Genomic DNA, 56,459 nt, shown 5'->3' on the forward strand with positions numbered 1-56,459 from the left:
GACGGCGTGATCGAGCTGCAGTCGGCCAGCGGCAATATCGTGCGTATCGCCGAAGCCCGCGACCTCACCATTACCGATGACGTGTTCAACACCGCCTCCGGCGATGCCAGCGATGCGGCCATCGCCACGCTCAGTCCGGAAGCCGAGCAGGCCCTGGCGGCACTGGAACGCGGCCAGGATCCGTTGCAAGAGCTGGAAGCCACCGCAGCCGGCCTGGCGGCAGGTGGCGGCGAGGATGGCGGCAACTCCTTTACCCGCATCGGCCGCGTGGCCGAGGGCATCAGCCCGCTGTCGCTGGACAACGGGCTCGACAGCGGCAACCCGCCATTGCAACAGGCCTCGCTTGGTGACGCCGTGCTCATTCCGGCAACCCCGAGCATTCAGGTGGGCCAGCCGGGCATTGCGACCGGTGATGTCACCGTTGAAGAGGGTCTGGATGCCGTGTTCGGCGTCAGCATCACCGGAGCCGCCGCCGGCAGCAGCCTGGTGCTGGTTTTCGGCAATGGCTCGGCCGTCTCGCCGGCCGACTACGCCGCCACCGCTTTCCAGTACAGTACCGACGGCGGGGTCACCTGGACGGACTACACCGGCGCCATCGCGATCAGCGCCGGCGCCAGCCAGTTGCTGGTGCGCACCAGCACCGTGGACGACAGCGTGGATGAGGCCAACGAGAACTTCACCCTGAGTGCCACCTTGAGCAGTGGCGGTGCCAATTACAGCGACAGCGCCGCCGCGACCATCGTCGACGACGACGTGCCGACCATTCGTTTTGGCAATCCGGAGGCGGAAAGCGGCGACATCACCGTGCCGGAAGGCGATCCGGCCACCTTCGAACTGCACGTCACCGGCGCTGCCGCCGGCAGCACGCTGCAGCTGACCCTGGCCGACGGCACGGCGCTGAGCCCGGCGGACTACGCATCCGGCAATTTCCAGTACAGCACCGACAATGGCGTCAGCTGGACGACCTACAGCGGCGCCATCGCGCTGGCCGCCGGCGACACCGATCTGCTGATCCGTACCACCACGGTCGGCGACAGCGTCGACGAAGCGAACGAAACCTTCACCCTCGGCGCCACGCTGAGCAGCAACGGCAGCAGCTACGGCGACAGCGCCACCGCGACCATCGTCGACGACGACATCCCGACCATCTTCTTCGGCGAGAGCGACACTGCCAGCGGCGACATCACCGTGCCGGAAGGCGAGCCGGCGACCTTCGCGCTGCACGTCACCGGCGCTGCCGCCGGCAGCACGCTGGTGCTGACGCTGGCCGACGGCACGGCGCTCAGCCCGGCGGACTACGCTTCCGGCAGCTTCCAGTACAGCAGCGATGGCGGCGGCAGCTGGACGACCTACAGTGGCGCCATTACGTTGGCCGCAGGCGATACTGACCTGCTGATCCGCACCACCACGGTCGGCGACAGCGTCGACGAAGCGAACGAAACCTTCACGCTCGGTGCCACGCTGAGCAGCAACGGCAGCAGCTACGGCGACAGCGCCACCGCGACCATCGTCGACGACGACATCCCCTCCATCTTCTTCGGCGAGAGCGACACCGCCAGCGGCGACATCACCGTGCCGGAAGGCGATCCGGCCACCTTCGAACTGCACGTCACCGGCGCCGCCGCCGGCAGCACGCTGGTGCTGACCCTGGCCGACGGCACCGCGCTGAGCCCGGACGACTACGCTTCCGGCAGCTTCCAGTACAGCAGCGATGGCGGCAGCAGCTGGACGACCTACAGTGGCGCCATCGCGTTGGCCGCAGGCGATACTGACCTGCTGATCCGCACCACCACGGTCGGCGACAGCGTCGACGAAGCGAACGAAACCTTCACGCTCGGCGCCACACTGAGCAGCAACGGCAGCAGCTACGGCGACAGCGCCACAGCGACCATCGTCGACGACGACATCCCCTCCATCTTCTTCGGCGAGAGCGACACCGCCAGCGGCGACATCACCGTGCCGGAAGGCGATCCGGCTACCTTCGAACTGCACGTCACCGGCGCCGCCGCCGGCAGCACGCTGGTGCTGACCCTGGCTAATGGCACGGCGCTGAGCCCGGACGACTACGCTTCCGGCAGCTTCCAGTACAGCAGCGATGGCGGCAGCAGCTGGACGACCTACAGCGGCGCCATTACGTTGGCCGCAGGTGATAGCGACCTGCTGATCCGTACCACCACGGTCGGTGACAATGCGGAGGAGATGGATGAAACCTTCACGCTCGGTGCCACGCTGAGCAGCAACGGCAGCAGCTACAACGACAGCGCCACCGCCACCATCATCGACGATGACACCCCGACCATCTTCTTCGGCGCGAGTGAAACGGCCAGCGGCGACATCCTGGTGCCGGAAGGCGATCCGGCCACCTTCGAGCTGCACGTCACCAGTGCCGCCGCCGGCAGCACGCTGGTGCTGACCCTGGCCGACGGCACGGCGCTGAGCCCGGCGGATTACGCTTCCGGCAACTTCCAGTACAGCAGCGACGGCGGCAGCAGCTGGACGACCTACAGCGGCGCCATCGCGCTGTCCGCAGGCGACAGCGACCTGCTGATCCGCACCACCACGGTGGAAGATAGTGTCGACGAGGCAAACGAAATCTTCACTCTCGGCGCCACGCTGAACAGCAGTGGCAACAGCTATGGCGACAGCGCCTCCGCTACCATCGTCGACGACGACATCCCGAAAATATTCTTCGGCGCGAGCGACACGGCAACCGGCAACATCCTGGTGCCGGAAGGCGAGCTGGCCACCTTTGAGCTGCACGTCACCGGCGCCGCCGCCGGCAGCACGCTGGTGCTGACCATGGCCGACGGTACGGCGCTGAGCCCGGCGGATTACGCATCCGGCAACTTCCAGTACAGCACCAACAATGGCGTCAGCTGGACGATCTACAGCGGCAGCATTGCCTTGGCCGCCGGCGAGACCGACCTGCTGATCCGTACCACCACTGCGGAGGATAGCGTCGACGAGGCCGATGAAACCTTCACCCTCGGCGCCACGCTGAGCAGCAATGGCAGTAGCTACAATGACAGCGCCACCGCCACCATCGTCGACGACGATATCCCCGTCATCTTCTTCGGCGCGGCGGCGACAGAAAGCGGCAACATCACCGTGCCGGAAGGCCAGCTGGCCACCTTCGAGCTGCACATCACCGGCGCCGCTGCCGGCAGCACGCTGCAGCTGACCCTGGCCGACGGCACCGCGCTGAGCCCGGCGGACTACGCTTCCGGCGGCTTCCAGTACAGCAGCGACGGCGGCAGCAGCTGGACGACCTACAGCGGCGCCATCACCTTGGCCGCAGGCGACAGCAACCTGCTGATCCGTACCACCACGGTGGATGACAGCAGCGACGAAGCGAACGAAACCTTCACCCTCGGCGCCACGCTGAGCAGCAACGGCAGCACTTACCAGGACAGCGCCACCGCGACCATCGTGGATGACGACTACCCGCCGCCGGTGCTCTACGGTGATGACGGTGCCTGGCTAATGAACTACAGCTCCCAGCATCAGTCGTTCGATATTAAAGCCAAGGACGGTGACATCACCTTGTTTGCCGGCCGCACCATCCACTGGGACATCTGGGTCGACGATATCAGTGCTGTCGGGCTTACCCTGCTGGCATTGTCCTTGCCAACCGGCACCACCGGCTACTGGGAAAAGTTGTACACCGCCAATGGCGACACCCTGTTCCGCTTCTACCTGACCGCCGGTGATACCGATGTGGTGATGGACCAGAATGACCAGTTCAAGCTCCAGTTGCTTGGTGATGACCTCTCCAGTAGTAGCAACGTACACATCATCAACTCGGACGAGTACGTGAGGCCGCATAACAACTATCAGGGTGACTATGCCACCGACTTTGACAGCGCCACGGCGGGCAATGGTGCCGACCGTGACTGGCTGAGCAGCGACACCGATGGTGGTGAGTTTGCGGTCAGCGGCCCGATAACCGTAGCCGGGCAGACGCTGGATGCGCAGGGCGGCAACGACATGATCTACGGCACGGTCGGTAACGATACCCTTACTGGCGGTGACGGCGACGATTTCATCGATGGTCGTGCCGGCAGCGATACCCTGTATGGCGGTGCCGGTAACGACGTGCTGATGGGCGGGCTGGGCAATGACACCCTGTACGGCGGTGATGGCAACGATGTGCTGTATGGCGGTTTCGGCAATGACACGTTGATTGGCGGCGCGGGCAGCGACACCTTCAAGTGGAGCCTGGGCGATCAGGGGCTGGGTGGTGGTGCGGCTACCGATATCGTCAGCGTGAACGACTTCAAAACCAGTGAAGGCGACTCCCTTGATCTGCGCGACCTGCTGCAAGGAGAAAACAGCAGTAATCTGCAGCAATACCTGCACTTCAGTGCAGACGGCAGCAACACGTTGGTCCAGATCAGCTACAGCGGCGAATTCAATGGCAGCAACTATGGCACGGCCACCGATCAGCAGATTGTGCTGACCGGCGTGGCACTGGACTCCCTGGCCGGGGTAGGGGCGACCGATCAGCAGATCATCGACATGCTGAAAAACAATTCCAACCTGAAAACGGATTGAGGCAAGGGGAAAAGGGGAACAAAAGGCCGGCAACGGCTTGATAGCAGTCAGCATTCACTGGCTGCTATCAGGCCGTTGCCGGTCTTTTTTGTTATCCGAGGTTGGGCTTGCGGCCAACCTCACTTAAACTGGAACAGCAATTGCTAGTCTGCGTACAACTTTTGCCGGAGCGTTGCTGTGAATAACATACCGATGCGGGATTCCCTGGTACTGAACTCCCACTTTCAGCCCATCTATAGCCTGGCGCACCGGCGCACGGTCGGCATGGAGGCGCTGCTGCGGGCGTCGGAGAACGAGGTCTCGCTGTCGCCGCTGGAGGTGTACCAGCGTTATATCCGCCGCGACGAGCGGGTGGCGATGGATCTGGCGGTGTGCGCCGCGCACTGCCAGCGTTTTGCCGCCGCCGGCCATGCCCAGCGCTGGCTGTTCCTCAATGTCGATGCCATGACGCTGTCCGATCCGGACTATGCGACGCAACTGGGTATCATCATCGCCGAGTCTGGCATCGCGCCGCAGTCGGTGGTGCTGGAGGTGCTGGAGCAGGCGATCGAACTGGATGCGCGCCTGCTGGAGGGCGTGGCGCTGTTGCGGGAGCAGGGCTGCCTGCTGGCCATCGACGATTTCGGTGTCGGCCACTCCAATATCGACCGGGTGTGCAGCCTGGAGCCGGATTTCGTCAAGTTTGACCGCCACCTGCTGCGCAGCGCGGTGACCCAGCAGCGCACGCGCACCCTGTTGTCGCGTCTGGTGCGGCTGATGCACGAAATTGGTGCGCTGGTGGTGGTGGAGGGCGTGGAAAGCGACTCCGACGTGGTGGTGGCGCTGGATTCCGGCTGTGACTTGGTGCAGGGCTACTACGTGGCACGCCCTGCGGCGGTGCCGGACAGCGACCAGCTGATCACGCCGCGGCTCGATGCCAAGTGGGACGAGCTGATGAACCGCGAACTGCTGCGTCGCAAACTCAATCGCCGCCAGATGGAACTGTCGCGGCAGGCTTTTGTGCAGACGGCGATCGCGCTGATGCAGGGCAGCGAATTCGAGGTGGCGGCAAAACCGATGTTGCAGTTGCCGGACGTGATCCGCTGCTTCCTGCTGGATCAGGAGGGCCGCCAGCAGGGGCGCAACCTCAATTCCGGACGCAACAACATCGGCGACAGCCTGCGCTTCTCCCCGCTGGAGGACACCACCGGCGCGGTGTGGTCGCGGCGCGCCTATTTCCAGCACGCCATCGACCAGCCCGGCGTGCTGTACATGAGCGAGCCCTACCTGTCGATGACCGATACCCGCATCTGCGTCACGCTGTCGATGGCGATCGAGATCGACGAGGTGCAACACGTGCTGTGCAGCGACGTGCTGATGCCGGGGGTGGGGCGCAGCCTGTAGCCGTTGCCGGTACCCAGCAAAAAGGCGACTCGCGAGTCGCCTTTTTCATTGCCGTGGTGCTGTTTAGTTGCCGGGCTGGATGCTGGCTGCCGGTGTCTCGGCCAGCGTCTCGAACAGTGTGACCACCTGCTGCACGCCGCTGGTACGGCTGGCGACATCGGCGGCGGCGGCGCCTTCGCTGGCGGTGACCAGACCGAGCAGGTAGACCACGCCGCGGTCAGTCACTACCTTGATCGCCTGCGGCGGGTAGCCCTTGCCTTCCAGCAGGCGGGTGCGCACCTTGGTGGTGATCCACAGGTCGTTGTTCTTCTGTGCCAGCGTTGCCACCGGAGCTACCACCAGGTGGTTGTAGACGCGCTGCACGTTCGGCGTGCCGCGCACCACCATCTCGATTTCCTGGCGTTGCGCCTCGCTCAGCGCCTCGCCGCTGATCAGCACTGCTCGGTTGTAGCTGGTGATGCTGATGCGGGCGCCGGCAAAGCGCTCGCTGCTCTGGCGCAACGACTTCAGCTCGATGGCCTGGTCCTCGACATAGGCGCCGCTGGTACGGCGGTCGCTGGCGACCAGCGCACCGGCGGCCACGCCGCCGGCAACCAGCGGGAAACAGGCACTGAGACTGGCGGCGGCGCTGCTGGCCAGCAGCAGTGCGAACAAACGGTTTTTCATCATTCTCCTCCCAGCAACATGCAATCGATGGCATCGCACAGTGCATGGATCAACAAGATATGGACTTCCTGAATGCGCGCGGTGCGCAGGCTCGGCACATTCAGGTGGATGTCTTCCGGTGACAGGATTTCCGCGATCTGGCCCCCGTCCTTGCCGGTGAGGGCAATCACGCCCATGCCGCGTTCGTGCGCGGCATAGATTGCCTCGATGACGTTGGCGGAGTTGCCGGAGGTGGAGATCGCCAGCAGCAGGTCGTTGTGGTGGCCCAGTGCCCGCACCTGCTTGGAAAAGATCATGTCGAAATCGTAGTCGTTGCCGATGGCGCTGAGGATCGAACTGTCGGTGGCCAGCGACATCGCCGCCAGCCCCGGGCGTTCCTTCTCGAAGCGGCCGATCATTTCCGCGGCAAAATGCTGCGCGTCGGCGGCGGAACCGCCGTTGCCGCAGGCGAGGATCTTGCCCTCGTTCATCAGGCTGCTGACCATGCGCTCGGCGGCCAGCGCCACGGCCGGCGACAGCTCGTCCATCACCTGCTGCTTGATGGCGATGCTTTCAAGGAAGTGTCCGCTGACACGTTCGATCAAATCCATGTGATTCCTTTGGTCGGTGGCGCTTAAGCGAAAATGTTCTTCAGCCACTGCGCTTGTTCGCCGCCATCGAACAGCACGGCGTCGAAACGGCAGGGGGCATCAATGCGTTTGCTGCTGAGGTAAAGGTTGGCCGCAGTGTGCAGCTTGTGCTGCTTGGCGCTGCCGATGCTGGCGGCGGCGCCGCCGAAGTGGGCCGATTGCCGGGCGCGTACTTCGACGAACACCCAGTAGGCGCCGTCGCGCATCACCAGATCCAGTTCGCCCTGCCGGCAGTGCCAGTTGCGTTCCACCAGCGTCAGCCCCTGCTGCTGCAGGAAACGGCAGGCCAGCGCTTCGTAGTGGTCGCCACTGGCCTTGCTCATTGCGACTCGCCGCGAATGGCGGTCGGCAGCTCGCGCTGGATTACCCAGTCCTTGCCCAGTTGCAGGTCGCCGGTGACGCCGCGCAGGCGGATGCTGGCCGGATTGCGGCTCTGCCCCAGCGCCTTGCCGAGGCGGAAGGCATCCACTCCCAGCGCATACAGGCGCTCGGTGGCCTTGGTCAGCGGCGTGGCCGGCCGGGCGATGCCGGCGGCGTCCGGGTGATTGGGCATCAGGAACCACGGCATGTCGACGAAGCGCACGCCGTCCAGTGCCGGCGCCGCTTGCCGGGTATTGATCAGTGAGGTGGCGTAGGCGGCCAGCTCGGCCGGCAGTAGCGCGCGGCTGGCCTCGGCCTCCTTGTCGTCCAGTGCCAGGAACACGCTGTCGGCACCGGCCAGCAGCGTGCTCAGCTGCGCGCCGTCCGGCTGCGTCATGTTCAGTTCCAGCGGCGCGCTCGGATGGCGCTGCGTCCAGCTCTCGCTGAAGGCGGCGCGCAGGCGCGTAGACAGCGCATCGTTATTGAACAGCACCAGCGGTGCCTTGCGGCCGTCGTCGCGCATCATGCGCGCGATCTGGCGCGCCTCGCTCTCGACCGCCAGCGACAGGCTCCATACCTTGCCGCCGGCCGGTGCCTTGCTCAGCGTATTCAGCACCAGCGTCGGCACGCTGGCTTGCGCCGCCACGTTGGCCGCACCCTCGCGGGTCAGCGGTCCGACGATCACGTTGGCGCCGGCGGCCAGCAGCTGCTGGTAGCCCTTCACCGCGTCGTTCTCGCTGGCCAGCGCGACGAAGCTGAGCTGGACGTTGCTGTCCTGCTGCGCGGCGGCATCGAAACCGGCCTTCACCACCTGGGCAGCATCACCCAGCTGCGGTGCCTCCACCGGCAGCAGCAGCCCCAGATGCAGGCGTGGTTTGTTGTCGCTGAGCTTGGCGGCAGGCGTGGCGGGTGCCGCGACGGCAGGGCTGGCCAGCGGCGCGGAGGCAGCGCTGGCGCCGATGTTCCGGAGCGTTTGCTGATTTTGCTGAAGGATATAGCCCGGCGACTGTGCAGCGGCTACACTTGCCGCCATTAAAACGGCTGTGCCGGATAACCAGGGAGCCAAAACGTGCAGACAATGCTTGATCACTTGATGAATTCTGCCCAGGAAACGTTTGTCAACGGGTCATTATATGTGCTGGCCACGCCGATTGGGAATCTGGCTGATGTGACACTGCGCGCCATTGCCGGGTTCCACGCCGCGGACATCGTTTTGGCGGAAGATACCCGCGTCACCGGCAGCCTGCTGGCCGCCTACGGCATCAGCAAGAAACTGGTCAGTCTGCGCGAACACAACGAGCGCGAAATGGCGGCCAGCGTGATCCGCTGGCTGCAGGAAGGCAAAATCGTGGTGCAGGTATCGGACGCCGGCACGCCGGGCATTTCCGACCCCGGTGCCCGTCTGGCGCAGGCGGTGTGGGCCGCCGGCCTGCGCGTGGTGCCGGTGGCCGGCGCCTCGGCGGTGATCGCCGCCTTGTCCGCCAGCGGGCTGGATACCGCGCGCTTCCTGTTTCACGGCTTCCTGCCGCCCAAGCGCGGCCAACGTTGCAAGACGCTGCAGCAATGGCAGGACGCCGACTACGCGGTGGTCTGCTACGAGGCGCCGCACCGCATCCTGGAGTGCGTGGAAGACGTTGCCGCCACCCTCGGTGCGGAACGGCCGCTGATCCTGGCGCGCGAGCTGACCAAGACCTTCGAGACCTTCCTGCGCCTGCCGGCGGCGGAACTGGTCGAGCGCATCCGCAGCGACAGCAACCAGCAGCGCGGCGAGTGCGTGCTGATCATCGACGCCGCCGCGCCGGTGGCACAGACGGCGGACAGCCTGCCTGCACCGGCGCTGGCGCTGCTTGCCGAGCTGGCGGCGGTGCTGCCGACCAAGCAGGCGGCGGCGATTGTGGCGACGCATTACGACCTCAACAAGAAGCAGCTGTACGAGCGCGCGCTGCAGCTGAAAGTGGCGGACTGAGCTTTACAAGGCGTAACACCGCTTATACAATGCGCGTCTTGGATTTTTTCGCCCGGGTGGCGAAATTGGTAGACGCAGGGGACTCAAAATCCCCCGCCGCAAGGTGTGCCGGTTCGAGTCCGGCCCCGGGCACCACGAAAAAATCTGAAGTACCGCATCAAACCCGCACAGCACAAGGCTCTGCGGGTTTTTTGTTGTCCGCTTGCCGCCGCCAGCGGTTCCCGGCCGCTTGCGCTGGGTCGCCACCGCGCAGTTGCGCTTGCCGTTTTCCTTCACATGGCGGCGACACGAAACAGCGAATGCCACGGGACGAGGCCATCTCGATGCTCCGGCGTTACGGATCGCGGCAGCTGGGTGTGCTTCGGCTATAACACAGCGCAGGGTGGCCACACGCTGAGCGGTCAGCGGGTCCGTGCCGATACGGCCAAGCGGCCTGCCGGGACACGTTATCAGCCGCGGCCTGCTTAATTCATCCGCAACAGGATTGTCCATGTCACTTGTCGATACCCATTTGCATCTGGATGCGGCGGAGTTTGCGGCCAACCGTGCGCAGCTGTGGCAACAGGCGCGCGCTGGTGGTGTCAGTCATGCCATCGTGCCGGCGGTGATGGCGGATACCTTTGACGAGGTGCTGGCGATGCGGGCGCAGTTCGGCGTCGATGTCGCCTTCGGCCTGCACCCGCTGTACCTGGCACGGCATCGGGACGAGCACCTGGCGCTGCTGGCCGACTATCTGGAGCGGCAGCGTCCGGTGGCGGTCGGTGAGTGCGGGCTGGATTTCTTTGTGCCGGGGCTGGATGCGCAGCAGCAGGAATACTGGCTGCAGGCGCAACTGAAGCTGGCGCGCCGCTTTGAGCTGCCGGTGATCCTGCACGCGCGTCGCTCGCATGACCGCATCCTCAAATACCTGCGTCAGCACAAGGTTCGTGGCGGCGTGGTGCACGCGTTCAACGGCAGCGTGCAGCAGGCGAATGCCTTTATCGAGCTGGGCTTCTGCCTCGGTTTTGGCGGTGCGATGACCTATCAGGGTTCGCAACGCATTCGCAGGTTGGCCGCAACGCTGCCGCTGTCGGCGATCGTGCTGGAGACCGACGGTCCGGACATTCCGCCGGAGTGGGCACCGGCGGTGCCGAATACGCCGGACAACCTGCCCAGGATTGCCGCAGTGCTGGCGGCACTGCGCGGTGTGCCGCTGGCCGACATCGCCGCCGCGACGGCGGCAAACGCGGCGCGAGTGTTCCCGGCCATGCAAGCACCGTAACGCCAGCGCCGGTTGCCCGCGCGGCGGACGTAAAAAAAGTGGCCGGATTAACCGGCCACTTGGCGTTGGGCAGTACTACTTTATGGCTTCGGCTTGGCGACGCGACGTTTCACGGCCGCTTTCGGTTTCACCGCACCCATCGGCGCCTGTTCCTGGAAGGTCACCACCACGCGACGGTGGCTAGGATCGGTCGGTGCCAGGTTCGGCAGCAGCTTGCTGCTGCCGTAGCCGACGCTGTCCAGACGGTCTGCCGGCACGCCCTTGGTGATCAGGTAGTCGCGTACCGCGGCGGCACGACGCTGCGACAGTGGCAGGTTGTGGCTGGCGCCACCGGTGGTGTCGGTATGGCCTTCCACCACGAAGCGCTTGCTACCCAGTTCCGGCATCAGCAGGGTGCTGGCCAGCTGGTCCAGGGTCGGGTAGCTTTCCGGACGGATGCGCGCCGAATCCAGATCAAACTGTACCTGCACGTTCACCGAGACATTGCGCTCGATGGCCGACGGGGTGGTCTTGGCGACGATGGTATCGTCGGTGAAGGACTTGGCGGCGATCTTGCTCTTGTCCAGCGGCGATGCCGGAGCGTAGTCGGTCGGGCAGGCCGGCACGGTCAGGTCGTCGACGCTGGCCAGCGAGCTGTCCTGCGGCTTGATCTGCATGACTTCCAGCAGGCGGCCGGATTCACCCAGCACGCGGTAGATCGCCAGTTGCTGGTTCAGCTCGGCGTTGATCAGCTCGCGGCGGGCGTCGAACAGTTCGTTTTCGCTGTCCAGCAGGTCAAGCAGGGTACGCTGGCCGATGTCGAACTGGCGGCGATAGGCGTCGCGCGCCTTTTCGGTGGACAGCTGGTGCTGGCGCAGCGAGTCGAGCTGGCTGGTCAACTTCGACACGTCGTTGTAGGCGATGCTGACCTGCTGGCGCATGTCGCGGCAGGCCTTGATGCCCAGTGCCTCGGCTTCGCTCTGGCGTTCGGCGGAGGAGGCCAGGCGGGCACGGTCGGCGCCGCCACGGAACAGGTTCATGTTCAGCACCAGTTCCACCGCCTGCTGCGAGTTGCGGCCCTTGATGCCGTCTTCGTTGTTGGTGACGTCCTTGGTGGCGCGCAGGTCCAGCGTCGGCGAGAAGGCGCCGCGACGGACGCGGACATCGGCTTCGGCCGCACGGTAGAAGGAACGGGCAGCCAGCAGCGTCGGGTTGTGCTTGTCCGCCAGCGGCATTACCTGGTCAGCGGCGGGCACCAGGCCCAAGTCCAGCATCGGCAGTTTCAGCTCGGCCGGGGGGGCTTCACCAACGATGCGGGCGTAACGCGCCGAGACATCGTGCAGGTTGGAGATCTCGTTGATCAGGTTGGATTCGGCCAGGCCGAGACGGCCGTTGATCTGCTCCAGGTCCACGCGGCGGCCAACGCCTTGCGTCACGCGCTGCAGGATCTGTTCGTAGATGCCCTTGTGGATGGCGTAGTTGTCTTCGGCGATCTCGACCAGCTTGCTGTAGCGCACCACGTCGATGAAGGTACGCGACGCTTCCAAGCTCTGCTGTTCAGCGGCGGCCAGGTACTCGAAATAGCGGGCGCGGCTGGTATAGTCCAGCTGCTTGACCTGGTTCACGGTCATGAAGCCCTGGAACAGGTTCTGGTTCAGCGTGGCGGTGTAGCCATGACGGTTGAACGAACGGCTGTTGACGGAACCGTCGGTCTGCGGCTCGCGCAGGCGCTCGCGACCGGTGTTGTAGCTGAGGTCGACGGTCGGGAAGAAGCCGGCGCTGGCGACACCCTTCTCTTCCGCGGTGGCGCGGAAGTTGTACCACTTCATGCCCACTTCCGCGTTGTTCTGCACCGTTTGCGTGATGGCGTCCTTCAATTCGAGCGCAAAGGATGCGGAAGGGATAACCATGGTCAATAATGCGGCCAGGGTACAACCGTAGAGGTGTTTGCGGCGGAAGTTCATGATAGCCTCGACATGCCAGTAATTATTAATCGGACAGTTGCAAGTAAGTAAACATCGACTTAATACAATGTATTGTCGGAATTGATTTAAGCAGTGTCAAGGGAAAGATAGTTCACCGTTGACAATATAGATAGGCGGATTTCCACACAGGTCACGGCCCGCATGCTTGGCAACAGCTTCATTCACAAGATCGCAGTCTGCGCGGCGACGCTGTCCCGGTGTTGGGGGAGAGCCTTGCTGGCCGTGCCTTTGCTGCTGGCGCTGGCCGGGCTGGTGCTGGCGGAGCTGAGTGCAGAGCGGGTGCAGCAGCTGTACGGCGTGCAGGCGCTGCGCGTTTACCGCGACTGGCAGCAACTGTTGTTGCAACTGCGTCGCGATAGCAATGAAATCAACCGCGTGCAGAATGTAAATCAGTTCTTTAATCAGAAATTGAGATACGTTGAAGATCCGGATTTGTGGCGGCAGGCGGACTACTGGGCGACGCCGCTGGAAAGCATGGCCAAGGGCGCCGGCGACTGCGAGGACTTTGCGCTGGCCAAGTACTTCACCCTGCGCGAGCTGGGCGTGGCGCCGCAGAAACTGCGCATGATCTATGTCCGTGCCCGCATCGGCGGCCCGGCCAGCACCATCACCCAGGCACACATGGTGCTGGCATACTATGCCGAGCCGACCGCCGAGCCGCTGGTGCTGGACAACCTGATTTCCAGCATCAAGCCGGCCTCGCAGCGCAGCGACTTGCAGCCGGTGTTCAGCTTCAACGCCGACGGCATCTGGGTCGGCGCTGGCGCGGCCCCCAATTCCAGTGTCGACCGGCTGACCCGCTGGCGACAGTTGATCGACAAAATGAAGGCCGAAGGCTTTATTAACTGAAAGCGGCACCGATGAAACGCGTTTCCCTGATTCAACAGCTCTGGTTTCTGGTCGTGGCGGCGGTGGTGCTGGCGGCGGCGGGCAGCCTGACCGCCAACCTGTTCAATGCCCGCAACTATCTGCAGCAGCAGCTGGCGGCGCAGAGTGCCGATGCGGCCAACTCGCTGGCGCTGTTGATCACCCAGAACCAGGCCGACCCGGCGATGGGCGAGACGCTGATCAACGCCGCCTTCGACCAGGGCCACTTCCGCCGTATCTCCTGGGTCGGCGCCGACGGCAAGCCGCGGGTACAGCGCGTCAACGCCTACCAGTCCGGCAGCGCGCCGGCGTGGTTCCGCAATATCTTCACCCTGGCGCCGACGCCGGCGCGGGCGATGGTCAGCAGCGGCTGGATGCAGGCCGGCACCATCGAGGTGGAGAGCGAGGCAGGTTACGCTTACGCCTCGCTGTGGGAAGGCGCGCTGCAGGTGTCGTTCTGGGTGCTGATCGCCGGGCTGGTGGTGGGCGCCATCGGCTCCTTCGGCGTCAATACCATCCGCAAGCAGCTGCTGGGCGTGGTCAATCAGGCCAAGGCGATTACCCAGCGCCGCTTCATCACCATTCCCGAGCCGCCGGGCCCGGAAATGGGGCGGCTGGCCCAGGCGATGAATGCGATGGTGACCCGCGTCAAGATGATGTTCGAAGAGGAGGCCGCGCGGCTGGAAGTGCTGCGCCGCCAGGTCAACTTCGACAGCGTCACCGGGCTGGCCAACCGCCAGTTCTTCATGGGCCGTCTCGGCGCCGACCTGCAGGAGCGCGAAGACGAGAGCAGCGTGCTGCTGCTGATGCGCATCGAGGCGCTGGCCGACATCAACAGCAAGCTGGGCCGGCCGCTGACCGATGAAATGCTGGGCCAGTTCGGCGCCGTGCTGCGCGACACGCAGCGTTTCGGTGTCGACAGCCAGGCGGCGCGCCTCAACGGCGCCGATTTCGCGCTGCTGTTGCCGGCGAGCCAGGCCGAGGCCGCCAGCCTGCAGCAGCTGCACGACGAGCTGCACGCGCTGCTGAGCAGCTTTGCCGCGCAGCCGGTCGCGTTGGCGATGGCGGCAACCGACCTGCGCGACGGCGACACCGTGCGCGACATCATGTCGCGGCTCGATCAGGCGCTGGCACAGTCCGAGTTTGCCGCCGGCGTGCGCATCGAGATGGCCGGCAGCAACGTCGACAAGCCGCCGGCGCCGACCGCGGAAGTGTGGGGCGGCATTCTCGATCAGGCGCTGCAGGGCGACGGCTTGCGCCTGGTGCGCTTCGCGGTGCGTGACCGTCAGGGCGCGCTGCTGCACGAGGAAGCGCCGCTGCGCCTGCGCCAAGGCGAGGCGTGGCTGCCGGCCGGCCAGTTCATGCCGATGGCGATCCGTACCCGGCGCGTGGCGGGGCTGGATCTGGCGGCGGTGGCGATGGCGCTGCGGCAGCTGGCGGCAGAGCCGGACTGTCCCGGCATCGCCGTCAACCTAGCGGCGGAATCGTTGGCCAGCGAGCACTTCCTGCGCCAGCTGGTGGCGCAGATCCGCGAGCACGGCCACAGTGCCGCGCGGCTGTGGCTGGAAATGCCGGAGGCCGGTATCCTGCCGCGCTTCGACGCGTTCCGTGCGCTGTGCCTGGCGCTGGCCGAGCTGCCGTGCAAGCTGGGCATCGAGCACTTTGGCCGCCAGTTCAGCCTGATCGGGCAGCTGCACGACCTGGGTATCGACTATCTGAAGGTCGACGGCAGCTTCGTGCAGGACATCCAGCAGCACGCCGGCAACCAGGTGTTCCTGAAGGGGGTGTGCAATATCGCGCACAATATCGGCCTCGGCGTGATCGCCGAAGGGGTGAAGCAGGAGCAGGAGCAGCAGATGCTGTTCGAACTGGGCTTTGACGGTGTTACCGGTCCGGCGGTCCGCTGACGGCTGACTGTCGCGGCCGCAGCGCTGCGCCTGTCGGCAGGGATGCGGCAAGGTTGGCCGCAACGTCCGGCGACCGGATTTTCACTGGTATCCCAGGCACAACGCCGCCCACTGGGCGGCGTTGTGCCTTGCCATGGTGCGGCGCTGCCGGATCAGGCCTGCTGGATGCCAGCGATCAGCCATGTCGGTCCGCTGATGGCTGACCGCCGCATCCTTAAGCTGGGAACGCAACAAGGTTGGCCGCATGCCCGCGGCCAGGTTTTCACCGGCACCCCATGAAAAACGCCGCCCGATTGGGCGGCGTTGTGTATTGCCATGGTGCGGTGTTGCCGGGTCAGGCCTGCTGGATGCCGGCGATCAGCCACTTGGCGCTGTTGCTGTCGTCCTTCACGTAGTGCCACACCTCGCTGAACGCTACCGGTGCGGTGCCGACGCTTTCGCTGACGGTGCCGCTGAAGCGGACGCTGGCGATCATGCGGCCGCCTTCGTTGACGGCTTCGATCACGCTGCAGTCCAGCTGCGGGAAGTCGGCCGCTTCGGTGTTGCTGCTGATGTCGTCACGCAGCGCGTTGAACAGCTCCGGCGTCATGTACTTGCGCACTTCTTCCAGGCTTTCCGCCGAGTTCAGGTTCTGCAGGTGCAGGAAGGTGGCCTTGGCCTGGCGCAGGAAGTGCGGGATCTCGGTGCCGTCCGGCAGGCGCTGCAGGCTGGCCGGTGGCGGCGTCAGTCCGCTGCCGCCTTGTGGCTGCATGCCGGAGCCGATCGGCGGAATGGCACCGTTGGGGCCGGCGGCGGCCGGTTCGAAGCGGCTGGCGTGCGGTACCGACATCGGACGCGGCGCCTGCTGGCGCTGACGGGCGGCGCGGTTGCGCAGGAAGGACAACAGCGCGAGGCCGCCGAGGCCGCCGGCGAGGATGCCCAGCCACGGGAAGTCGCCATCGCCGCCAAAGGCGGAGCTCAGCATGTAGCCGGCAGCGGCGCCGACGGCGCCGGCGGCCAGCATGCCACCGATGCCGGAGCCTTTTTGCTGGCCGGCTGCGGCTGGCGCCATCGGCGCGGCAGGCTGGGCCGGTGCGGCGCTAGGCTGCTGGTAGCTTTGTGTCGGGGTCGAGCGCTGCATGCCGGCGCTGCGGCCCTTGCCAAGCCGTGCGGCTTCGGCAAGCGGGGCAGCAAGGATGCTGATGAGGGAGAGGGCCAGAAGGGCGGTCTTCGCTCGGGATGTCATGGTGTCAATCTCCAATGTAAGCGGCACTTATAAGTTCTTGCGTGTAGCGCCGGACACAGTTCGACAAAGGGTCGAAGTGATTAGTTCGGGGCCAGTGGCGTTATTTCAAGCACCGTCACCTGTCCGTCGGCGATGCTGAAGGCGATGTTGCAGTCCGCCAGCCGCATGCCGTAGCGCCGCTGCGGATCGTCCTGGTAGGCCGGGCGCGGGTCCTGCGCCAGCACTTCCTCGATCAGCTGCGGCAGCCACACCGGGGCCTGCGGCCAGGCTTGCAGCTGCGCGCGCGCGGTCTCGCTCCAGCACACCGCCAGCTGCGGCGGCGGGCCGTCGACGAAGCCGCCGCGGGCGTCGGGCTTGGCCTCCACGAACGGGATGTAGGGCTTGATGTCCAGCACCGGCGTGCCGTCGAGCAGGTCGGCGCCGCTCAGCTGCAGCGTGACGCCGTGGCCGGTGTCGATGCCCTGCAATGCCACCAGTGACAGCCCGAGGCCGTTGGGGCGGTGCGTGGCGCGGCTGGCAAACACGCCGACCTTGCTGTTGCCGCCCAGCCGTGGCGGCCGTACCAGCGGCTGCCAGCCGCGCGCCAGCGTGTCGTGGAACACGAAGGTCAGCCACACGTGGGAGAAGTCTTCCAGTCCGCGCACGCAGTCGGGCTGGTTGTAGGGCGGCAGCAATTCCAGCGTGACCGGGGCGGACGGGGCCAGCGCCGGCTGGCGCGGGATGCCGAACTTTTCCTGGTACGGCGAGCGGATGATGCCGACGGGGGTGACCGAATATTCCATCCCGCGATTGTAACAGCGCGGTCAAGGTTGGCCGCAAGGCGGTGCCTGCGGCCAACCTTGCACCACGCCTCAGCCGGCGGCGAAGTGCTTCTGGTGGCGCAGGTCGAGGCGGTTCATTGGCAGCAGCATGAAGAAATCGGCACAGTTGAAATCCGGATCCCACGCCGGCTCGCCGCACACCCAGGCGCCGGCACGCAGGTAGCCCTTGATCAGCGGCGGCAGCGGCGCCGGCGCTGCGTCGTCCTGCACCCGGTGCAGCGGCAGGGCCAGGTGCGGCGTCACCCGCCACTCCACCGGCGCCAGATGCTTGCCCTCCAGCTGGCGGTAGAGGCTGACCGCCTGGTGGCCACCGTCGGCGAGGCTGACGCTGGCGCAGCCGGCCAGGTACTGGCCGCCCTGCTGCCGCACATAGTCGGCGAGTCCGGCCCACAGCATGGCGATCACCGCGCCGCGGCGATAGTCCTTGTGCACGCAGGAGCGGCCGACCTCGATCACGTGGTCGCGGATGCCGGCCAGCCGCGACAGCTCAAATTCGTGCTCGGAATACAGTTGCGGCAGCTGCCGCGCCCTGTGCGGCGGCAGCATGCGGTAGGTGCCGACCACCTTGCCGCTGGTGTTGTCCTCCACCAGCAGGTGATCGCAGTGGGCGTCGTAGTCGTCGCGGTCGATGCCTTCGGCGGCGGAGGCCAGCTGCGCGCCCATCTCGGTGGCAAACACCTGGTAGCGGAGCTTCTGTGCGCGGCGGATGTCCTTGTCGCTGCGCGCCAGTCGCACGCTCAGCCGGGGGGCGGTGCTGACCGCCAGTTGTTCGCTCAATTGCATGCTGCATTCCTGTGCGGGGTCGATGGCTGCATGCTAAACGGCGATTCTGACAGCGCCGTGTCCAGACCATGAACGGTGGGTGACCGGGCGATGAAACCCTGATGACAGTCAGGGTGATGAAAATCAACGGCTTAGCCGCGGTGGCGGATTTCGGTTACAATGTCCGGTTCTTTCCATAGCCGGGCAGGTGCTGCCGGTTGCGGCCAACCTTGATACGGTGGCGGCACGGCGGCAACGGCTCACGGTCTTATTTAGCAGGCGGGCATTTCATGATTTATCCGACGACCTTTGACGTGATCGTGGTGGGCGGCGGCCATGCCGGTACCGAAGCCGCGCTGGCGGCCGCGCGCATGGGCTGCAACACCTTGCTGCTGACCCACAATATCGAGACGCTGGGGCAGATGTCGTGCAACCCGTCGATCGGCGGCATCGGCAAGGGTCATCTGGTAAAAGAAGTGGACGCGCTCGGCGGCGCGATGGCGCTGGCCACCGACATCGGCGGCATCCAGTTCCGCACCCTCAACGCCTCCAAGGGCCCGGCGGTACGCGCCACCCGCGCCCAGGCCGACCGCGTGTTATATAAAGCGGCGATCCGCGAGATGCTGGAAAACCAGCCCAACCTGACCCTGTTCCAGCAGCCGGTGGACGACCTCTTGATCGAGGGCGACCGTGTCGCCGGCGCCATCACCGCCATCGGTATCACCTTCCGCGGCAAGAGCGTGGTACTCACCGCCGGCACCTTCCTTTCCGGCAAGATCCACGTCGGGCTGGAAAACTACAGCGGCGGCCGCGCCGGCGATGCTGCGGCGTCGACGCTGGGTGAGCGCCTGCGCGAGCTGAGTCTGCCGGTCGGCCGCCTGAAGACCGGGACCCCGCCGCGCATCGACGGCCGCAGCATCGATTTCAGCGTGATGGAAGCGCAGCCGGGCGACACCCCGGAGCCGGTATTCTCCTATCGCGGCAGCCGCGCGATGCACCCGCAGCAGCTGCCGTGCTGGATCACCCACACCAACGAGCGCACCCACGACATCATCCGCAGCGGTTTCGAGCGCAGCCCGATGTTCACCGGCGTGATCGAAGGTGTCGGCCCGCGCTACTGCCCGTCGATCGAGGACAAGATCAACCGCTTCGCCGACAAGGACAGCCACCAGATCTTCCTGGAGCCGGAAGGCCTGACCACGCACGAATACTATCCGAACGGGATTTCCACCAGCCTGCCGTTCGACATCCAGCTGGCGGCGGTACGCTCCATTCCCGGCCTGGAAAACGCGCACATCCTGCGCCCCGGCTACGCGATCGAGTACGACTACTTCGACCCGCGCGGGCTGAAGTCGACGCTGGAAACCAAGGCCATCCACGGTCTGTTCTTCGCCGGCCAGATCAACGGCACCACCGGCTATGAAGAAGCGGCGGCGCAGGGCCTGCTGGCCGGTCTCAACGCCGGCCTCTTCGCCCGCGAACAGGCCGGCTGGTGCCCGCGCCGCGACGAGGCCTATCTCGGCGTACTGGTGGATGATCTGTCCACCATGGGCGTGTCCGAGCCGTACCGCATGTTCACCAGCCGCGCCGAGTTCCGCCTGCAGCTGCGCGAAGACAACGCCGACCTGCGTCTCACCGAGGTTGGCCGCAAGCTGGGCCTGGTCGGTGACGCGCAGTGGGACGCGTTCTGCCACAAGCGCGACGCGGTCGAGGCGGAAAAGCAGCGCCTGGCCACGCACTACGTGCACCCGGGCAAGCTGCAGCCGGGCGAGGACGAGGCGATGTTCGGGCAGAAGCTGGCGCGCGAGTACAGTCTGCACGACCTGCTGAAGCGCCCCAACGTCAACTATCGCCAGCTGATGACGCTGTCGCAGGCGGGGGAGGGCGTGGCGGACGAGGTGGTGGCGGAGCAGGTGGAGATCCAGGTCAAGTACCAGGGCTACATCGACCGCCAGAACGAGGAAGTGGCCAAGCGCGAGCAGCTCGACGACGTCAGGCTGCCGCTGGACATCGACTACGCGCTGGTGAAGGGGCTGTCGAAGGAAGTGTCGCAGAAACTCAACCAGCATCGCCCGGAGACGCTGGGCCAGGCCTCGCGCATCCAGGGCATCACCCCGGCCGCGATCGCGCTGCTGCTGGTGCACCTCAAGCGCGGCTTCAGTGACGCCCGTCACGGCGCCTGAGCGCCAAATTGCTGCACTGCGCTCCGGAGTGCCGACTTCGGGGCGCATTTGTTTTTGATACCCGTTACAATCGGGCTATTCGTTTCCAATCATTGCCCACTTCATCATGACGCACCACGCAGAACTTACCCAAGGGTTGGCCGCAATCGGCCTGGAGCTGACGCCGGAGCAGATCACTCTGCTGGAGGGCTATCTGGGCCTGCTGGCCAAATGGAACCAGACCTACAACCTGACCGCCATCCGCGAGGAAGAGCGCATGGTCAGCTACCACCTGCTCGACAGCCTGACGCTGGTGCCGCACCTGGCCGGCGGCACGCGCCTGCTCGACGTCGGCTCCGGTGGCGGCATGCCCGGCATCCCGGCAGCGATCGCGCGCCCGGACCTGCAGGTGATGGTGCTGGATGCCAACCACAAGAAAACCACCTTCCTGCGCCAGGCGGTGATTGAGCTGAAGCTGCCGAACGTGGAGGTGATCACCGACCGCGTCGAGGCCTACCAGCCGGCGCAGAAGTTCGACCGCATCACCAGCCGTGCCTTCTCCGAGCTGGCCGAATTCGTCAAGCTGTCCAAGCACCTGCTGGCCGACGGCGGCCAGTTCGTGGCGATGAAGGGGGTGTACCCGTACGAAGAAATCGCGCAGCTGCCGGAAGACTTCGCGGTGTCCGAAGTGCTGCCGCTCTCCGTGCCCGGCCTTGATGCCGAGCGCCACCTCGTGCGCGTCGTCGCCAAATGACGGCACGCATCATCGCGGTCGCCAACCAGAAGGGCGGCGTCGGCAAAACCACCACCGTGGTCAACCTGGCGGCCAGCCTGGCCGAGCAGGGGCGTCGGGTGCTGATCGTCGATCTCGACCCGCAGGGCAATGCCACCATGGGCAGCGGCATCGACAAGAGCGCGTTGTCGCGCTCGGTCTACCACGTGCTGCTGGCCGAGCACGAGGTGGCCGAGGTGGTGCAGCCGGCGAAGCAGGGCGGTTACGATGTGTTGCCGGCCAACCGCGACCTGTCGGCGGCCGAGGTCGAGCTGATGCAGGAGCTGGCGCGCGAGGCGCGGCTGAAGAACGCGCTGGAACAGGTGGCGGCCAACTACGACTACATCCTGATCGACAGCCCGCCGTCGCTGAACCTGCTGACGCTGAACGGGCTGGTGGCGGCGCAGGGCGTGCTGATCCCGATGGTGTGCGAATACTACGCGCTGGAAGGGCTGACCGACCTGGTCAACACCCTGCGCAAGGTGCGGCTGGCGGTCAATCCGAAAATCGAGATCATGGGCCTGCTGCGCACCATGTTTGATGCCCGCAGCAACCTGTCGCAACAGGTGTCGGAACAGCTGGCGCGCCACTTCGGCGACAAGGTGTTCGATACCGTCATCCCGCGCAACATCCGCCTGGCGGAGGCGCCCAGTCACGGCCTGCCGGCACTGATCTACGATCGCAACGCCCGCGGTGCCCAGGCTTACATCGCCCTCGCGGCGGAGCTGACTGCCCGTCTCGAACCGCAAACAACCACAGCAGAACAATAAAGATGGCCAAACTCAAAGGACTGGGCCGCGGTCTTGACGCGCTGCTCTCCACTGTCGAATCCGTTGACGACCGCCTGACCGCGCTGGCGATCGAACGCATCCGTCCCGGCAAATACCAGCCGCGCAGCCAGATCGACGACACCGCACTGGAAGAGCTGGCGGCCTCGATTCGCGCCCAGGGCGTGATCCAGCCGGTGGTGGTGCGCGAGGTCGGCCTCGGCGACTACGAGCTGATCGCCGGTGAGCGCCGCTGGCGTGCCAGTCGCAAGGCCGGTCTGGCCGAGATTCCGGCGGTAATCCGCAGTGTTTCCGACGAAGCGGCGCTGGCGATGGGGCTGATCGAGAACATCCAGCGTCAGGAGCTGGACCCGATCGAGGAGGCACGTGGCCTGAAGCGGCTGATCGACGAGTTCGCCCTCACCCACGAGGCTGCCGCCGAGGCGGTCGGCCGTTCGCGCAGCGCGGTCAGCAACCTGCTGCGGCTGCTGGCGTTGCCGGAGCCGGTGCAGCAGATGCTGCACGATGGTCGCCTGGAAATGGGGCATGCCCGGGCACTGTTGCCGCTGCCGGTGCTGGAACAGATCAGCCTGGCGCAGCAGATTGCCGCCGACGGTCTTACCGTGCGCGAGGTGGAGCAAAAAGCGCAACAGCAGGATGGCAAGGTTGGCCGCAAGCCAACCGCGCCGGCACGGCAGGATGCCGACGTGCGCCGGCTGGCGGAAACGCTGTCCGAACAGCTGGGCATGAGCGTCAGTTTGCGCAATGCGGCGCGCGGCAACGGCAAGCTGATCATCGAATATGCAAATCTGGATGAACTTGACCGGCTGCTGGAAAAACTGCAAGCAAAATCAAAGTTGTGAGCCGGCTTTTGGCCATAAACAGCGGAACGAAGCAAAGTTGACGCTTTCGTCACGTCAAGCCTATAATCGTCCGATTTTTTACGATTCAGACATGATTAATCCAGACGCCAAACGCGTAGTCCGCATTCAGCTCAGACTGACGCTGCTTGCCATGCTGGTTGGCTTGGTGGTTGCCGAAGCGCCGCTGAATGCCGCCATGTCTGTGTTGTTGGGTGGCCTGTGCGCCATCATCCCGGCGCTGGTGTACATCCGCATCACCGGTGCCGTGCAGCGTGGCGATCCGGCGGCCATCATGCGCAGCCATTACCGCGCCGCCGCGGCAAAATTTATACTGACACTGCTCCTATTTGGTGGTGTGCTTTTGTTTTTCAAGGATTTATTGGTGCCGGGATTGTTTGGTGGCTTTATCGCTGCCACTTCCGCGTACTGGTTCGGGCTTCTGATCAAAAATTGAGACCAAAGCAATGGCAAGCAACGCAACTGAATATATCCAGCATCACCTGACGTTCTGGAAGTCATCGCACGAAGGCGGCTTCTGGACCCTGCACCTCGATACCTTCTCGGTATCGCTGATCCTCGGCTTCATTTTCCTGGCCGTGTTTGCCTCCGTGGCACGCAACGCCAAGATGGAAAACCCGGGTCGCTTGCAGATGTTCGTCGAAACCATCGTCGAGATGGTCGACACCCAGGTAAAAGAGATTTTCCATGCCAAGAGCAAAGTCATCGCCCCGCTGGCGCTGACCATCTTCTGCTGGATTTTCCTGATGAACACCATGGACTTGCTGCCGGTTGACCTGCTGCCGATGGTGGCGCAGTGGATCGGTCACACCTTCTTCGGCGCCGACCCGGCTCACGTTTACCTGCGCGTGGTACCGTCCGCCGACGTGAACGCCACTTTCGCGATGTCGCTGTCGGTGATGCTGTGCATCATCGGTTTCTCCATCGCCGCCAAGGGCCTGGGTGGCTGGACCAAGGAGCTGTTCACCGCGCCGTTCCATGCCGAAGGTCTGGTGATGACCATCATCCTGGCTCCGGTCAACTTCGCGTTCCAGCTGGTTGAACTGGCCGCCAAGCCGATCTCTCTCGCACTTCGTTTGTTCGGTAACATGTATTCCGGCGAACTGATCTTCATCCTGATTGCACTGCTGCCAGTGGCGTTCCAGTGGATTCTGGGCGCGCCATGGGCGATCTTCCACATCCTGGTGATCACCCTGCAGGCCTTCGTGTTCATGATGCTGACCATCGTGTATCTCAGCCTCGCGGTCGAGAAGCACTGATTTAACGATTTTCTTAGTACCTTTTTTCAAACCATCCTTGCACTTAGTCTTTAGGAGATTTAAATGGAAGCTCTCGTTTCTCAGATCCAGTCGATGACCGCTCTGGCCGCAGCCCTGATCATTGGTCTTGGCGCGATTGGTACTGCCCTGGGTTTTGCCATCCTCGGTGGTAAGTTTCTGGAATCGTCCGCTCGTCAACCTGAGCTGATCCCTGTTCTGCAAACCAAACTGTTCATTATCGCCGGTCTGCTTGACGCGATCTCCATGATCGGTGTGGGTGTTGCCATGCTGTACACCTTCAACAACCCGTTCCTGACTGCGGCTATCGCTGCTGTTAAAGCTGGCGCTTAATTTTTAACGCAAGCGGTTGTTGTCGTAACCCCACTGGAGGAAAACAAGCGTGGAATTCAATGCAACACTACTAGGCCAGGCGATCACGTTCGCTATCCTGGTATGGTTCACCATGAAGTTTGTTTGGCCTCCGCTTACCAACATGATGGACGAGCGTGCCAAGCGTATTGCTGATGGCTTGGCCGCTGCAGAGCGTGGCAAACAGGATCTGGAAGCAGCCGAAAAGCGCGTTGCTGACGAACTTCGTCAGGCAAAACAACAAGCTACCGAGCTGATCCTGGCCGCTGAAAAGCGTGCCAACCAGATCGTGGATGAAGCCAAGGACGCAGCTCGCACCGAAGGTGCAAAGCTGGTGGCGGACGCGAAGGCCCAAATCGATCAGGAAGTTTTGCGTGCCAAGGAGTCGCTGCGTGAGCAGGTTGCCTCCCTGGCCGTGAGCGGCGCGGAAAAGATCCTGCGCAAAGAGATCGATGCAGCCAAGCACGCTGATCTGTTAGCTTCCATCAAAGCGGAGTTTTAAACAACTCATGGCAGAACTTATTACCGTAGCAAGGCCCTATGCCGAAGCGGTATACAGCTTGGCCGCCGAGCAGCAGTCGCAGGCCAAATGGTCTGAAGCGCTCGCGTGGCTGGCTGCCATGGTGACAAACCCGGACGTGGCCCAGGTGGTCACCAACCCGAAACATACCGCGCAAGAGGTTGAGGCGCTGTTGTTGGACGTGTTGGGTGAACGTGGCAGTGATGACATCAAGCAGTTTGTTGTCACCCTCATCGAAAACCGCCGTCTGACATTGTTACCGGAAATTGCTGGCCAGTTTGAACAGCTCCGAGCCAAGTCCGAGGGAGTCGTCGACGCAGTCGTCGAATCGGCTTTCCCGCTGACCGAAGCTCAGCAAACCGATCTGATCGCCGCGCTTACCAAGAAGTATGGCAAGACCGTACGAATTGAAGTGCGCGAAGCTGCCGAGCTTATCGGCGGCGTACGCATTTTGATCGGTGATGACGTGATTGACGCGTCTGTGAGCGGCAAACTGCACGCAATGGCGGCAAGCCTCAAGAATTAGGAGAGATCATGCAGTTGAACCCCTCTGAAATCAGTGACCTGATCAAGGCGAAGATTCAGAACCTGTCCGAAGGTGTAGAGACGCGTACCAAAGGTACCGTGATCTCCGTAACCGACGGTATCGTTCGTATCCATGGCCTGGCAGACGTGATGCAGGGTGAAATGCTCGAGTTCTCGGGCAACACCTTTGGCCTGGCCATGAACCTGGAGCGTGACTCCGTTGGTGCCGTGATCCTGGGCGAGTACGAGCACATCTCCGAAGGTCAGGAAGTTAAATGTACCGGTCGCATTCTGGAAGTGCCGGTAGGTCCTGAGCTGGTTGGCCGCGTGGTAAACGCGCTGGGTCAGCCGATCGACGGTAAAGGTCCGATCAACGCGACCAAATCCTCCCCGATCGAAAAGATTGCTCCGGGCGTGATTGCCCGTCAGTCCGTTTCGCAGCCTATGCAAACCGGCCTGAAGTCGATCGACGCCATGGTGCCGGTTGGCCGTGGTCAGCGTGAGCTGATCATTGGCGACCGTCAGACAGGCAAGACCGCTGTCGCACTGGACGCGATCGTTAACCAGAAAGGCACCGGCGTTGTCTGCATCTACGTAGCCGTAGGTCAGAAAGCATCGTCGATCGCCAACGTGGTTCGCAAACTGGAAGAACACGGCGCGCTGGCCCACACCATCGTGGTTGCCGCGACCGCTTCCGAAGCTGCTGCGCTGCAGTTCATTGCCCCGTACTCCGGTTGCGCAATGGGCGAATACTTCCGCGACATCGGTGAAGATGCGCTGATCGTATACGATGACCTGTCGAAACAGGCCGTTGCCTACCGTCAGATCTCGCTGCTGCTGCGTCGTCCACCGGGCCGCGAAGCCTATCCTGGCGACGTATTCTACCTGCACTCCCGTCTGCTGGAACGCGCTTCCCGCATCAACGAGGACGAGGTAGAGAAGCTGACTGGTGGCGCCGTCAAAGGCAAAACCGGCTCGCTGACCGCGCTGCCGATCATCGAAACCCAGGCTGGCGACGTTTCCGCCTTCGTTCCGACCAACGTGATTTCGATTACCGACGGTCAGATCTTCCTGGAAACCGACCTGTTCAACGCCGGTATCCGTCCTGCGATCAACGCCGGTATCTCGGTGTCGCGCGTGGGTGGTGCAGCTCAGACCAAAGTCATCAAGAAGCTGGGCGGTGGTATTCGTCTGGCACTGGCCCAGTATCGCGAACTGGCTGCGTTCTCGCAGTTTGCTTCCGACCTGGACGAAGCAACCCGCAAGCAGCTGCAGCACGGTGAAGTGGTTACCGAACTGATGAAGCAGAAGCAGTTCTCGACCCTGTCGACCGCCGAAATGGCGCTGACACTGTGGTCGGTGAACAAGGGTTACTACGAAGATGTGCCGGTGAAGAGCGCGTTGGCTTTCGAAGCCGCCTTCCTGGCCTATGTTCGCGCCAACCATGCTGACGTACTGGCTGCAACGGATGCGAGCGGTGACCTGTCTGCCGACAACGAAAAAGTACTGGCCTCGGCGATCGCGTCGTTCAAGGCTGGCTACAGTTTCTAAACTGAGTCTTTCGGACAACCTCGAGTTAAAGAAAGGTTCGGGATATGGCAGTCGGTAAAGAGATTCTCACCAAGATCCGAAGCGTGCAGAACACGCAGAAGATCACCCGCGCTATGCAAATGGTGTCAACCTCCAAGATGCGCAAAACGCAAGAGCGTATGCGCGCTGCCCGTCCTTACGCCGAGAAGGTGCGCTCCGTTATGGCGCACCTGGCTTCGGCCAACACGGATCTGGAGCACCCACTGCTTGCACGTCGTGACGTTATCAAGCGTGCTGGTATTCTGTTGATCACTTCGGACAAAGGCCTTTGCGGTGGCTTGAACGCCAATACCCTGAAGCGCTTTTATGCCAAAGTCAGCGAACTGCAAGCGCAAGATGTCGCAGTTGACGTCTGCGCCATCGGCCAGAAAGGCCTTGCAGCATGCCAGCGTGCCAAACTGAACGTTGTGGCAAGTGCGGTTCAGCTGGGCGATGTGCCCAAGCTGGAAAAATTGATCGGCCCGCTTACAGTACTGCTGAAACAGTATGCTGAAGGCGAACTGGATGCGGTTTATATCGTGTATTCCCGTTTCATCAACACGATGAAGCAGGAGCCAGCCCTGGAACAACTGTTGCCGTTGACCGACGAGCATATGGTATCGGAGCACACCCATTCGTGGGACTACCTCTACGAGCCGAATGCCACTGACGTGATGGAGTTCCTGGTGAAGCGTTATCTGGAGTCCGTGGTGTACCAGTCCGTGGCGGAAAACATTGCTTCCGAGCAAGCCGCCCGTATGGTCGCCATGAAGGCTGCAACCGATAACGCGGGTAATGCGATCAAGCAACTGCGTCTTGTGTATAACAAGTCGCGTCAGGCAGCAATTACCAAAGAGCTGTCCGAGATCGTGTCTGGTGCCGCTGCGGTATAACCGTCGCAGGACTGTAAAAGTTTATTGAGTTAGGAACCGATAATGAGCCAAGGCAAAATCGTACAAATCATTGGCCCGGTGGTTGACGTGGAATTCCCACGCGACGCCATGCCAAAGATTTATGATGCCCTGAAGCTGGTTGACGCAGATCTGACGCTTGAAGTCCAGCAGCAGCTGGGCGACGGCGTCGTGCGTACCATCGCGATGGGTAGCTCTGACGGCCTGAAGCGTGGCATGGCGATCACCAATACCGGCGCACCGATTTCGGTACCGGTTGGCGCTGCCACCCTCGGTCGTATCATGGATGTACTGGGCAATCCGGTTGACGAAGCAGGTCCGGTGGCTAGCGAATCCGTTCGCGCCATTCACCAGACTGCGCCGAAGTTCGACGAACTGTCCTCCGCTACTGAACTGCTGGAAACTGGCATCAAGGTTATTGACCTGCTGTGCCCGTTTGCCAAAGGCGGTAAGGTGGGTCTGTTCGGTGGTGCCGGTGTCGGCAAGACCGTTAACATGATGGAACTGATCAACAACATTGCCAAGGCACACTCGGGTCTGTCCGTGTTTGCCGGCGTTGGTGAGCGCACTCGTGAAGGTAACGACTTCTACCACGAGATGAAAGACTCCAACGTTCTGGACAAAGTGGCAATGGTGTACGGCCAGATGAACGAGCCGCCAGGCAACCGTCTGCGCGTAGCGCTGACCGGTCTGACCATGGCCGAGCATTTCCGCGACGAGAAGGACGAAAACGGCAAGGGCCGTGACGTGCTGTTCTTCGTGGACAACATCTACCGTTACACACTGGCCGGTACCGAAGTATCCGCACTGCTGGGCCGTATGCCTTCCGCAGTGGGTTACCAGCCGACGCTGGCCGAAGAAATGGGCCGTCTGCAAGAGCGTATTACCTCGACCAAGGATGGTTCGATTACCTCCATCCAGGCCGTTTACGTTCCAGCCGATGACTTGACCGACCCGTCTCCTGCCACAACGTTTGCCCACCTGGACGCAACCGTGGTGCTGTCGCGTGACATCGCTTCCCTTGGTATCTACCCTGCGGTAGACCCACTGGATTCGACTTCCCGTCAGCTGGATCCGCTGGTTGTTGGCGACGAGCACTACAGCGTTGCCCGCGGCGTGCAGACTACCCTGCAGAAGTACAAGGAACTGCGTGACATTATCGCGATTCTGGGTATGGACGAACTGTCTGAAGAAGACAAGCTCACCGTATACCGTGCGCGTAAGATCCAGCGTTTCCTGTCCCAGCCGTTCCACGTGGCAGAAGTGTTTACCGGCTCGCCGGGCAAATACGTTCCGCTGAAGGAAACGATCAAGGGCTTCAAGGCAATTATCAGCGGCGAGTACGACCATCTGCCGGAACAAGCGTTCTACATGGTCGGCTCCATCGACGAAGCTGTCGAGAAAGCCAAGACCCTTTAATCAAGGAGAGGGCTAATGGCCAAGATGCATGTGGAAGTGGTCAGTACCGAACAGCAGATCTACTCTGGTGAAGCCGAATTTCTGGTGGCACCGGCTCAGGAAGGCGAGATCGGTATCTATCCACGTCACGTGCCGCTGTTGACCCGTATCAAGCCAGGCCTGTTGCGTTTGACAGTGCCTGGTTCCAAGGAAGAAGTGCTGGTGGCGGTATCGGGTGGCATGATGGAAGTGCAACCTAACCACATCACGGTTCTTGCGGATACGGCGATTCGCGGTGAGGATCTCGATGAAGCGCGTGCGGCAGAAGCCAAGCGTACTGCTGAGGATGCCCTCAAGCATGCGGCCAGTGATCAAGACACGGCGAAAGCACAAGCTGCTCTGGCTTCTGCGATTGCCCAGCTCAAGGCACTGGAGTATCTGCGCAAGCGCGTGCACTAAGCGCGTCAGCGTTTGCTGTATAGTTCAGGCTGTCACTCCGGTGACAGCCTTTTTCATTTCTGGATAGACAGGCAGACTCGCCGCCTGGCTATTGTCATTATCTGGACTGTTGCATGGACTCTCTCAGCGTTGTCATTCTGGCTGCCGGCAAAGGCAAGCGTATGTACTCGGCCTTGCCCAAGGTGTTGCACCCGATCGGCGGACAGCCGATGCTGGCGCGCGTGATCGCCACCGCCCGCCAGTTGCAGCCGGCCAAGATCGTGGTGGTGTACGGCCACGGCGGCGAGCAGGTGCGTGAACAGATCCAGGACCCGGATATCGCCTGGGCGCTGCAGGCCGAGCAACTGGGCACCGGCCACGCGCTGAAAATGGCGCTGCCGCACCTGCCCAAGGTTGGCCGCACGCTGGTGTTGTACGGCGACGTGCCGCTGACCACGCTGGCGACCCTGCAGCAGTTGCTGGCGGTGGCGGAGCAGGGCATGGCGCTGCTGGTCGACGTGTTGCCGGATGCCAGTGGTTACGGCCGCATCGTGCGCAACGCCGCCGGCGAGATCGTCGCCATCGTGGAAGACAAGGATTGCAGCGCAGCGCAGAAGGCGATCCGCGAAATCAATACCGGCATGCTGGTGCTGCCCAACGAGCGCCTCGTCGGCTGGCTCGGCGCGCTGAAGAACGGCAATGCACAAGGCGAATACTACCTGACCGATGTCATCGGTCTGGCGGTGGCCGATGGTCTGGCGGTGCCCGGTGTCACCGTGGCCGCCTCGTGGGAGGCCGCCGGCGTCAACAACAAGTGGCAGCTGGCCGAGCTGGAGCGTCAGCTGCAGCTGAACCAGGCGCGGGCACTGCTCACCGCCGGCGTCACCCTCGCCGATCCGGCGCGCATCGACGTACGCGGCGAACTGCAGCATGGCCAGGATGTCAGCATCGACGTCGGCTGCGTGTTCGAAGGCCAGGTAAGCCTGGGTGATAATGTGCAGATCGGCGCCTACTGCGTGCTGAAGAACGTCACCGTCGCCGCCGGCAGCCGCATCGCGCCGTATTCGCACCTGGAAGACGCAGTGGTGGGCGAGGGCTGCCGCATCGGGCCGTATGCGCGGCTGCGCCCGGGTGCAAGGTTGGCCGCACATGTGCACGTCGGCAACTTTGTCGAGATCAAGAAGAGCACTATCGGCATCGGTTCCAAGGTCAATCACCTGAGCTATATCGGCGATGCCGAGGTCGGCAGCAAGGTCAATATCGGTGCCGGCTCGGTGACCTGCAACTACGACGGCGTCAACAAGTACCGCACCGTGATCGGCGACGGCGTGTTCGTCGGCTCCGGCACGCTGATGGTCGCGCCGGTAACGCTGGAAGAGGGCGCCACCATCGGCGCCGGCTCGGTGCTCACCAAGACCGCGCCCGCCGGCCAGCTCACCGTGGCGCGCGCCAAGCAGCTGACGGTACCGGGCTGGCAGCGCCCGCAGAAGAAGAATTGATGATCGGCTGAAACCCTGACAGCCCTGCAGCTTGCTGCAGGGCTGTTTGTTCTGGTGTACTTTACAGCCCGTCATGGTTGGCCGCAGGCCTGTCCGCGATCAGGGGGTCTCAGTCAAACAAGGCATCAAGATGACAGCTGCCCTGTTTCCGCCCCTGCACGCTGGCAATGTGCAGACTGTGCTGACTATCTTGTGCATGATAGCTGGCCAGCAGCGCGACCGTGATCACCTCATTCGGCTTTGTATTCTGCAGGGCCAGCAATGCTTCGACACCGCTAGCCTCGCCATTGGTATTGCGTAGCAGATAGCGGCTTTTGGCTATGTCACAGCGCTTTAACATCCACTCACTGCCGTTCTTTTCCAGCGTGCCGGTAAACAGATCGAGAGCTTGGGTTTCGGCATGGGCTGATAAGCCCAGCAACAGACTGGTCATGACCAACCAGGTTTTCATCACGCTATTCCTTTCTTCACGGTGGCGGCCAACTTTCCACCTTTCATCATGTGGCGATGCGAACTATGCCAAACGATAGGCTACAGGGCAAACCGCTTGCGTGCATTTCCGGTTCATATAGCTTGCTGGGCATGAGGCTGACGGTGCAGATACGCTTGCAGGCTTGCGGCACAGATTTCGCACTGTTATCATCATAAAACTTTTGAAACGAAACTTAATCTGATGAAGCGAAACACCCAGCAGCGTCGTCACGCGATTGTGGCCCTGGTGCAGGAACACGGTGAAGTCAGCGTCGATGACCTGACCCGCCGTTTTGACACATCCGAAGTCACCATCCGCAAGGATCTTGCGCTGCTGGAAACCAGCGGGCTGCTGCTGCGCCGCTATGGTGGTGCGGTGGCCTTGCCAGCCGAGATCGTGAGCGCCGATGCCGAAAAAGTTTCGCAACGAAAGATGGCGATTGCCCGCGCCGCAGCCGAGCGCATCCGAGACCACAATCGCATCATCATTGACAGCGGCAGCACCACCTGCGCCGTCATCCCGCTACTGGCGCCGAAGCAGGGCCTCGTCGTGATGACCAACTCGCTGAATGTGGCTGCCGCACTGCGCGAACTCGAAAACGAGCCGACCCTGTTGATGACTGGTGGCACCTGGGACCCGCATTCCGAATCGTTCCAGGGCCAGGTGGCCGAGCAGGTGCTGCGCTCCTACGACTTTGACCAGCTGTTTGTCGGTGCCGACGGCATCGATCTCGAACGCGGCACCACCACCTTTCACGAGCTGGTCGGCCTGTCGCGCGTGATGGCCGAAGCGGCACGCGAAGTGATCGTCATGGCCGAGTCTGACAAGGTTGGCCGCAAGATTCCGAATCTCGAGCTGCCGTGGCAGCAGATTCACACCCTGATTACCGATGACGGCCTCAGCGATGCGGCCCGTACCCAGATTGCCGCGCGCGGCGTGCAGGTGATCTGCGCCGCCGTCGGCGAAACGCCAAGGAGAAAATGAATGTGTGGCATTGTTGGCGCGATTGCTTCGCGCGATATCGTTCCGGTACTGGTCGAGGGCCTGAAGCGCCTCGAGTATCGCGGTTATGACTCTTCCGGCATCGCCGTGCACGCCGGCAGCGACATCACCCGCGTGCGCCGCGTTGGCCGCGTGGCGGAAATGGAAGCCGCGGCCGTGGCGGACAATGTGCACGGCGAGCTGGGCATCGGTCACACCCGCTGGGCCACCCACGGCGGCGTCACCGAGTACAACGCCCACCCGCACGTATCGCATGGCCTGATCGCGGTGGTGCACAACGGCATCATCGAGAATCACGAACAGAAGCGCGCCGAGCTGAAGGCCGCCGGCTACTTCTTCGAATCGCAGACCGACACCGAGGTGATCGCCCACCTGGTGCACCAGTACTACCTGCTAGAAAAAGACCTGTTCCGTGCCGTGCACAAGGCCACCCGCGAGCTGACCGGCGCCTACGCCATCGGCGTCATCGCGCTGGACCGTCCGGACGAACTGGTGTGCGCGCGCATGGGCTGCCCGCTGCTGGTCGGCCTCGGCGACGGTGAAAACTTCATCGCCTCTGACGTCTCCGCCATCCTGTCCGCCACCCGCCGCGTGATCTTCCTGGAAGAGGGCGACATCGGCCGCCTGACCCGTGACGGCGTGACGCTGATCGACAAGGACGACCAGCCGGTGGAGCGCAAGGTGCACGTCTCCGACGTGTCGCTGGCCTCGCTGGAGCTGGGGCCGTACAGCCACTTCATGCAGAAGGAAATCCACGAGCAGCCGAAGGCGCTGTCCGACACCATCGAGGCGATTCTTGACGACGGTTTCAGCGCCGAACTGTTCGGTGCCGCTGCGGCCAACGTGCTGCCGACGCTGACCGGCGTGAAAATCCTCGCCTGCGGCACCAGCTACTACGCCGGCCTCACCGCCAAGTACTGGATCGAGAGCATCGCCGGTGTGGTGTGCGATGTCGAGATCGCCAGCGAATACCGCTATCGCGACGCCTTCGCCGATCCGCAGCACCTGGTGGTGACCATCTCGCAGTCCGGCGAGACGCTGGACACCATGGAAGCGCTGAAATACGCCAAGTCGCTGGGGCACCGCCACGCGCTGTCGATCTGCAACGTGCGCGAATCCGCCATTCCGCGCGCCTCCGACCTGGTGTTCTACACCCGCGCCGGCGCAGAGATCGGCGTCGCCTCCACCAAGGCATTCACCACCCAGCTGGTCAGCCTGTTCGCGCTGGCGGTGACGCTGGGCAAGGTGCGCGGCCGCGTGACTGCCGAGCAGGAGGCGCAGTATCTGGCCGAATTGCGCCACCTGCCGGGCAGCGTGCAGCACGCGCTGAACCTGGAGCCGCAGATTACCGCCTGGTCGGCGCAGTTCGCCGCCAAGAACGACGCACTGTTCCTCGGCCGCGGCCTGCACTACCCGATCGCGCTGGAAGGCGCGCTGAAGCTGAAGGAAATCTCCTACATCCACGCCGAAGCCTACCCGGCCGGCGAGCTGAAGCACGGCCCGCTGGCGCTGGTGGACGAGAACATGCCGGTGGTGGTGATCGCCCCCAACGACGCGCTGCTGGAGAAGGTGAAGTCCAACATGCAGGAAGTGCGCGCCCGCGGCGGCGAGCTGTTCGTGTTCGCCGATGACGACAGCCACTTCAGCGACTCCGACGGCGTACACGTGATCCGCACCCCGCGCCACGTCGGCGTGCTCAGCCCGATCGTGCACTCCATCCCGGTGCAGCTGCTGGCCTACCACGTGGCGCTGACGCGCGGTACCGACGTCGACAAGCCGCGTAACTTGGCAAAAAGTGTAACAGTTGAATAAAAATGCTTGAATGTACAAGACAATGGCAAATTAAATCCGCCAGCGTCTGAGCAAAGCGAAGGGGCCGTTATGGCCCCTTCGCTTTTTCAATTCGGCGCTTGGCGGCGTCGTCAGAGGGAACGGTGCTGTGGAACGAGGGCTGCAGCTCGATGCAAGACAGCCTTGCTCGCTACGTCCCGCTGTAGCCTGTGTTGCGTAAACATTCGGGCCTGCCCACTTCCGTGTTGCTGCGGCTGGCCGTGGCGGAAGGAGGCCGGAGGGCAACAGACCGGCGGCTGGCCACGGCATCGTGCCCAAGGTTGGCCGCAAGCCCTTGCCGGTTTGCGGCCAACCTTGTCTTGGCGGGGGGGGCCGTGGTGACGATGGTCGTGCCCGTTGCCGCATGGCAATGCAATATTGTTGCGTCATGATGTGTTCTAATAAGCCTTTTCGGTAGTAAAGAGGGCTTCAGCATGCAGATACTGGCCGTGGTGACGGTGCTGGCGCTGGCGGCCTGGGCGCTATGGTGCACCCGGCAGCTGCGGCGTTACCGGCGCTGGCTGGACGGCGCCGCCGATCCGGTGCTGCTGGTCGAGCGCAACGGCCGTATCCGCTTTGCCAACCGCCAGCTGTGCCAGCTGCTGGACTTGCCGGCGGCCGAGGTGCGGCGCCTGCGGCTGGAACAGATCGTGTTGCCGGACAGCGACGGCTACGGCCCGGTGTGGGCGACGCTGTTTTCCCGCCACTCGCGCTTTGTCGGCAGCCTGGGCCTGCGCCAGGTGCGCTACCGCGCCGGGCTGGAGCGCATGGTGATCGATGCCGCCGCCTTGCCGGAGGACGCGCTGGTGCTGCTGACGCTGCGACCGCCGTCGCGGCAGAATACCGACCAGCCGCATCACTATCTGGCGCAGAAGCTGCTGCAAACGGCGGAAGCCGACGCCGGCATCGGCTCGTGGGTGCTGCAGATGGCCTCCGGCCGGCTGGACTGGAGCCGCGAGGTGCACCGCATTTTCGGCACGGATCCGGCAACCTTCCGCGCCACCGAGAGCGCCTATTTCGAGCGCGTGCATCCTGCCGACCGGGCGCGGGTGCGCGCGGAGCTGGACGCCAAGATGGCGCTGCAGCAGCCGTTCGACATCGAATACCGCATCATCCGCCCGGATGGCGACATCCGCGACCTGCTGGAACGCAACCATATCCACTGCCTGCCGGACGGCACCATCGACCACCTGTGGGGTACGGTGATCGACATGACCCAGCACAAGCAGCTGCAGCGCCAGCTGCAACTGGCGCAGCTGGCGGTCGAGCACAGCTCCGAGGCGGTGGCGATTGCCGATGGCGACATGCGCTGGCTGTATGTGAATCCGGCGCTGTGCCGCATCGCCGGTCGCGACGAGGCGGCACTGCTGGCGGCGCCGCCGTCGTTCCTGCTGCCGGGGGCGGATACCGCCTTGCGCGGCCGGGACTTGCTGAGCCTGCTCGGCGAGCGCCACCACTGGCAGGGCGAGTTGCGCATCGCCCGCCGCGGCAGCATGCCGTTGCCGGTGCTGGCGTCGGTATCGCGCGTGCAGGACACCGGCGGCGGCGCGGAAACGGTGTGGGTGTTTACCGACATCAGCCGCATCAAGGAATCGGAGCGCCAGTTGCAGAGTCTGGCCTTTTTTGACGGCCTGACCGGGCTGGCCAACCGCACGCTGTTCAACGAGCAGCTGGAGCGGGCGCTGCAGGCCAGCCGCGTGGCCGGTACGCCGCTGGCGCTGGTGTTTGCCGACCTGAACGGTTTCAAGCAGGTCAACGACCGGCTGGGGCATCAGGCCGGGGACGAAGTGCTGTGCCGCATCGCCACGCGGCTGAGCCGAGCGGTGCGCAGCGGCGACCTGGTCGGGCGCTGGGGCGGCGACGAATTCGCCATTCTGCTGCCGGCCTGCGGCGATGCGGCGGTACTGGCCGCCTTGCTGCAGCGCCTGCAGCAGGCGGTGTCCATCATGTGTCCGCAGCCGGCGGCAGCGCCGCTGGCGGTCGGCGCCAGCTTCGGTGTCGCCTGTTTCCACGGCGATGCGCTGACGGCCACGGCGTTGCTGGCGCAGGCCGATCAGGCGATGTACCGCGCCAAGTCGCAGGGTGGCGGCGCGGTGTGGCTGCATGACGGGCAGGGGCTGCAGCCGTTTGCCGCCACCGCCGGCAGCGAGGCGGCGTCCGGCCAGCCGGCCGCGTTATGACAGATGCGGGCGGCGCGGGTATGCTGCAGGTTCCTGTCCCGTGTGTGCGCCGCCATGACCGTCAATCCCATTCTCAATAGCGATTCCTACAAGCTCAGTCACTGGGTGCAGTATCCGCCCGGCACCGACGGCATGTATTCCTACGTTGCCGCGCGTGGCGGCACCGCCTCGCACGTGCTGTTTTTCGGCCTGCAGGCGCTGCTGAAGGACTACCTCAGCCAGCGCATCACCCTGGCGCATATCGACGAGGCGGAGGCACTGGCCGCGCTGCACGGCCTGCCGTTCAACCGCGCCGGCTTCGAACGCATCGTCAAGCGGCACCACGGCTACTGGCCGGTGCGCATCCGCGCGGTGGCCGAGGGCGAGCTGATCCCGACCGGGGTGCCGATGGTCACCATCGAATCCACCGACCCCGAGCTGTTCTGGGTGGTGTCCTTCCTGGAGACCGCGCTGCTGCGGGTGTGGTACCCGATCTCGGTCGCCACGCGCAGCTTCCGCGCCAAGGAAATCATCCGCCGCTATCTGGCGCAGACCGCCGACGACCTGTCCGGCCTGCCGTTCAAGCTGCACGATTTCGGCGCGCGCGGCGTATCCAGCTACGAGAGTTCGGAAATCGGCGGCCTCGCCCATCTGGTGAATTTCATGGGCAGCGACACGCTGGCGGCGCTGGTCGCCGCGCGCCGCCACTACCACGAGCCGTGTGCGGCGTTCTCGATTCCGGCGGCGGAGCACGCCACCATCACCGCCTGGGGCCGGCCGCAGGAGGGGTATGCCTTCAGCAACATGCTGCAGCACTTCGCCAGGCCCGGTGCGCTGCTGGCGGTGGTCAGCGACAGCTACGACGTCTTCCACGCCGTCAGCGAGCTGTGGGGCGAACGGCTGCGCCAGCAGGTGATAGACAGCGGCGCCACGGTGGTGATCCGCCCTGATTCCGGCGAGCCGGTGCAGGTGGTGGCCGAGGTCATCGACCGGCTGGCCGCCGCCTTCGGCACCACGCTGAACAGCAAGGGCTACCGCGTGCTGAACCATGTGCGCGTGATCCAGGGCGACGGCGTCAATCTGGCCAGCATCGACGCCATCCTCTCAAGGCTGGCCAAACTGGGTTACAGCGCCGACAACGTTGCCTTCGGCATGGGCGCCGAGCTGCTGCAGAAGCTGGACCGCGACACCCACAAGATGGCGCTGAAGTGCTCGGCAATCAGTGTCGGCGGCCAGTGGCGCGACGTGTTCAAGGACCCGGTCACCGACCCCGGCAAACGCTCGCTCGGCGGCCGCGTGGTGGCGGCGCGCGACAGCCGCGGCGCCTGGGGCGTCAACACTCTGGAGCGGGTGAGCGACGCCGACCTGCAGATGCGCGTGGTGTGGGAAAACGGCAAGCTGCTGCTGGACGAGGATTTCGCCACCATCCGCGCCCGCGCCGCCGCCCATCTGGCGCACTGACATGCTGAGCCCCGAACAAGTGGTACAGGCACAACTGGAGGCCTACAACGCGCGCGATCTCGACGCGCTGCTGGCCTGCTACGCCGCGGATGCACGCATGTATGTCTATCCGGCCACGCTGGTGGCCGAAGGCCGCGAGGAACTGCGCGAACGCATGCGCCAGCGCTTCGCCGAGCCGGACCTGCACGCGCGGCTGCTGCGGCGCGTGGTGCTGGGCGAGGTGGTGATCGACGACGAGATCGTGACCCGCAATTTTCCCGAGGGCCGCGGCACGCAGGCGATGACCATGATCTACCGCGTCAGCGACGGCCGCATCAGGGATGCGTCCGCCATCATGGGGGAGATGCGACTCGACGCCAGCGTCTGAGCACCCGTCGGTAAAGGTTGGCCGCACCGCCATCTGGCAGTGCGGCCAACCTTTTTTTCGGCCTGCCGTTTCAGCGCTCGCTCTGCAAGGCGGCCAGCGGCAGCACGCGGATGGCGTTGCCGGGTACCGCCAGATTGGCCCACAGCCAGTTCAGGTGCGCGACCAGCGTCTCGCCGCTGGCGTGCGGACGGTCCTTGCAGGTGTGGGCGTCGGCGACCACGGTGACGGCGTAGCCGAGCGAGGCGGCGCGGCGCACGGTGGTGTCGACGCAGAAGTCGCTGGCGTAGCCGCCGACCCACAGGTTCTCGATCTCCTCGCTGTCCAGGTACTGGCGCAGGCTGGTGTCGAGGAAGCTGTCGGCGGCGGTTTTTTCGATCACCGGGTCATCCGGCTGGCGCTGCAGGCCCGGATGCAGCTGCCACGCCTCGCTGCCGCGTGGCAGCTCGGCCTCGTGGTGCTGGATGAACAGCACGCGGTGGCCGCAGGCGCGGGCGTGGGCGATCAGGCGGTTGAGTCTGGCCAGGGTCTCGGCGCCGCGCGTGGCACGCGGCGCCAGCTCGATCAGGCCATACTGGAAATCGATGACCAGCAGTGCGGTAGCAGACATCAGGCAAGACTCCTTCGGCAACGGGGTGGCAAGGTTGGCCGCATGCCGCGCGGCCATGGCGCACAGTGTAGCGTCTGCGGCTGCGGCCCGGGATGTCATCGTGCTGTCGGCGGCGGCAGCGCCTTGCTATGCTGAGTTGATGGCCAACCCCGCGACGGAGGCATGATGGCACGACTCGATAGTCAGCAGGCATTCGAACAGCACCTGCAGCGCGACACCGCGCAGCGCTATGTCGCCCAGTTTGCCGGTTGCTGGCTGCAGAGCTGTTTCCAGCCGATCTTCTACCGCAGCGGCGGCGTGTTCGGCCACGAGGCGCTGTTGCGGGTGCACGACGCGGCCGGCGACAGCGTGCGCCCAGACCGTTTCTTCGCCAGCCTGCCGCTGTTGCAGCAGATCGACGCCGACAGCCTGGCACGGGTGATCCACATCCGCAACTTCGCCGCCAGTGCCGAGCCGGGCTGCCTGACGCTGAACCTGCTGCCGCTGACGGTGGTGCATGAGGCCGGTTATGGCGGCAACTACGCGCTGATGCTGCAACGGCTGCAGCAGCTGGGCATCGACAACGGCCGCGTGATCCTGGAGGTGGTGGAGTACGAGGTGGAAGAGGGCGACGGCGCGCTGTCGGCGGCGCTGGGTGCGGCGGCAGCGGCCGGTTTCGGCATCGCGGTGGACGATTTCGGCGCCATGGCCTCCGGTCACGGCCGGGTGCGCGCGCTGCGACCGGACATCATCAAGATCGACCGCAGCCTGCTGCTGGACTACATGCAGGGCGACAACGGCCAGCTGGCGGCGGTGCTGCAGCTGGGCTGGGAGGTCGGCAGCCGCATGCTGGTGGAAGGCATCGAGACCGAGGCGCAGTACCGTGCGATGTGCGGCCTCGGCGTCGAGCTGTACCAGGGTTTTTACCTCGGGCGGCCGGGCTTCCTGCCGGTGCGGCGCGAGCTGTGAGCCATGAATGAAAAAAGGTTGGCCGCAAGCCGGTAACGGGCTTGCGGCCAACCTTTTGCCGGGCTGCCGCCTTACAGCAGCACGCGTTCGATGCCGCCGTTGCGGGCGTTGTCGACGTAGTCCTTCATCCAGTTGTCACCCAGCAGGTGCTTGGCCATTTCCACCACGATGTAGTCGGCCTGGGTGCCGGTGTCGTCGCTGTAGCGGCTCAAACCCTGCAGGCAGGACGGGCAGGAGGTCAGGATCTTCACCGGCTTGTCGCTGTCGCCGAGCTTGGCCAGATCCTTGTTGATCTCCTCTTCCTTGCGGAAGCGCACCTGGGTGGCGATGTCCGGACGGCTGGCGGCAAAGGTGCCGGATTCGCCGCAGCAGCGGTCGTTCTGTACCACGCCGCCGCCGAGCAGCTCGTTGACCACCTTGATCGGCTGGTAGGCCTTCATCGGGGTGTGGCACGGGTCGTGGTACATGTACTTCTGGCCGCCGACGCCGTCCAGCTTCAGCCCTTTTTCCATCAGGTATTCGTGGATGTCGATGATGCGACAGCCGGGGAAGATCTCCTCGAAGCGGTAGTTGGCCAGCTGGTCGTAACAGGTGCCACAGCTGACCACCACGGTCTTGATGTCGAGGTAGTTCAGCGTGTTGGCCATGCGGTGGAACAGCACGCGGTTCTCGGTGGTGATCTCGTCGCCCTTGTCCTTGAAGCCGGCGCTGGTCTGCGGGTAGCCGCAGCACAGGTAGCCCGGCGGCAGCACGGTCTGGGTGCCGACGTGCCACAGCATCGCCTGGGTGGCGAGGCCGACCTGGCTGAACAGGCGCTCCGAGCCGCAGCCGGGGAAGTAGAACACCGCTTCCGCGTCTTCGCTGTCCTTCGGATTGCGGATCACCGGGATCACGTTGCCGTCTTCCACGTCCAGCAGTGCGCGCGCGGTTTTCTTCGGCAGCCCGCCCGGCATCGGCTTGTTGATGAAGTGGATCACCTGCGCCTTGATCGGCGCCTTGCCCAGCGTCGCCGGCGGCTGCGCGGTCTGGCTGCCGGTCAGTCCCAGCTTCTTGCCGATGCGGTTGCCCAGGCGCTGCAGCTTGTAGGCGCCGCCGACCAGGCCGCTGCGGATGGTCTTGATGGTGGCCGGGTCCTTGGCGGTGAGGAAGGCCATGCCCAGCGCGGTGCCGGGGTTGAACTTCTTGTTGCCGGTCTTGCGCAGGAAGTTGCGCATCGCCACCGACACGTCGCCGAAGTCGATCTTCACCGGGCACGGCTTCACGCAGCGGTGGCACACGGTGCAGTGGTCGGCGACGTCGGACAGCTCTTCGAAGTGCTTCAGCGACACACCGCGGCGGGTCTGTTCCTCGTACAGGAAGGCTTCGGTCAACAGGCCGACGCCGAGGATCTTGTTGCGCGGCGAGTACAGCAGGTTGGCGCGCGGCACGTGGGTGGAGCACACCGGCTTGCACTTGCCGCAGCGCAGGCAGTCCTTCACCGAATCGGAAATCTGGCCGATGTCGGACTGCTCCAGGATCAGCGATTCTGCGCCCAGCAGCGAGAACGACGGCGTGTAGGCCATGGCCAGGTCGGCGCCCGGCAGCAGCTTGCCCTTGTTGAAGTGGCCGTTGGGGTCGACGCGCGCCTTGTAGTCGCGGAAGGGCTGGATTTCCTCTTCGGTGAGGAATTCCAGCTTGGTGATGCCGATGCCGTGCTCGCCGGAGATCACGCCGTTGAGCGAGCGCGCCAGCTTCATGATGCGTTCCACCGCGCGGTGCGCGGTCTGCAGCATCTCGTAGTCGTCGGAGTTGACCGGGATGTTGGTGTGCACGTTGCCGTCGCCGGCGTGCATGTGCAGCGCGACGAAGGCGCGGCCGCGCAGCACTTTCTGCTGGATCAGGCGGATGGCTTCGATGATGGGGCTGTCGGCCTTGCCGGCGAACAGCGCTTCCAGATCGGCCTGCAGCTCGCGCTTCCAGCTGACGCGCAGCTTGAAGTCGCGCATCGCGGTGAACACGCTGGCCTCAAGGTTGGCCGCAGCGTCTTCTAGCGGCGCTTGTGGCCAACCTTGCCGGTACTGCGCCAGCGGCGTGTCCAGGTTGTCCAGCAGCCACTGCCAGCGTTGCTGTACGGCGGTGATCAGCTCCAGCGCGGTCTCGCGGCGGTCGCCGATCAGCTCGTCGGCGGACAGGGTGCCGCCTTCGGTATCCACCGGCAGGCGGCCGTGGAAGAACTCGGCCAGCTGGCCCAGCAGCTTGATCTTACTGGCGATCGACAGCTCGATGTTGATGCGCTCGATGCCGTCGCTGTAGTCGCCGAGGCGATCCAGCGGGATCACCACGTCTTCGTTGATCTTGAAGGCGTTGGTGTGGCGGGCGATGGCGGCGGTGCGCGAACGGTCCAGCCAGAAGGTCTTGCGCGCCTCGGGAGTGACGGCGATGAAGCCTTCGCCGTGGCGGGCGTTGGCGTAGCGCACTACCTGGCTGGCGGCCTCGGCCACCGCGTTTTCGTTGTCGGACACGATGTCGGCGATCAGCACCATCTTCGGCCGGCCCTTGGACTTGGCCTTGGTGGCGTAGCCGACGGCGCGCACATAGCGCCAGTCGAGGTGCTCGAGGCCGGCCAGCTGCACGCCGGCCAGCACGCCGGCGCCGTTCGGCTTGAAGTAGTCGGTGATCTCGACGATGGCCGGGGTGGCTTCGGCGACGGTGCCGAAGAATTCCAGGCACACGGTGCGGGTGTGCGCCGGCATCTTGTGCAGCACGAAGCGCGCGCTGGTGATGATGCCGTCAGTGCCTTCCTTCTGCACGCCGGGCAGGCCGGCCAGGAACTTGTCGGTCACGTCCTTGCCGAGGCCGACCTTGCGGAAGCTGCGGCCGGGAATGTCCAGTTGTTCGCTGGAGATCACGGTCTGGCCGTCGTCCTGCAGGCGGCTGACACGGAAGCTGGCGACGTCGACGTCGTGGATCTTGCCGTAGTTGTGGTTGATGCGCTCGATAAACAGCCAGTTGCCATCCGGATCGACCATCTTCCAGCTGGCGAGGTTGTCCAGCGCGGTGCCCCACAGCACCGCCTTCTTGCCGCCGGCGTTCATCGCCACGTTGCCGCCGATACAGGACGCTTCTGCCGAGGTTGGGTCCACCGCGAACACCAGGCCGGCGGCGCTGGCCGCTTCCGATACCCGGGCGGTGACCACGCCGGCACCGCACTGGATGGTGGCGCGCTTGCCGTCGAGGCCGGGCAGGGCGATGTATTCGACGCCGACATGGCGATCCAGCTTCTCGGTGTTGATGACCGCCGAGCGCTTGTCCAGCGGCACCGCGCCGCCGGTGTAGCCGGTGCCGCCGCCGCGCGGGATGATGGTCAGCTCCAGCTCGATACAGGCTTTCACCAGCGGCGCGATCTCGGCTTCCGTATCCGGGCACAGCACCACGAACGGGTATTCCACGCGCCAGTCGGTGGCGTCGGTCACGTGCGACACCCGCGCCAGACCGTCGAACAGGATGTTGTCGCGGCGGGTGATCTTGCCGAAGCGCTTGAGGATGGCGGCGCGCAGCTCGCGCGTCTCGCCGAACTGCTGCTCGAAGCTGTCCACCGCCTGGTAGGCGGCGGCGATCATGCGGCCAACCTTGTCGTTGCCGTCGCGGCGCTTGTCCACTTCGCCGAGGCGGTGACGCAGCGCGCCGACCAGTGCGGTCAGGCGTTGCGGATTGTCCAGCAGGTCATCGACCAGATAGGGGTTGCGGTCCACCACCCAGATGTCGCCCAGCACCTCGAAAAGCATACGGGCAGAACGGCCTGTTTTCCGTTCTGCCCGCAGCTCTTCGAGTAATTGCCACATCGGTTCGCCCAGCAGGCGAATGATGATCTCGCGATCCGAATATGAGGTGTAGTTGTACGGGATTTCCCGCACGCGTGTGTGAGTGGTGGCGCTCATTATGTCCCTGAACTTCGGCGATTATTTGTGGAGAGTTGCCGCGATTTTACCGCAAATGCTGCGCCGCGAAAAATGCCGCTAACGTCAGGCTGATATAACCGTTAGTGATTGGATATTGTCGGCATTATGCAAATAACGCGGGCCGTTTTTTAGCGGGCGCAGCACGGCAACTGGCGGCCAGGGTTGGCCGCCAGCGGGGGACAATGGGGGGGCTCAGGTTGCGAGCTGCGCGGCCAGCCGCACCGCCTCGAACAGGCTGCCGGGGTCGGCGCGGCCGGTGGCGGCGAGATCGAGCGCGGTGCCGTGATCGACCGAGGTGCGAATGATGGGCAGGCCCAGCGTGATGTTGATGCCGGCGCCGAAGCTGGCGTGCTTCAGTACCGGCAGGCCCTGGTCGTGGTACATCGCCAGCACCGCATCGCCCTGCGCCAGCTTGTCGGGGTTGAACAGGGTGTCGGCCGGCAGCGGCCCGATCAGGTTCATGCCCTCGCCACGCAATGCGGCCAACGTTGGCTCGATGACGTCGATTTCCTCGCGGCCCATGTGGCCACCCTCGCCGGCGTGCGGGTTGAGGCCGGCGACCAGGATGCGCGGCGCGGCGATGCCGAACTTGGTGACCAGATCGGCGTGCAGGATGCGGATCACCGCGGCGAGGCTATCGCGGGTGATGGCATCGGCTACCTGCCGCAGCGGCAGGTGGGTGGTGGCCAGCGCCACGCGCATGCCGGCCCCGGCCAGCATCATCACCACCAGTGGCGTGGCGGTGTGCTCGGCGAGGTACTCGGTGTGGCCGGAGAAGGCCACCCCGGCGTCATTGATCACGCCCTTGTGCACCGGCGCGGTGACCATGGCGGCAAACTCGCCGCTCAGGCAGCCGGCGATGGCGACATCCAGCGTGGCCAAGACGTAGCGGCCGTTGGCCGCATCCAGCACCCCCGGCCGGCAGGGCGCGGCCAGCGGCACGTGCCACACCTCCAGCGCCCCGGCCGGCGCGGGCTGCGCGCGCTGGTAGTCGACCAGCGGCACGTCCAGCCCCAGCGCGGCGGTGCGCTGTTGCAGCAGGGTCTTGTCGGCGATGACGACGCAGCGCGCCGGCAGCGCCAGCTCGGGCAGGCGCAGCACCAGGTCGGGGCCGATGCCGGCCGGTTCTCCGGCGGTGACGGCGAGGAGGGGGAGCGGGGTGGACATGGCGGCTTTCAGCAATAAAAGGGCAGCAATGAAAGGGGCAGCAATAAAAAAGGCCGGTGCGAGCACCGGCCTTGGGGGTTATTTTTCGATCAGCCGGTCATCGATGAAGGCCGCGGCGCGCAGTTGCTGCAACCAGTCGTTGTAGTTCTGCTCTGCCTTGCGCTGGCGGATCTGCTGCTTGATCGCCAGCTTGGCGCGTTCGCCGGACACGTCCTGGCTGCGCACTTCTTCCAGCCGGATCAGGTGCCAGCCGAACGGGCTGCGTACCGGCTCGCTGTTTTGCCCGGCTTGCAGCGCGTTGAAGGCGCGCTCGAATTCCGGCACCGTATCGCCGGGGTTGAGCCAGCCCAGATCGCCGCCGAGCGAGGCGCTGCCGTCCTCCGAGAACTGGCGTGCCACCGCTTCGAAGCTGGCGCCGCGCTGCAGGCGGTCCTGCACTTGCAGGATGCGCGCCTTGGCTTCCGCTTCCGAGGTGGCTTCGTTGGTCTTGATCAGGATGTGGCGCACCTTGTGCTGCTGCACCAGCTGCTCGCCGGCGCTGTTGCGCTTGTCGGACAGCTTGAACAGGAACAGGCTGCCGTTGGCGCGCACGATGTCGGTGACGTCGCCGACCTTCATGCTGTCCAGCAGCTGGATGAAGTCCGGCGGCAGCGCGCTGGCGCCTTTCCAGCCCATGTCGCCGCCGCTGAGCGCGGTGGCGGCTTCGGAGTAGCGGGCGGCCACTTCGGCGAACGACTGGCCGTTACGGATCGCCTGCTGTGCTTCCTGCAGCCGCTGGCGCAGTTTCTCAATCTGCGCGGCATCGGCGCGTTCCGGTATGTTGAGCTGGATCATCGCCAGCCGGTACTCGGCGTTGGACAGCCCCTGGGTGCTCTTCAGCACCTGCTCCACCTCGCTGTCGGTGACATTGACGCGGCCGACGATCTCGCGTTCCTTGATGCGGTCCAGCAGCAGGTCCTTGCGCAGGCTCTTGCGGAACTGCTCCAGTGACAGCCCGTCCTGCTGCAGGCGGGCGTACAGCCCCTGCAGGTCCGTCTTGTTCTGTGCCGCCAGCCGTTGCAGGGTCTGGTCGATTTCGCTTTCGCTGACGCGCAGGCCGTTGCTGGCGGCGTACTGCAGCTGCAGCTGCTCGTTGACCATCAGGTCCAGCACCTGCCGCGACAGCACGCTGGCCGGCGGCAGTGCCACGTTCTGCCGTTTCAGGCTGGCGGTGATTTCGGCTTCGCGCTGTTGCAGTTCGCTCAGCGTGATCACGCCGTTATTGATCACGGCGACGATGCGGTCGGCGGTCTGCACGGCAGCGCTGGCCGGGGTGGCCAGGCTGAGGGCGAGGGTCGCGGCAAGAAGGAGCTGTTTCATCAGTTACCTGTTGTCTCGTTGATTGGGCTGTAGCCCGGAATGGCTAGTCGCAGGGCATTGAGCGGATTGCTGCCGACGCTGCTGAAGTCTTTCAGCTCCAGTTGCAGGAACACGGCATTCTTGGTCTTGTCGAGGTCGGTGACGTAGCGCTGGCCGACCACGCGCATGCTCCAGCAGCCATCGTTGTACTCCACCCCGGCCAGTTGCTCCAACGCTTTTTTGTCGCGCAGCGAGTAGTTCTGCCGCGCCACCGCGTACCAGCGCGGCGCGATCGGCCACTGGCCGGCGACATCGATCTGGCGCAAGGTGTCACGCTCGCTGCCGCTGCCGATCAGCTCGTCACGGCCGTAGCGGTAGCGCACGCTGACGGTCTTGCCCGGTGCCGGGTTGTAGCGCAGCTGCGCATTGTAGCGTTCGGTCTTGGATAGCGCCTGGTTGTACTGGTAGGAACCGTCCAGCCGCAGGCTGTGGCTGAGGTCGCCGCCGACGGTCACGAGCAGGTCGGAACCGGCCTCGCTGCGTTCGCTGCTGCTGCCGTCGAGGCTGATGTCGTCGCGGCTGAGGTAGAAGCGCTGGCCGATGGCGACGCGCAGCCGTTCCAGCCCGTTTTCCTTGTCCAGATAGCGGCTGGTCAGCGCCGCGGTGACCTGGTTGGCCGCATTGATGCGGTCGTGGCCGGAGAAGCGGTTTTCGGTGAACAGCTGCGCAAAGTTGAAGTCGTTTTCCGAGGTGTCGAAGTTGGGCAGGCTGGACTGATCGACCTTCGGGATCTTCACGTAGAACAGGCGCGGCTCCAGCGTCTGGTTCATGTCGCGGCCGAACAGCGTGCTGTCGCGCTCGAAGTACAGGCCGCTGTCGAGGCTGACGATAGGCAGCGTGCGTTCGTCGCTGCGCACCGTCTGGCTGCTGTCGCTGTTGGCCAGTTCGTAGCGGGTAAAGTGGACGCCGACTTTCGGGCGCAGGAAGCCCCACGGCCGTTCGATGGCATAGCCCAGGCTGGGGTAGGCCACCAGCCGCGTGCCTTCTTGCTTGCTGCTGTGACTGAAGCGGGTTAGCTCGCTTTCGAGGTTGCTGCTGAAACCGGCGAACTGTTGGCGGGCGTTGATGCTCAGCTGCGGCAGGCGCGCGTACGGCTCTTCCACCGTGCCGTTCTCGTCCTGCAGCGTCTGGTAGCGCTGCGCCTTCAGCGTCACCGAGCCCCACTCCGGCCGGTAGCTGAGCCAGGCCTCGCGCTTGAGGTTGACGTTGGCCGCACTGCTGACGCGGTCGCCAAAGTCGTCGAAATAGTCGTCATCGGACACGTAGGCGCCGTTGGCGCCCGCACTCAGCGCCGGTGCCAGCTGTTGCACGTGTTCGCCCTTCCACAGGAAGCGGCTCTGCTCGCTTTTCTTGTCGTCGGGCAACTGCTCGGTATACAGCTGGCCCTGGGCGTCCGGCAGCAGGTAGCGGCCTTCCAGTCCCAGCATCATGCCGCGCTGTTCGATGTAGCGCGGGGTAATGGTGGCGTCGTAGTTCGGCGCGATGTTCCAGTAGTAGGGCAGCGACACCTGCAGCCCGTCGCTGCCGGTGCTGATGGTCGGGAACAGCAGGCCGCTCTTGCGGCCGCCGTCCAGCGGGAAGTCGATCCACGGCGTGTACAAGATAGGCACGCCCTGGAATTCCACCCGCGCATTGCGCGCCACGCCGACATTGCGACCGTAGTCGAGGTCGATGGTGCTGGCCTTCAGGTACCAGGAGTCGTCGTTGGGATCGCAGGTGTTGGCGCGTGCGCTGCGCAGGCGGTAGTTGTCCTTGCCCTGGAATTCGAGCTTGCCGGCATTGCCGCGCAGCGTCTTGCCGTCGCGGCCGAAGCTGAAGCTCGCGTTGCTGGCACTGCCGCTGCGCTCGCCCAGCAGGTAGTCGAGCTGCTCCGCCTCGATTTGGCCGTCCGCCTGCGTCAGCCGCACCCGCTCGCCGGCGCGCAACTGCTGGCGCTGGACGAAGTATTCCAGCCAGTCGGCCTCGACGGTCTGGTCGTCGCGGGTGGCCTTCACCTGACCGCTGGCCTTCAGCTCGACGTCCATCTGGCCGCTCAGGGTGTCGGATTCGACACTCAGCGTGCCCGCCGGCAGGGAGTCCGCCTGCGCCAGCGGCAGCAGGAACAGGGGGAGCAAGGCCGCCATCACGGGCGTCAAACGGAAGCGTGTCTGCATCGGAAGAAGTCGAGCCGGCCATGTTGGGGCGCGGTCAAAGCGGTTACAATCGCGTCATTGTACCCAATTTGCCGATATACGCGACTATGCAGCGACTCGAAGCCCTGAAAGCGTGGCTGGCCACGCAGTTTCCCGATCAGACCATCACGGTGGAATTCGCCGCCGCCGATGCTGATTTCCGCCGTTACTTCCGTGCCACCTTCCCCGATGGCAGCACCCGCATCGTGATGGACGCGCCGCCGGAAAAGATGAACACCGACGCCTACGTCAGCGTGCGCGAGCTGTTTGCGCCGGCGGCCAACGTGCCGGCGATCCTGCTGCGCGACCGCGAGCAGGGCTTCATGCTGCTGGAAGACCTCGGCACCATCACCCTGCTGGCGGCACTGCAGCACGATGAATGGGAAATGGTGCGCAAGCACCTGCTGCTGGAAGCGGTGGATACCCTGATTGAGATCCAGAAGATCAGCCAGCCCGGCGTACTGCCGGACTACGACCACGCGCTGCTGACCCGCGAGCTGAACCTGTTCCCGGAGTGGTACGTGGCCAAGGAATTGGGCAAGCCGCTGACCTACGCCCAGCGCCAGCTGTGGGACGCGGCGCTGCAGGTGCTGCTGCCGCGTATCGAGGCGCAGGGCAAGGTCTATGTGCATCGCGACTACATCGTGCGCAACCTGATGCTGACCCCGGGCAAGCCGGGCGTGCTCGACTTCCAGGACGCGGTGTACGGCCCGGTCAGCTACGATATCGTGTCGCTGCTGCGCGACGCCTTCATCGGCTGGGACGAGGAATTCGTGCTCGACATCGCCGTCCGCTACTGGGAAAAGGCGCGTGCCGCCGGCCTGCCGGTGGCGGCCACCATCGACGACTTCTACCGCGATTTCGAGTGGATGGGCGTGCAGCGCCACCTGAAAGTGGCCGGCATCTTCGCCCGCCTCTACCACCGCGACGGCAAGGACAAGTACCGCGCCGAGATCCCGCGCTTCATCAAGTACCTGAAGAAGACCAGCCGCCGCTATCACGAGCTGCAGCCGCTGTTCCAGTTGCTGGTGGAGCTGGTCGGCCTCGACGAGGACGACAACGACGACAGCATCGGCTCGGTGTTCAGCCATACCCGCATCTCGTCCGACCAGTAAACCCGGCCTGGCGCCGGTCACGCCGCAGGCGTGGCCGCTGCCAGCCGGTGTCAGGAAGCCGACCCCATGAAAGCAATGATCCTCGCCGCCGGCCGCGGCCAACGCATGCGGCCGCTGACCGACCACACCCCCAAGCCGCTGCTGCCGGTAGGCGGGCAGCCGCTGATTGCCTGGCATATCCAGCACCTGGCTGCCGCCGGTTTTAGCGATATCGTCATCAACCACGCCTGGCTGGGCGACAAGATCGAAACCACGCTGGGCGATGGCAGCCGTTACGGCGTGCGTCTGGCCTACTCGCACGAGAAGAGCGCGCTGGAAACCGCCGGCGGCATCGCCACCGCGCTGCCGCTGCTGGGCGATGCCCCGTTCGTGGTGGTGAACGGCGACGTGCTCACCGATGTCGACTTCGCCGCCTTGCGGCCAACCTTGGCCGCACTGGATGGCGAGCGCCACCTGGCGCACCTGCTGCTGGTGGCCAACCCGCCGCACCACCCGGGGGGCGATTTCGGCCTGCTGCCGGATGGTCATCTGTCCGGCAATGCCAGCGACGGCATCGGCCTGACCTTCTCCGGCATCGGCCTGTATCACCCGGCGCTGTTCGCCGCCATTCCGGCCCACCAGCCGGCCAAGCTGGCGCCGCTGCTGCGCGCGGCCATGGCACACGGGCAGGTGACTGGCGCCCGCCACGACGGACTGTGGCTGGACGTCGGCACGCCCGAGCGGCTGGCGGAGGCCGACGCCATCGCGCAAGGCTGGCTGTCGGCGTGAAACGCCGCATCCTCGGCATCGACCCCGGCAGCCGCATCACCGGTTTCGGCGTCATCGACATCGTCGGCAACCAGCGGCTGTACGTCGCCTCCGGCGCCATCCGCACGCCGCAGGGCGCCAGCCTCGCCGAGCGCATCAAGGTGCTGGTGCACGGCATCCACGACGTGATCGCCACCTACCAGCCAACCGAATCGGCGCTGGAGCAGGTGTTCGTCAACGTCAACCCGGCGGCAACGCTGATGCTGGGCCAGGCGCGCGGCGCCTGCATGACGGCGCTGGTGATGAAGGAGCTGCCGGTGGCGGAGTACACCGCGCTGCAGGTGAAACAGTCGGTGGTGGGGCAGGGCAAGGCGCCGAAGGAGCAGGTGCAGTTCATGGTGGTGACCATGCTCAACCTGTCCGGCACGCCGCAGGCCGACGCCGCCGACGCGCTGGCGGTGGCGCTGACCCACGCCAACCACAGCGGCGGCGCCATCGGCCAGCTGGCCAAGCTCGGCTACAAGGTGAAGGGCGGGCGGCTGGTGTGAGCGGCGGCTTGCGGCCAACCCCGGCCGCAGGCGGGGTGTCAGTGCATCGACACCGCCGCGTTGCTCACCCGTGTCGCGGCCGATCACGCCGGGCCGGCTCGCCCCTGATCTCGCGCTGAAATCACGCGCCGCGATGGGCGCCGTTTCAGGCGCGCTGTTTTCTGGCCTGCTTCACCACATACATTTCACTGTCGGCCAGGTGTACGGCGTCGGCGCTGTGCAGCCCGAACGGGGCCAGCGGCACGACACCGACACTGGCTCCGCCGTAGACGACGCGGTGGCCGGCCAGCTGGTAGTCGCCGGCTGTCAGCGCCGACAGCCGCTGCTGCAGCGCGCGTGCCGCGCTGGCCGGCTCGCCCTCCGTGATCAGTGCCCCCGGCGCGCCGCCACCCGGCCATGCCGGCCCCGGGCCGATGAACAGAAACTCGTCCCCGCCCATCCGCCCCAGCATTTCCGTCGCGCGCAAACCGGATTGCAGGCGCTGTGCGATCGCCTGCAGAAAATCGTCGCCGGCCTGGTGGCCATGGCGGTCGTTGATCTGCTTGAAGCCGTCAAGATCGATCACCCCCACCAGGATGCTGCTGCCGGTGCGCACCGCCTGCGCCAGCAACCGCTCCAGTTCGTCGAACAGCGCGCGGCGGTTGGGCAGCGCGGTCAGCGGGTCGGTCAGCGCATAAGTGGCCAGCTTGGCGTTGGCGCGCTGCAGGTTTTCCAGCAGCATTTCCCGTTCGATGAAGTTGGCCGCGATGTTGGCAAACAGCTGCAGCAGCGTTTCGGTTTCGGCGCTGATCGTCACCGCGCGGACGCTGGCCGCGCACAGGGTGCCCAGCAGCCCGCCGTCGCCACTGCGTACCGGTGCGCTGATATAACTCTTGATGCCGAGCTGGCGCGCCGCAGCGGAGTCGCCCCACAGCGTGCTCACCTGGTTGGTCGACAGGGTGCCGGTTTCCAGCGAGCGCTTGCACAAGGTGTCTTCCCACGGCACGCTCAGCCCTTCCGGGATCTGCATCTCGCCGTTGTTGCGTGCGTAGCGCACATGCTGCAGCCCTTGTCCCAGCTCGATATTGGTGAGGTAGGTGGACTCCATGCCGGTGATGTTGCCCAGCATCTCGAGCACCGGGCGAATCAGCTGATCGATGGTCCGGGCCGTATTCAGGGACAGCGAGAGTTGCGAGAGGATCGGGTCCATGCCGAACGGCTTCCACGAAGTTGTGATGGCTGCGCACTGTAGCGGAACAGGCGGCCGAAAGACAGCGCTCAGGCAAGAGCGGTTTGCCGCGCGCTGGGTCAGGCCGCGCCCTGGCACCGCGCCGACATTGGCCGGCCCTGCGTTTTATTGCGCCAGCCCAAGGCCGGCTGCCGCGCCGCGTGGCACACTGCGGCCAACCTTAACTGTCTGGAGCCTGCGATGTGGAATGACTATGCCATCGCCCGCGCGCTGCACGTGCTGGCGATCGTGATGTGGGTCGGCGGTGTCGGTTTCGTCACCACGGTGCTGATTCCGGCCATCGGTCGCCGTTTCCCGCCTGAGCAGCAGTACGCGATGTTCGAGGACGTCGAGCACCGCTTCGGCGCGCAGGCGCGGCTGTGGGTGCTGCTGGCGCTGGCCAGCGGCGCGTGGATGCTGCACGCCAGCGACGGCTGGGCGCGGCTGCTGGACACCGGCTGGCTGCAGCTGATGCTGGCGGCGTGGCTGCCGTTTCTGCTGATGCTGTTCGTGCTGGAGCCGTTCTTCATCCACCGCTGGCTGAAACGGCGTTCGCAGCACGACCCGGCCGGCACCATGCGCCTGCTGCAGCGGCTGCATGTCGGCCTGCTGGCGCTGACGCTGAGCGCACTGCTGGCCGGCGTGGTCGGCGCCCACGGCGGCTGGCGCTTCTGAGGCAAGGCCGCGCGCCGGCTTTGCGTTATGCTTGCTGGATCTGCCTTCCACCTCCGACACCATGCCTGCCACCACCTGCCCGCCGCCACCCGACCGCTCCCGCCCTGACGGCCGTGCCGCGCGCTGGCTGCTGGCCACCCGCCCGGCCTTCCTGACCCTGACCCTCGGCGGCGTGCTGCTCGGCATCGCCGGCAGCGGCGTCGATGCGCTGTGGCAACGTTGGCCGCAAGCGGCGCTGGCGCTGCTGCTGGCCTTGCTGTGCCACGCGGCGGTCAACGTGATCAACGACGTGGCCGATCACGACAACGGCAGCGATGCGGCCAACGTGGCGCGGCAGTTTCCGTTTACCGGCGGCAGCCGCATGATCCAGGACGCGCTGCTCAGCCGCCGCGACATGGCGCGGCTGGCGCAGGGGCTGTTTGCGCTGGTGATCGCCGGCGGCCTGCTGCTGGTGTGGCTGAGCGGGCCGTGGCTGCTGGCCATCGGCGTGATCGGCGTGGTGTTGGGCTGGGGCTACTCGGCGCCGCCGCTGCGGCTGAACAGCCGCGGCCTAGGCGAGCTGTGCGTGCTGCTGTGCTTCACCCTGCTGCCGCTGGGCGCGCAGGTGCTGCTGAGCGGCGCGCCGTCGCTGTCCATGCTGGCCGCGGCCTTGCCCTACGGCCTGCTGGCGGCTGCGCTGCTGTACATCAACCAGTTTCCGGACCGCGACGCCGACGCGCTGGCCGGCAAGCGCCACTGGGTGGTGCGGCTGGCGCCGCAGCAGGCGCGCTACGGCTACCTGCTGCTGGTGGCGCTGGCCTTGCTGAGCCTGCTGGTGGCGATTGCCGTCGGCCTGCTGCCGTTGTGGGCCATGCTGCTGTTGCCGTTGTGGGCGCTGCCGGCACGGGCGGCCGTCACGCTGTGGCACAATGCGGCGCAACCGGCGCAGCTGCGCCCTGCCATCATCCAGACCATTGCCGCGGCCAACCTTTATCCGCTGGCGCTGGCCGTCATCCTGTCCTGTTAAGCGCCGCGCTGCGGCCAACCTTTTGAAAGCCCCGAAATGATCGGACGACTCACCGGCACCCTGCTCGAAAAACTGCCCCCGCAAATCACCGTCGACGTCAACGGCGTCGGCTACGACGTGGACGTGACCATGACCACCTTCTACCAGCTGCCGGCGCTGGGGCAGAAGACCACGCTGTTCACCCACCTGGTGGTGCGCGAGGACGCCCACCTGCTGTACGGCTTCGGCAGCCGCGACGAGCGCGAGACCTTCCGCCAGCTGATCAAGATCACCGGCGTCGGCGCCAAGATCGCGCTGGCCATCCTGTCCGGCATGACCGCCGACGAGCTGGCGATCGCGGTGGCCAGCGAAGACATCAAGCGCCTGTCCAGCGTGCCCGGCATCGGCAAGAAGACCGCCGAGCGGCTGGTGCTGGAGCTGCGCGGCAAGCTGGCCACCGGTGGCAACCTCACCGTGCCCGGCGGCCTGCCGTTTGCCGCCACCCCGGACGAAAAGAGCGACATCGTGAACGCGCTGCTGGCGCTGGGCTACAACGAAAAAGAGGCCGCCGCGGCCACCAAGGGCCTGCCGGCGGACGTTACCGTCAGCGACGGCGTACGCCTGGCGCTGAAGAACCTGATGAAAGGCTAAGGCATGGACAAGGTGCTGCTGGTCACCGGTGCCAGTCGTGGCATCGGCGCCGCCACCGCGCTGCTGGCGGCGCAGCGCGGCTACGCGGTGGCGGTGAACTACCACCGCAACCAGGCGGCCGCCGAGGCGGTGGTGGCCGCCATTCACGCCGCCGGCGGCCGTGCGGTGGCGATTGCGGCCAACGTGGCCGACGAAATCGACGTGCAGCGCCTGTTCGTGGAGACCGAGCTGGCGCTGGGGCCGCTGTCGGCGCTGGTCAACAACGCCGGCGTGCTGGAGCCGCAGCTGCGGCTCGACGAAATGAGCGTGGCGCGCTGGCAGCGCATCCTGGCCACCAACGTCATCGGCCCGCTGCTGTGCTGCCGCGAGGCGGTAAAGCGGCTGTCCACCCGCCACGGCGGCGCGGGCGGCGCCATCGTCAACGTGTCGTCCGCCGCCGCGCGGCTGGGGTCGGGCGGTGAATACGTCGACTACGCCGCCAGCAAGGGGGCGCTGGACACGCTGACCATCGGTCTGGCCAAGGAAGTGGCCGCCGAAGGCATCCGCGTCAACGCGGTGCGCCCCGGCTTCATCTACACCGAGATGCACGCCGACGGCGGCGAGCCGGGCCGCGTCGACCGCGTCAAGAGCGCGGTGCCGCTGCAGCGCGGCGGTCAGCCGCAGGAGGTGGCGGAGGCGATCCTGTGGCTGCTGTCCGACGCCGCCTCGTTCACCACCGGCAGTTTCATCGATGTCGCCGGCGGCCGCTGAGCGCGCCACGGCATCGTCAACAAGGGGAAAATAATGGCCAACGTAGCGGTACTGATCGACGCGGACAACGTGTCGCCGGGCTGGATCGAGGACGTACTGGAAGAGGCCGGCAAGCTGGGCGTGCTGGCACTGAAACGGGTGTACGGCGACTTCAGCCGTCACGACAAGGCGTGGCGCGACCTGTGCGCCCGCTTCGCCATCCACCCGATCCAGCAGTTTCCCAACACCAAGGGCAAGAACGCGTCCGACATCACGCTGGTGATCGACGCGATGGACATGCTGCACTCCGGCCGCTACCACAGCTTCTGCCTGATCTCCAGCGACAGTGATTTTTCGCGGCTGGCGACGCGGCTGCGCGAGGACGGGCTGGAAGTGTGGGGCTTCGGCGAGGAGAAGACGCCGTCGGCCTTCGTCAACGCCTGCAGCAAGTTCGTGTACGTGGAAGTGCTGGCGCTGAGCGACGAGGCCAAGGCAGAGGAGAGCGCGGCCAAGGAAGGCGACGGCGCGCGTGGCGGCGGCAAGCCGGCGCCGGCGGCACGGGTGCTGCGGCCGCTGGACAAGAAGTTGCGCGTGCAATTCCAGAAGGGGATCGAGAGCATGGACGACGACGAGGGCTGGGCCGACCTCGGCGGCGTCGGCAGCCTGCTGGGGCAGTGGATGCCGGACTTCGACCCGCGCAATTACGGCTTTGCCAAGCTGTCCGAACTGGTGCTGAAGTCGGGCTGGTTCGAGGTGCGCAAGGCCAGCAGTGGCCGCGGCGGGGTATCGATCCGCCTCAAGCCGGGCAACGGCGGCGGGCGCAAAGCGGCCAAGTAGCGCGCTTGCC

At 64.9% G+C, this 56,459-nt stretch carries 49 protein-coding genes and 1 tRNA gene (1 of these 50 cut by a window edge); 35 read left to right on the forward strand and 15 right to left on the reverse strand.

The window, feature by feature from the left end; genetic code table 11:
* On the forward strand, nucleotides 1–4,554 hold the 3' portion of the coding sequence (locus C8E02_RS16005; protein ID WP_120812452.1) for a retention module-containing protein. 141 nt of this gene lie to the left of the window's left edge; 4,554 of the gene's 4,695 nt are visible here — the last part of the coding sequence; the start codon falls outside the window, past its left edge; the stop codon is at nucleotides 4,552–4,554.
* Between the two features lie 192 nt (nucleotides 4,555–4,746).
* Entirely contained in the window at nucleotides 4,747–5,937 is a 1,191-nt protein-coding gene (locus C8E02_RS16010) for a sensor domain-containing phosphodiesterase (RefSeq protein ID WP_120812455.1), read from the forward strand.
* Nucleotides 5,938–6,000: 63 nt separating this feature from the next.
* Here C8E02_RS16010 and C8E02_RS16015 read toward each other — a convergent pair whose 3' ends face one another.
* From C8E02_RS16015 to C8E02_RS16030, 4 genes are read right to left on the reverse strand one after another with little or no spacing between them, the layout of a single operon-like run.
* Complete coding sequence (locus C8E02_RS16015) at nucleotides 6,001–6,603, reverse strand: BON domain-containing protein (RefSeq protein WP_120812458.1); 603 nt, start codon at nucleotides 6,601–6,603, stop codon at nucleotides 6,001–6,003.
* Complete coding sequence (locus C8E02_RS16020) at nucleotides 6,603–7,193, reverse strand: phosphoheptose isomerase (protein WP_047968209.1); 591 nt, start codon at nucleotides 7,191–7,193, stop codon at nucleotides 6,603–6,605. Before C8E02_RS16020 ends, C8E02_RS16015 begins: the two co-directional genes overlap by 1 nt.
* A 23-nt stretch (nucleotides 7,194–7,216) precedes the next feature.
* The gene (locus C8E02_RS16025) at nucleotides 7,217–7,555 is read right to left on the reverse strand and encodes a YraN family protein (RefSeq protein WP_120812460.1); all 339 of its coding nucleotides are present in this window, start codon (nucleotides 7,553–7,555) and stop codon (nucleotides 7,217–7,219) included.
* Nucleotides 7,552–8,625, reverse strand: a complete 1,074-nt coding sequence (locus C8E02_RS16030; RefSeq protein WP_120812463.1) for a penicillin-binding protein activator — start codon at nucleotides 8,623–8,625, stop codon at nucleotides 7,552–7,554. The genes C8E02_RS16025 and C8E02_RS16030 overlap by 4 nt, the downstream gene beginning before the upstream one ends.
* 60 nt (nucleotides 8,626–8,685) lie before the next feature.
* Between C8E02_RS16030 and rsmI the strand changes: the two genes are divergently transcribed.
* The 3 genes from rsmI to C8E02_RS16045 all read left to right on the forward strand — a co-directional run bounded on the left by rsmI (nucleotide 8,686) and on the right by C8E02_RS16045 (nucleotide 10,819).
* Nucleotides 8,686–9,558 carry a 16S rRNA (cytidine(1402)-2'-O)-methyltransferase gene (rsmI, locus tag C8E02_RS16035; RefSeq protein WP_238377363.1) on the forward strand — a complete coding sequence of 291 codons (873 nt, stop codon included), beginning with the start codon at nucleotides 8,686–8,688 and terminating at the stop codon, nucleotides 9,556–9,558.
* A gap of 50 nt (nucleotides 9,559–9,608) precedes the next feature.
* Nucleotides 9,609–9,693: transfer RNA gene (locus C8E02_RS16040), tRNA-Leu, on the forward strand.
* 355 nt (nucleotides 9,694–10,048) lie between these two features.
* Complete coding sequence (locus tag C8E02_RS16045; protein WP_120812466.1) at nucleotides 10,049–10,819, forward strand: TatD family hydrolase; 771 nt, start codon at nucleotides 10,049–10,051, stop codon at nucleotides 10,817–10,819.
* Between the two features lie 80 nt (nucleotides 10,820–10,899).
* Here C8E02_RS16045 and C8E02_RS16050 read toward each other — a convergent pair whose 3' ends face one another.
* A complete protein-coding gene (locus C8E02_RS16050; protein WP_211329269.1) occupies nucleotides 10,900–12,762 on the reverse strand; it encodes a TolC family outer membrane protein in 1,863 nt (620 codons plus the stop codon).
* Between the two features lie 243 nt (nucleotides 12,763–13,005).
* Between C8E02_RS16050 and C8E02_RS16055 the strand changes: the two genes are divergently transcribed.
* Nucleotides 13,006–13,632 carry a transglutaminase-like cysteine peptidase gene (locus C8E02_RS16055; RefSeq protein ID WP_245961183.1) on the forward strand — a complete coding sequence of 209 codons (627 nt, stop codon included), beginning with the start codon at nucleotides 13,006–13,008 and terminating at the stop codon, nucleotides 13,630–13,632.
* Nucleotides 13,633–13,643: 11 nt separating this feature from the next.
* Nucleotides 13,644–15,557 carry a bifunctional diguanylate cyclase/phosphodiesterase gene (locus tag C8E02_RS16060; RefSeq protein ID WP_120812473.1) on the forward strand — a complete coding sequence of 638 codons (1,914 nt, stop codon included), beginning with the start codon at nucleotides 13,644–13,646 and terminating at the stop codon, nucleotides 15,555–15,557.
* 334 nt (nucleotides 15,558–15,891) lie between these two features.
* Here C8E02_RS16060 and C8E02_RS16065 read toward each other — a convergent pair whose 3' ends face one another.
* The 3 genes from C8E02_RS16065 to C8E02_RS16075 all read right to left on the reverse strand — a co-directional run bounded on the left by C8E02_RS16065 (nucleotide 15,892) and on the right by C8E02_RS16075 (nucleotide 18,386).
* Nucleotides 15,892–16,782 (reverse strand): Tim44 domain-containing protein, encoded by an 891-nt coding sequence (locus tag C8E02_RS16065; RefSeq protein WP_120812476.1) that lies wholly within the window; start codon nucleotides 16,780–16,782, stop codon nucleotides 15,892–15,894.
* A gap of 80 nt (nucleotides 16,783–16,862) precedes the next feature.
* Nucleotides 16,863–17,564 (reverse strand): tRNA (N6-threonylcarbamoyladenosine(37)-N6)-methyltransferase TrmO, encoded by a 702-nt coding sequence (tsaA, locus tag C8E02_RS16070; RefSeq protein ID WP_120812478.1) that lies wholly within the window; start codon nucleotides 17,562–17,564, stop codon nucleotides 16,863–16,865.
* Between the two features lie 69 nt (nucleotides 17,565–17,633).
* Entirely contained in the window at nucleotides 17,634–18,386 is a 753-nt protein-coding gene (locus C8E02_RS16075) for a GNAT family N-acetyltransferase (protein WP_120812481.1), read from the reverse strand.
* Between the two features lie 269 nt (nucleotides 18,387–18,655).
* Here C8E02_RS16075 and mnmG point away from each other — a divergent pair, with 269 nt between their 5' ends.
* The 14 genes from mnmG (at nucleotide 18,656) to glmU (ending at nucleotide 31,435) form a co-directional block, all read left to right on the forward strand.
* On the forward strand, nucleotides 18,656–20,548 hold the full coding sequence (gene mnmG / locus C8E02_RS16080) for a tRNA uridine-5-carboxymethylaminomethyl(34) synthesis enzyme MnmG (protein ID WP_120812484.1): 1,893 nt from the start codon (nucleotides 18,656–18,658) through the stop codon (nucleotides 20,546–20,548).
* Between the two features lie 106 nt (nucleotides 20,549–20,654).
* Nucleotides 20,655–21,281 (forward strand): 16S rRNA (guanine(527)-N(7))-methyltransferase RsmG, encoded by a 627-nt coding sequence (rsmG, locus tag C8E02_RS16085; protein ID WP_120812486.1) that lies wholly within the window; start codon nucleotides 20,655–20,657, stop codon nucleotides 21,279–21,281.
* A complete protein-coding gene (locus C8E02_RS16090) occupies nucleotides 21,278–22,069 on the forward strand; it encodes a ParA family protein (RefSeq protein ID WP_047968198.1) in 792 nt (263 codons plus the stop codon). Before rsmG ends, C8E02_RS16090 begins: the two co-directional genes overlap by 4 nt.
* Nucleotides 22,070–22,071: 2 nt before the next feature.
* Nucleotides 22,072–22,929: a ParB/RepB/Spo0J family partition protein gene (locus C8E02_RS16095; protein WP_120812489.1), complete on the forward strand. Its 858-nt coding sequence runs from the start codon at nucleotides 22,072–22,074 to the stop codon at nucleotides 22,927–22,929.
* Nucleotides 22,880–23,383 (forward strand): ATP synthase subunit I, encoded by a 504-nt coding sequence (locus C8E02_RS16100; RefSeq protein ID WP_245961180.1) that lies wholly within the window; start codon nucleotides 22,880–22,882, stop codon nucleotides 23,381–23,383. Before C8E02_RS16095 ends, C8E02_RS16100 begins: the two co-directional genes overlap by 50 nt.
* A gap of 10 nt (nucleotides 23,384–23,393) precedes the next feature.
* Complete coding sequence (atpB, locus tag C8E02_RS16105) at nucleotides 23,394–24,206, forward strand: F0F1 ATP synthase subunit A (RefSeq protein ID WP_047968195.1); 813 nt, start codon at nucleotides 23,394–23,396, stop codon at nucleotides 24,204–24,206.
* Nucleotides 24,207–24,269: 63 nt separating this feature from the next.
* Complete coding sequence (gene atpE, locus C8E02_RS16110; RefSeq protein ID WP_047968194.1) at nucleotides 24,270–24,557, forward strand: F0F1 ATP synthase subunit C; 288 nt, start codon at nucleotides 24,270–24,272, stop codon at nucleotides 24,555–24,557.
* A 49-nt stretch (nucleotides 24,558–24,606) separates the two neighbouring features.
* Complete coding sequence (locus tag C8E02_RS16115) at nucleotides 24,607–25,077, forward strand: F0F1 ATP synthase subunit B (RefSeq protein WP_047968193.1); 471 nt, start codon at nucleotides 24,607–24,609, stop codon at nucleotides 25,075–25,077.
* Nucleotides 25,078–25,084: 7 nt separating this feature from the next.
* Nucleotides 25,085–25,621, forward strand: a complete 537-nt coding sequence (locus tag C8E02_RS16120; protein WP_047968192.1) for a F0F1 ATP synthase subunit delta — start codon at nucleotides 25,085–25,087, stop codon at nucleotides 25,619–25,621.
* An 8-nt stretch (nucleotides 25,622–25,629) separates the two neighbouring features.
* Nucleotides 25,630–27,171 carry a F0F1 ATP synthase subunit alpha gene (atpA, locus tag C8E02_RS16125; RefSeq protein WP_120812494.1) on the forward strand — a complete coding sequence of 514 codons (1,542 nt, stop codon included), beginning with the start codon at nucleotides 25,630–25,632 and terminating at the stop codon, nucleotides 27,169–27,171.
* A gap of 44 nt (nucleotides 27,172–27,215) precedes the next feature.
* Complete coding sequence (atpG, locus tag C8E02_RS16130) at nucleotides 27,216–28,082, forward strand: F0F1 ATP synthase subunit gamma (protein ID WP_047968190.1); 867 nt, start codon at nucleotides 27,216–27,218, stop codon at nucleotides 28,080–28,082.
* Nucleotides 28,083–28,124: 42 nt separating this feature from the next.
* Entirely contained in the window at nucleotides 28,125–29,519 is a 1,395-nt protein-coding gene (gene atpD / locus C8E02_RS16135) for a F0F1 ATP synthase subunit beta (RefSeq protein WP_047968189.1), read from the forward strand.
* Between the two features lie 15 nt (nucleotides 29,520–29,534).
* A complete protein-coding gene (locus C8E02_RS16140) occupies nucleotides 29,535–29,957 on the forward strand; it encodes a F0F1 ATP synthase subunit epsilon (RefSeq protein WP_047968188.1) in 423 nt (140 codons plus the stop codon).
* 113 nt (nucleotides 29,958–30,070) lie between these two features.
* Nucleotides 30,071–31,435, forward strand: coding sequence for a bifunctional UDP-N-acetylglucosamine diphosphorylase/glucosamine-1-phosphate N-acetyltransferase GlmU (gene glmU, locus C8E02_RS16145; protein WP_120812497.1), 1,365 nt, complete (start codon nucleotides 30,071–30,073; stop codon nucleotides 31,433–31,435).
* 109 nt (nucleotides 31,436–31,544) lie between these two features.
* Here the strand turns inward: glmU and C8E02_RS16150 are convergent, their stop codons facing one another.
* A complete protein-coding gene (locus C8E02_RS16150; protein ID WP_120812500.1) occupies nucleotides 31,545–31,886 on the reverse strand; it encodes a hypothetical protein in 342 nt (113 codons plus the stop codon).
* 222 nt (nucleotides 31,887–32,108) lie between these two features.
* Here C8E02_RS16150 and C8E02_RS16155 point away from each other — a divergent pair, with 222 nt between their 5' ends.
* The 5 genes from C8E02_RS16155 to C8E02_RS16175 all read left to right on the forward strand — a co-directional run bounded on the left by C8E02_RS16155 (nucleotide 32,109) and on the right by C8E02_RS16175 (nucleotide 38,726).
* Nucleotides 32,109–32,891, forward strand: a complete 783-nt coding sequence (locus tag C8E02_RS16155) for a DeoR family transcriptional regulator (protein WP_245961181.1) — start codon at nucleotides 32,109–32,111, stop codon at nucleotides 32,889–32,891.
* Nucleotides 32,892–34,721, forward strand: a complete 1,830-nt coding sequence (glmS, locus tag C8E02_RS16160) for a glutamine--fructose-6-phosphate transaminase (isomerizing) (protein WP_120812505.1) — start codon at nucleotides 32,892–32,894, stop codon at nucleotides 34,719–34,721.
* A gap of 452 nt (nucleotides 34,722–35,173) precedes the next feature.
* Nucleotides 35,174–36,919 carry a sensor domain-containing diguanylate cyclase gene (locus C8E02_RS16165; protein WP_120812508.1) on the forward strand — a complete coding sequence of 582 codons (1,746 nt, stop codon included), beginning with the start codon at nucleotides 35,174–35,176 and terminating at the stop codon, nucleotides 36,917–36,919.
* Nucleotides 36,920–36,973: 54 nt separating this feature from the next.
* A complete protein-coding gene (locus C8E02_RS16170) occupies nucleotides 36,974–38,359 on the forward strand; it encodes a nicotinate phosphoribosyltransferase (RefSeq protein WP_120812510.1) in 1,386 nt (461 codons plus the stop codon).
* 1 nt (nucleotide 38,360) lies between these two features.
* On the forward strand, nucleotides 38,361–38,726 hold the full coding sequence (locus C8E02_RS16175) for a nuclear transport factor 2 family protein (protein ID WP_120812513.1): 366 nt from the start codon (nucleotides 38,361–38,363) through the stop codon (nucleotides 38,724–38,726).
* A gap of 70 nt (nucleotides 38,727–38,796) precedes the next feature.
* Here the strand turns inward: C8E02_RS16175 and C8E02_RS16180 are convergent, their stop codons facing one another.
* Nucleotides 38,797–39,333 (reverse strand): cysteine hydrolase family protein, encoded by a 537-nt coding sequence (locus C8E02_RS16180; protein ID WP_170152177.1) that lies wholly within the window; start codon nucleotides 39,331–39,333, stop codon nucleotides 38,797–38,799.
* Between the two features lie 165 nt (nucleotides 39,334–39,498).
* Here C8E02_RS16180 and C8E02_RS16185 point away from each other — a divergent pair, with 165 nt between their 5' ends.
* On the forward strand, nucleotides 39,499–40,281 hold the full coding sequence (locus C8E02_RS16185) for an EAL domain-containing protein (RefSeq protein WP_211329270.1): 783 nt from the start codon (nucleotides 39,499–39,501) through the stop codon (nucleotides 40,279–40,281).
* 71 nt (nucleotides 40,282–40,352) lie between these two features.
* Here C8E02_RS16185 and C8E02_RS16190 read toward each other — a convergent pair whose 3' ends face one another.
* From C8E02_RS16190 to C8E02_RS16205, 4 genes are all read right to left on the reverse strand, one after another.
* Complete coding sequence (locus C8E02_RS16190; RefSeq protein ID WP_120812521.1) at nucleotides 40,353–44,198, reverse strand: DUF3683 domain-containing protein; 3,846 nt, start codon at nucleotides 44,196–44,198, stop codon at nucleotides 40,353–40,355.
* Nucleotides 44,199–44,411: 213 nt separating this feature from the next.
* Nucleotides 44,412–45,386 (reverse strand): 4-hydroxythreonine-4-phosphate dehydrogenase PdxA, encoded by a 975-nt coding sequence (gene pdxA, locus C8E02_RS16195; protein WP_120812583.1) that lies wholly within the window; start codon nucleotides 45,384–45,386, stop codon nucleotides 44,412–44,414.
* Nucleotides 45,387–45,464: 78 nt separating this feature from the next.
* On the reverse strand, nucleotides 45,465–46,745 hold the full coding sequence (locus tag C8E02_RS16200) for a peptidylprolyl isomerase (RefSeq protein WP_047968040.1): 1,281 nt from the start codon (nucleotides 46,743–46,745) through the stop codon (nucleotides 45,465–45,467).
* On the reverse strand, nucleotides 46,745–48,907 hold the full coding sequence (locus C8E02_RS16205; protein WP_425452002.1) for an LPS-assembly protein LptD: 2,163 nt from the start codon (nucleotides 48,905–48,907) through the stop codon (nucleotides 46,745–46,747). Before C8E02_RS16205 ends, C8E02_RS16200 begins: the two co-directional genes overlap by 1 nt.
* 116 nt (nucleotides 48,908–49,023) lie before the next feature.
* On the opposite strand from C8E02_RS16205, the gene amgK reads away from it, so the two are divergent.
* From amgK to ruvC, 3 genes are all read left to right on the forward strand, one after another.
* Entirely contained in the window at nucleotides 49,024–50,070 is a 1,047-nt protein-coding gene (amgK, locus tag C8E02_RS16210) for an N-acetylmuramate/N-acetylglucosamine kinase AmgK (protein ID WP_120812527.1), read from the forward strand.
* A gap of 66 nt (nucleotides 50,071–50,136) precedes the next feature.
* Nucleotides 50,137–50,838, forward strand: coding sequence for an N-acetylmuramate alpha-1-phosphate uridylyltransferase MurU (murU, locus tag C8E02_RS16215; RefSeq protein ID WP_120812531.1), 702 nt, complete (start codon nucleotides 50,137–50,139; stop codon nucleotides 50,836–50,838).
* Nucleotides 50,835–51,365: a crossover junction endodeoxyribonuclease RuvC gene (gene ruvC / locus C8E02_RS16220; RefSeq protein WP_047968036.1), complete on the forward strand. Its 531-nt coding sequence runs from the start codon at nucleotides 50,835–50,837 to the stop codon at nucleotides 51,363–51,365. Before murU ends, ruvC begins: the two co-directional genes overlap by 4 nt.
* A gap of 145 nt (nucleotides 51,366–51,510) precedes the next feature.
* On the opposite strand, the gene C8E02_RS16225 is transcribed toward ruvC, so the two are convergent.
* Complete coding sequence (locus C8E02_RS16225) at nucleotides 51,511–52,554, reverse strand: sensor domain-containing diguanylate cyclase (protein WP_047968035.1); 1,044 nt, start codon at nucleotides 52,552–52,554, stop codon at nucleotides 51,511–51,513.
* Nucleotides 52,555–52,773: 219 nt separating this feature from the next.
* Between C8E02_RS16225 and C8E02_RS16230 the strand changes: the two genes are divergently transcribed.
* From C8E02_RS16230 to C8E02_RS16250, 5 genes are read left to right on the forward strand one after another with little or no spacing between them, the layout of a single operon-like run.
* Complete coding sequence (locus C8E02_RS16230) at nucleotides 52,774–53,247, forward strand: hypothetical protein (protein WP_120812534.1); 474 nt, start codon at nucleotides 52,774–52,776, stop codon at nucleotides 53,245–53,247.
* Between the two features lie 31 nt (nucleotides 53,248–53,278).
* Entirely contained in the window at nucleotides 53,279–54,253 is a 975-nt protein-coding gene (locus C8E02_RS16235) for a prenyltransferase (protein WP_120812538.1), read from the forward strand.
* Nucleotides 54,254–54,289: 36 nt separating this feature from the next.
* Nucleotides 54,290–54,883: a Holliday junction branch migration protein RuvA gene (gene ruvA / locus C8E02_RS16240; protein WP_047968033.1), complete on the forward strand. Its 594-nt coding sequence runs from the start codon at nucleotides 54,290–54,292 to the stop codon at nucleotides 54,881–54,883.
* 3 nt (nucleotides 54,884–54,886) lie between these two features.
* Nucleotides 54,887–55,633 (forward strand): SDR family oxidoreductase, encoded by a 747-nt coding sequence (locus C8E02_RS16245; RefSeq protein WP_120812540.1) that lies wholly within the window; start codon nucleotides 54,887–54,889, stop codon nucleotides 55,631–55,633.
* A 33-nt stretch (nucleotides 55,634–55,666) separates the two neighbouring features.
* Nucleotides 55,667–56,449: an NYN domain-containing protein gene (locus C8E02_RS16250; protein WP_120812543.1), complete on the forward strand. Its 783-nt coding sequence runs from the start codon at nucleotides 55,667–55,669 to the stop codon at nucleotides 56,447–56,449.
* Nucleotides 56,450–56,459 lie beyond the last annotated feature (10 nt).

Source organism: Vogesella indigofera (genome assembly GCF_003633895.1).
Taxonomy (GTDB): Bacteria; Pseudomonadota; Gammaproteobacteria; order Burkholderiales; family Chromobacteriaceae; genus Vogesella; species Vogesella indigofera.

What these genes read in the sequence shown, in the direction of transcription:
- C8E02_RS16025 (WP_120812460.1), bottom strand. Translation starts at nt 7,555, where the DNA reads ATGAGCAAGGCCAGTGGCGACCACTACGAAGCGCTGGCCTGCCGTTTC.
- C8E02_RS16100 (WP_245961180.1), top strand. Translation starts at nt 22,880, where the DNA reads ATGAACTTGACCGGCTGCTGGAAAAACTGCAAGCAAAATCAAAGTTGT.
- ruvA (WP_047968033.1), top strand. Translation starts at nt 54,290, where the DNA reads ATGATCGGACGACTCACCGGCACCCTGCTCGAAAAACTGCCCCCGCAA.
- C8E02_RS16030 (WP_120812463.1), bottom strand. Translation starts at nt 8,625, where the DNA reads ATGGCGGCAAGTGTAGCCGCTGCACAGTCGCCGGGCTATATCCTTCAG.
- mnmG (WP_120812484.1), top strand. Translation starts at nt 18,656, where the DNA reads ATGATTTATCCGACGACCTTTGACGTGATCGTGGTGGGCGGCGGCCAT.
- C8E02_RS16175 (WP_120812513.1), top strand. Translation starts at nt 38,361, where the DNA reads ATGCTGAGCCCCGAACAAGTGGTACAGGCACAACTGGAGGCCTACAAC.
- amgK (WP_120812527.1), top strand. Translation starts at nt 49,024, where the DNA reads ATGCAGCGACTCGAAGCCCTGAAAGCGTGGCTGGCCACGCAGTTTCCC.
- C8E02_RS16250 (WP_120812543.1), top strand. Translation starts at nt 55,667, where the DNA reads ATGGCCAACGTAGCGGTACTGATCGACGCGGACAACGTGTCGCCGGGC.
- C8E02_RS16120 (WP_047968192.1), top strand. Translation starts at nt 25,085, where the DNA reads ATGGCAGAACTTATTACCGTAGCAAGGCCCTATGCCGAAGCGGTATAC.
- rsmG (WP_120812486.1), top strand. Translation starts at nt 20,655, where the DNA reads ATGACGCACCACGCAGAACTTACCCAAGGGTTGGCCGCAATCGGCCTG.
- tsaA (WP_120812478.1), bottom strand. Translation starts at nt 17,564, where the DNA reads ATGGAATATTCGGTCACCCCCGTCGGCATCATCCGCTCGCCGTACCAG.
- C8E02_RS16170 (WP_120812510.1), top strand. Translation starts at nt 36,974, where the DNA reads ATGACCGTCAATCCCATTCTCAATAGCGATTCCTACAAGCTCAGTCAC.
- C8E02_RS16225 (WP_047968035.1), bottom strand. Translation starts at nt 52,554, where the DNA reads ATGGACCCGATCCTCTCGCAACTCTCGCTGTCCCTGAATACGGCCCGG.
- C8E02_RS16155 (WP_245961181.1), top strand. Translation starts at nt 32,109, where the DNA reads ATGAAGCGAAACACCCAGCAGCGTCGTCACGCGATTGTGGCCCTGGTG.
- C8E02_RS16205 (WP_425452002.1), bottom strand. Translation starts at nt 48,907, where the DNA reads ATGGCGGCCTTGCTCCCCCTGTTCCTGCTGCCGCTGGCGCAGGCGGAC.
- C8E02_RS16190 (WP_120812521.1), bottom strand. Translation starts at nt 44,198, where the DNA reads ATGAGCGCCACCACTCACACACGCGTGCGGGAAATCCCGTACAACTAC.
- C8E02_RS16045 (WP_120812466.1), top strand. Translation starts at nt 10,049, where the DNA reads ATGTCACTTGTCGATACCCATTTGCATCTGGATGCGGCGGAGTTTGCG.
- atpE (WP_047968194.1), top strand. Translation starts at nt 24,270, where the DNA reads ATGGAAGCTCTCGTTTCTCAGATCCAGTCGATGACCGCTCTGGCCGCA.
- C8E02_RS16075 (WP_120812481.1), bottom strand. Translation starts at nt 18,386, where the DNA reads ATGCAATTGAGCGAACAACTGGCGGTCAGCACCGCCCCCCGGCTGAGC.
- C8E02_RS16065 (WP_120812476.1), bottom strand. Translation starts at nt 16,782, where the DNA reads ATGACATCCCGAGCGAAGACCGCCCTTCTGGCCCTCTCCCTCATCAGC.
- glmU (WP_120812497.1), top strand. Translation starts at nt 30,071, where the DNA reads ATGGACTCTCTCAGCGTTGTCATTCTGGCTGCCGGCAAAGGCAAGCGT.
- C8E02_RS16200 (WP_047968040.1), bottom strand. Translation starts at nt 46,745, where the DNA reads ATGAAACAGCTCCTTCTTGCCGCGACCCTCGCCCTCAGCCTGGCCACC.
- C8E02_RS16010 (WP_120812455.1), top strand. Translation starts at nt 4,747, where the DNA reads ATGCGGGATTCCCTGGTACTGAACTCCCACTTTCAGCCCATCTATAGC.
- C8E02_RS16020 (WP_047968209.1), bottom strand. Translation starts at nt 7,193, where the DNA reads ATGGATTTGATCGAACGTGTCAGCGGACACTTCCTTGAAAGCATCGCC.
- C8E02_RS16230 (WP_120812534.1), top strand. Translation starts at nt 52,774, where the DNA reads ATGTGGAATGACTATGCCATCGCCCGCGCGCTGCACGTGCTGGCGATC.
- C8E02_RS16165 (WP_120812508.1), top strand. Translation starts at nt 35,174, where the DNA reads ATGCAGATACTGGCCGTGGTGACGGTGCTGGCGCTGGCGGCCTGGGCG.
- C8E02_RS16060 (WP_120812473.1), top strand. Translation starts at nt 13,644, where the DNA reads ATGAAACGCGTTTCCCTGATTCAACAGCTCTGGTTTCTGGTCGTGGCG.
- pdxA (WP_120812583.1), bottom strand. Translation starts at nt 45,386, where the DNA reads ATGTCCACCCCGCTCCCCCTCCTCGCCGTCACCGCCGGAGAACCGGCC.
- murU (WP_120812531.1), top strand. Translation starts at nt 50,137, where the DNA reads ATGAAAGCAATGATCCTCGCCGCCGGCCGCGGCCAACGCATGCGGCCG.
- atpD (WP_047968189.1), top strand. Translation starts at nt 28,125, where the DNA reads ATGAGCCAAGGCAAAATCGTACAAATCATTGGCCCGGTGGTTGACGTG.
- atpA (WP_120812494.1), top strand. Translation starts at nt 25,630, where the DNA reads ATGCAGTTGAACCCCTCTGAAATCAGTGACCTGATCAAGGCGAAGATT.
- C8E02_RS16245 (WP_120812540.1), top strand. Translation starts at nt 54,887, where the DNA reads ATGGACAAGGTGCTGCTGGTCACCGGTGCCAGTCGTGGCATCGGCGCC.
- C8E02_RS16095 (WP_120812489.1), top strand. Translation starts at nt 22,072, where the DNA reads ATGGCCAAACTCAAAGGACTGGGCCGCGGTCTTGACGCGCTGCTCTCC.
- atpG (WP_047968190.1), top strand. Translation starts at nt 27,216, where the DNA reads ATGGCAGTCGGTAAAGAGATTCTCACCAAGATCCGAAGCGTGCAGAAC.
- atpB (WP_047968195.1), top strand. Translation starts at nt 23,394, where the DNA reads ATGGCAAGCAACGCAACTGAATATATCCAGCATCACCTGACGTTCTGG.
- C8E02_RS16185 (WP_211329270.1), top strand. Translation starts at nt 39,499, where the DNA reads ATGGCACGACTCGATAGTCAGCAGGCATTCGAACAGCACCTGCAGCGC.
- rsmI (WP_238377363.1), top strand. Translation starts at nt 8,686, where the DNA reads ATGAATTCTGCCCAGGAAACGTTTGTCAACGGGTCATTATATGTGCTG.
- C8E02_RS16050 (WP_211329269.1), bottom strand. Translation starts at nt 12,762, where the DNA reads ATGAACTTCCGCCGCAAACACCTCTACGGTTGTACCCTGGCCGCATTA.
- C8E02_RS16140 (WP_047968188.1), top strand. Translation starts at nt 29,535, where the DNA reads ATGGCCAAGATGCATGTGGAAGTGGTCAGTACCGAACAGCAGATCTAC.
- C8E02_RS16150 (WP_120812500.1), bottom strand. Translation starts at nt 31,886, where the DNA reads ATGAAAACCTGGTTGGTCATGACCAGTCTGTTGCTGGGCTTATCAGCC.
- C8E02_RS16180 (WP_170152177.1), bottom strand. Translation starts at nt 39,333, where the DNA reads ATGTCTGCTACCGCACTGCTGGTCATCGATTTCCAGTATGGCCTGATC.
- glmS (WP_120812505.1), top strand. Translation starts at nt 32,892, where the DNA reads ATGTGTGGCATTGTTGGCGCGATTGCTTCGCGCGATATCGTTCCGGTA.
- C8E02_RS16090 (WP_047968198.1), top strand. Translation starts at nt 21,278, where the DNA reads ATGACGGCACGCATCATCGCGGTCGCCAACCAGAAGGGCGGCGTCGGC.
- C8E02_RS16015 (WP_120812458.1), bottom strand. Translation starts at nt 6,603, where the DNA reads ATGAAAAACCGTTTGTTCGCACTGCTGCTGGCCAGCAGCGCCGCCGCC.